The organism is Arthrobacter sp. Soil_C_60 (genome assembly GCF_057656375.1).
On the sequence record NZ_JBDGKM010000015.1, the window covers coordinates 1 to 57,671 of the forward strand.

Consider the following 57,671-nt stretch of genomic DNA (forward strand, 5'->3'; position numbering starts at 1 on the left):
AGACACACCGCTACGCGGGCATTATCCAATGATTCTTCGATAGCAGCTACGCGGGCATCTTTGATGAGTCAACGCGCTGGTTTGACGGAACACCGTTCTAACCCCTACCGTTATGTAGTCCTTCGTGTCTGCTTTGTGCATACCCCCATGCCTTTTGTGAGGTTGCCAGAGCAGATGCCCAATAGAGCGTCCGCCTGTTACTTCCCCTTGTTGCAACGGGCTGAGGCGCATCTGTCGATCGTCTTGGAGTAACCACCGTGAGCAAGCGGACTTTTCAGCCGAATAACCGCCGTCGTGCCAAGAAGCACGGCTTCCGCCTTCGCATGCGTACCCGCGCCGGCCGTGCCATCCTGGCAGCGCGCCGCGGCAAGGGCCGTACCGAACTGTCGGCCTAACCAGCTGCCGTTTGTCGAATCCGGCTGCTTTGTCTTTCAGCAGCCGCGCAGCGGAATAGGCAGCTTTCATTATCATGCTGTCCAGTAAAAACCGGATGCGTCTTTCGGCAGACTTCTCAACAACTGTACGTTCCGGCGCCCGCTCTGGGCGTCGGAACTTAGTGTTATACGCGGTTCCCACTGCCCTGGACCAGCCGAGCATTTTCGGCTTTATCGTGTCCAAGGCCGTGGGGAACGCTGTAACCCGCAATCTCGTTAAACGGAGACTGCGGGAGATCGCGGTGCACAGTCTCAGGGCTTATCCACAGGGGCTTTCTGTTGTCGTCAGGGCATTGCCTCCGGCAGCGAACGCAGATTTCGGCGCTCTGAGCAATGATTACCGCAAGACATTTGCAGCAGCGACGTCAAAGTTCCGCGCGGCACTGCCCGCGGCCGAGCAGAGAGGACCCGCCGAATGAGCGCAACAAGCCATTCGCCGGTGCAGCCTCCTGCCGCTGCCTCTTCCTCCGCGGCGCGTTTTCTCTGGGCCTTGCCGCAGAACTCGCTGATCGGATTGCTAAAGGCATACCGAAAAGTCGTTTCTCCTGTATACGGACAAGTGTGCCGGTTTTTCCCCTCTTGTTCGGCCTACGCGCTGGAAGCGGTGACCATCCATGGAGCCGTAAAGGGAACCTGGCTTGCGGTGCGTCGGCTGTCGCGTTGCCACCCCTGGAACGACGGCGGCGTCGATCACGTGCCGTTGTCCCCTTACTATGAGCGTCTGCTTCGGGAGAATCCCGCTGGAACGCCACGGATTATTGTGCTGAATCACCCGGAGATTCCGGCCGACGATGAAGGCCGTCCAAGCGGCCCGAGGAGCTAACGAGTAATGGATTTCCTGAACACCATACTTTTCCCATTCATGTGGGTGGTCTCATGGATCATGCGGTCGTTCCACGACCTGTTCACCACCTTGGGAATGGATGCGGCGAACGGCTGGACCTGGACGCTGTCCATCGTTGCTCTGGTGCTCGTCATCCGGGCTGCTCTCATCCCGGTATTCGTCAAGCAGATCAAGGCGCAGCGCGGAATGCAGGCGCTGCAACCGGATCTCCGTAAGCTTCAGCAGAAGTACAAGGGTAAGACGGACCAGCTCTCGCGCCAAGCCATGACGCAGGAACAAATGGCCCTGTACAAGAAGCACGGCACCAACCCGTTCTCGGCCTGCTTGCCGATGCTGATCCAGATGCCGTTCTTCTTTGCGTTGTTCCAGGTATTGAGCCAGGCGTCTGGGGCTAGCGACGAAGGCCGCGGTATCGGTGCTCTGTCCGCCCAGGACATTCAGCAGTTCGATGCCTCCACCATCTTCGGTGCACCCCTATCAGCCTCACTTCTTCACGGTGGCGGTGGTGACAACCAAGTTGCCGTCATCGTGCTGTCGATCATCATGATTCTGGCGATGACTGCCTCGCAGTTCATCACGCAGAAGCAGATCATGTCGAAGAACATGTCCGAGGAAGCACTGGCCAGCCCGTTCATGCGCCAGCAGCAGATGATGCTCTACATCCTCCCCCTGGTCTTCGGCATCGGCGGAATCAACTTCCCCATTGGTGTTCTCATCTACTGGACCACCACCAACCTTTGGACCATGGGCCAGCAGTTCCTTGTGATCAGGCGGATGCCCACCCCCGGGTCGCCCGCTGCCAAGGCCTTGGCTGAACGCCGCGCGAAGAAGGGACTTCCCATGATCCCCCTTCTGGGAGAGAAGAAGTCCGAGGAACCGGCCGTCGAGGCCCCGGCTGCCACCAAGGTGCAGCGACCGCAGCCCCAGCGTAAGAACAGGAAGAGAAAATGAGCACCGAGAGCGTCTCCGATACATCTGCCGATCAGTCGGCCCTGGAAGCCGAATCCGAAGAGTCGGCCACACAGTCCAACAACGCGAGCCGTTTGGAAGAAGAAGGCGACGTAGCTGCGGACTACTTGGAAGAGTTGCTCGACATCGCCGATATTGATGGCGACATCGACATCGAAGTCCGCAACGGACGCACCTACATCTCGATCGTTTCCGAAGAGGACGACAACGATGCTCTTGAAGCGTTGGTCGGCCGTGAAGGCGAAGTTCTTGAGGCACTGCAGGAACTCGCACGATTGGCCGTTCTGACGTCCACGGAGAACCGATCGCGGCTTGTTCTTGATATCACCGGCTACCGGGAAGAACGTAGCGTCGAACTGCACAAGATCGCGCAGGACGCCGTCACCAAGGCAAAAGAGACCGGCGAAGAGGTCGCATTGGCACCGATGAGTGCCTATGAGCGGAAGATCGTTCATGATGCGGTGGCTGACCTCGGCTTGGCCAGCGAGTCAGAAGGCGAAGGAGCCAACCGCCACATCGTCGTCTCGCTGGCTTCCTAGTCCTGCCGCCGCTGGCCTGACCTACTTATTGAGGTATATACGTGGTTGAAATAACGCCGAAAGAAAAGGCGGCGGCGTCGTCGGTATTCGGAGACCGAACAGCGCTGGCAGAACGTTACGTGCAGCATTTGGCGACATCGGGCATGGAACGTGGCTTGTTGGGTCCCCGAGAAGTTCCGCGTCTTTGGAGCCGACACGTGTTGAACTGTGCGGTCGTAGCTGAACTGATCCCCGCCGACGCTTATGTCGCGGATGTCGGAAGCGGTGCTGGCTTGCCCGGACTCACATTCGCCCTGGCAAGGCCTGACCTACGGCTCACGCTTATCGAACCCCTGGAGCGCAGGGTCACTTGGCTGAACGAAGTTATCGACGACCTAGGCCTAGACAACGTGGAGGTCCTGCGTAGCCGTGCAGAACTGGCCGTAGGACAGGTCAAAGCAGATGTTGTAACGGCGCGGGCCGTATCTGCCCTGAACAAGTTGGCGCCCCTGACGATTCCGCTCTTGGAAGGCCATGGGCAAGTCCTAGCCATCAAGGGGAGAAGCGCGGCAGAAGAAATCGAGAAGGCAGCAAAGGTAATCCGCAAGCTGGGCGGCACTGACACTTCGGTTGTGACGGTTGGGGAAGATCTCCTTGAGGAACCCACGACCGTTGTCCGTATTGTGGTTGGCCGCTGATTCCTAGGCTGACGAATAACCCACACCTGCGGGGGGTCGTCGTCATTCTGGAGTGCCAGCAGATAGTCTAGAGTCACTAAAGCCGGAGATAAGGGAAGTGAGCGAGTTCTGGTGGGTTTGGGAGACGAGCGCTCTGCGGGACGCAGCTTCACTTCATCACGGGACCGGCTCCGAGGCTGGTTTTCTTCGTTCACTCAACTCATAAAGGTCGATAATTAATGACTAACATCGAGGTTTCACGTGAAACATCGGCTGCCGGTGCCACGGAAATGAAGGTCGAGTCGACGGTTCCCAGCGTTATGGATTCGATCGATGAAAGCACACCGCTGGCGCGTGAGCTTGCCAGCGAGAACCGGCGCCGCGAAAGGTTGCAGGGACGCGACCTACCGAGGCCCAGCGAAACGCGGATTCTTACAGTCAGCAACCAAAAAGGTGGCGTCGGTAAGACAACCACGACGGTGAACATTGCCGCTGCCCTGGCCGCCGCTGGTCTGAACGTTCTTGTCGTGGATATTGATCCGCAGGGTAACGCCTCGACCGCTCTTGGCGTCGAGCATCACTCGGATGTGGACAGCATCTACGATGTCCTCATTAATGACCTGCCGTTGGCTGACGTACTGGCGCCCTGCCCAGACATCAAGAACCTCATCGTAGCTCCGGCTACGATCCATTTGGCCGGCGCGGAGATTGAACTCGTTTCATTGGTCGCCAGGGAACAGCGACTGCGTCGCGCCATAGACGTGTACGCGAAGGAACGCGCAGCCGCGGGACAGGAACGGTTGGACTACGTCTTCGTCGACTGCCCACCGAGTCTGGGGCTGCTCACCGTCAACGCTTTCGTAGCTGCGCAAGAAGTCTTGATTCCTATTCAATGTGAATACTACGCATTGGAGGGTCTCAGCCAACTCCTCAGCAATATCGAGATGATCCAGAAGCACCTCAACGGGGACCTGGTTGTTTCAACGATTCTCCTGACGATGTACGACGGTCGAACAAACTTGGCTGCGCAGGTTGCCGCGGAAGTGCGCCAGCACTTCCCGGATCAGGTTCTGGGCGCGGTCATTCCTCGATCCGTACGTATTTCCGAGGCGCCGAGTTATCAACAGACAGTCATCACCTATGATGCATCCTCCAGCGGTGCTCTGTCTTATCAGGAAGCAGCAGCAGAAATTGCCGAGCGCGGGCGGCAATCCAAGTAACTCCAACTCTCAACGGTAGACTTAGCTCCTAGTCAGAAAAATGCTCGCATTCGCGTGCATTCAGGAAGGATCCCTTGATGAGTGAGAAACGCCGCGGTTTGGGTAGGGGCCTGGGTGCGTTGATTCCGAATTCACCTGTAGCCACAGAAGAGAAGAATACCGAGCCCAGTCCGGCAGCTGCCCGCCGTGGTCGTCCCGTCGATGTTTTTTTCCCGGCAGCTTCCCGTCGCGACGAAGACAACTCGCCATTCCTGAACACCCAATCGGAACGAGGCGGTGCCTCTTCGGCGGCGCAGGTCGCCGAGGTCCTTCGGGGACCCCGAAAGAACTCTCCGTCTGCACGCAAACCCATAAAGAAGGCTTCGGTCAAGCCGTCTCCGGACACGGCAGGTGCGGAGGCGGAGATTGGGACGAAGCCGGGCTCCGCAGCTCATGAGAATGAAAACTCAGTGGTAGCTCCCGTGGAACCTGAGGCAAAGGCGATGACTCCGGTTGAGTCTTCCGCCACTTCAGTGGCAGCTGACGAAGCCGAAGCAACCGAACAGGAGATGGCGGAAGCTGTCGAACAGTCGGATGCCCCGGAAATCGATGATGATGTTTCCCGTGAAACACTTGTAGAGGTGCCAGGGGCGACATTCGCTGAAGTTCCGATCCTGTCTATCCACCCTAACCGGAAGCAGCCGCGGACAGTCTTCGATGAAGAAGACATGGCAGAATTGGTGCACTCGGTCCGCGAGATCGGCATCCTGCAGCCCATTGTTGTCCGACCATCGGGTGAGACTGGCGAATATAAGTATGAACTGGTCATGGGCGAGAGGCGCTGGCGTGCCTCTCAAGAAGCCGGATTGGACACCATTCCGGCTATTATCCGTTCGACTACCGATGACGATCTACTCCGGGACGCGCTCCTCGAAAACCTACACCGAAGTCAACTTAATCCGCTTGAAGAAGCGGCCGCATATCAACAATTGCTGGAAGATTTCGGATGTACACATGACGAGTTGGCTGATCGCATTGGTCGCTCGCGCCCCCAAGTGAGCAACACGATCCGACTCATGAAGTTGCCGCCGTTGGTACAACGTCGTGTAGCAGCGGGTGTCTTATCTGCAGGGCACGCGCGTGCCCTGCTCGGGCTTGCAGATCCCGCTGAAATGGAGAAGCTCGCTCAACGGATTGTTGCTGAAGGATTGTCCGTCCGGGCAACTGAGGAGATTGTCTCACTCAGCGATGGACTTCGTAGGCCAAAAAGGGAATCAAAGCCTCGAGCCGGTGCTCGCCATGAGCGGTTGGACTATCTCGCCACTTCGCTTTCTGATCGGCTAGATACAAGTGTGAAGATTACCCTGGGCGCAAAGAAGGGTCGGGTCAGTATCGAGTTCGCGAGTGTTGATGACCTGAACAGAATCATGACCGTCCTGAGCCCAAATAGCGACGGTTAGTTTCAGTACCCAATTGATGCCTGGGAGGGTAGGTTCCGCAGTCAAGCGGTTCCTACCCTTTTGGCTATGTGCCTACTGTGTTCCGGCAAACTGCGAAGGTCAGGGTGGAGTCGTCCCGAGCAGTCTCGTCCTAGATTTTGTTTCACGTGGAACATGGTAACGAACCCTCGATTGAAAGAGCCTATTTGCTGTCTGAGCAGTCACTCTGTCAGCGACGCAGGTGAGGGATACATTCCATGCGGAAGGAGAAACTGAACTAGCCACCGAAATACCGCCAGCGCGAAGAGGGCCGGAAAGCGCGTAACTGCCACCGCCGAACTTGCCGCCCGCGTGCAGAATGCTCATCCCAGCCTGGACCGTGGGCCGGCCTTCGAATTGGCGGATGTCGATCCGACGCCGCGCCCTTTATTCACCATGGGGAACTGCGTCGGCTGACAGGATGATGTCGATCGTGCTGTCATAGCCGATCGGGTTCTCATCGACGGCCTTGTCGAAGTCGTTTAGACGGCGGGGACCAGCGGACCAATGTACATTCTGGGGTGTTTGCGGACGCCAGAAGACCTTCCAGAACGGTGACGTCGCGGGGACCGTAGTTCTCGGTTTTACGACTTGTGTCATTGCGAACATCTGCTTACTCAACGAAAGCGCCTGCTGTTGCCGGGTTCGAACAGGCACTGCCGTCATCAAACGACTGCGGCAGGTCGAAGTAGTGAAGCGAAGATTGCTTCGACTCAATTTTCAAGGAGACCTTTGACGACAGCCAGTAATATACCGCTTGAGAAGGGTGGTCGTGGAAATCAGGCGGCACCTACTCTTCTGCCGCTTGGGCTACCGTGTTTCACGTGAAACCGAGAAGGCAGTTTGACGTCGTCACCGGCACAGTATTGGTTTAGGAATTGTTTCACATCCTTACGCTGACCCTCCCCGATAGGCACGTTTCTCTCAGTGTGTGCGCTCATCCATCTTGGTTTCCGGACAAGTAGAGGAAATTACATTGAGTTGTTGGTACGGGTTGGTTTTGAAGTTCGCGATCCACGATATGGTGACTTATCGGCTCCAGCGAGTGGCGCTCTGGTGCTCAAGACGAATTTGCGCAGACTGCCAGATGCAGCAAATTTCGATCCTGTTCCTTCGGCAGGCGGGACCACGTCAGAGGAACGCACTTCTGTAGGGCGGGCCTGCGTTTCACGTGAAACTCGTGGGTCCGTCTACCCCGTACCTTCGACATGAGAAGCGTACCCGTCGGCGCCAGACGCCTCGGGAAATCTGTTGGGGGCCAATAGAACTGTCCATAGATCGCGGACAGTATTCGTTCCATTTCTGCTCTCATGCTGATTGAGGCTGCCACTGACTGCCAGTCGCAACTCCGTCGCCGCGATGACGCTGCAATGACCTAGTAGCTTGCTGCTCTCGTCAGGCTTCTGAGGCGACAGTCGTGGCTGCTTGCCGGTTCATTCGGGTTCTGCATTAGGCGGGCCAGGCCTGGCGGGCTGGAAACATGGACAACGTATACGTGCCGCCGGCCGGGACACCGGTTCGTGTCGGGCTGTTTCGAAGCGGTCTTGACCGCAATGGGCACGCGGAGTTACGGGTCTTCCTTGCGTCTCTATCGGTCGTGTCGGTCGCTGGGATTTCTTCAAGTTGGAGTCCTCAGTGCCGAATATGTCTTGGTGAGCATCTATGGGTAGCTCGCTGGCTGTCCGTGGATGGTTGTTCCTGTCCACCTAAGTGAATGTCGTTTTGCGCCGGAAAGTCTCAGGGTACTATTGGTGTTTCTTCAACAAAGTGAGCGTGCCACTACGTTCTCGGAACGTTTCAACTTGTGTCCTGATGAACTATTGCGGATCTGCCCAGCGAAACCGCCGAGATGATTCACGGGAAACGTGCTGGATATGGCTTCCGCCGAATCTTAGGGCGATCACCGGCGTTTGTCACACTGGATATCTGGAGGCGTGCCGGCAGTACGACCAAGGTAGACACCTAAAATCTCACCATCTGGCGACGAATCATTGTGCAATCTGATGGATTTGTAAGATACATTACAATGTGGTGTTACGTAAGAGAGCAGTTTGCAGCCCGGCTGGGGCCGAGCGGCTTAGAGCTCAGTGGTAAATCCCACTGCTCTCGTTCGGTAGGGGCCGGAGCACCATTGATAAGTAGTCCTGGCTATGTTGCCTCAGGGAAGTCAGCGAGTTGGGCGGCTGCTCGGCCGTCGATGATCAAAATATGGCGCAGGCCGACCGGCGTCTATGATGCACATGAGGTCCATACTCGGGGAGCGTCTCCCTGCGGTCATGCGCGTCGGGGAAACGCCCTGTTTGTTTCACGTGGAACGCCTTAGTCTTCCCTCGTGCGGGCTCGGGCCTATTGGTGCCGAGATCCTCGCTGATGATTTGAATTGGATTCTTTCCGGTCCCTTCGTCATCCCATTACGGATCATCGAACCACTTCTCACTAGCAGTTGCGCGATGTTTCACCTGTAATTGTCGGCCCACGCATTTCCGGATGGTTGAGGCCCTACCTTTCCGCATAGGTAGGAGGGCTGATCCACGTTGAGCCGCTGCGCCCCAGAACGGGTGACTGCTTGCAGCTTCCAGGTCGCTTTGTTGGATGCGTCCAGGTGACAGGAAGGAATTGCGCCGATATCATGCGCTCGGATCGAAGACATTCTAGACAGGGTTCACGTGGAACATGAACTCAGCGGCAAAGCACAAGCGGCTGAGTATCCTGCGCCCTATCTTCGTTCGACATCCTGGCAGGGCGGAGAAGGTATATCCATGTAGCTTCACGAGTTGAGCGTGGAGCACACAGCTGAAAGAGTCGCGTCTAAAGCCCGTTGGTATAGGGTCAAAGATGAGCGGCAGCAGCCACCGCTGGCAGGGCATGGCCCATATCTCAATCGTGGTGCTTTGGAATCCTATCGTAGTGAAGGCACTTCCAAAGATTTCGGGTGGTCCAGGCACTGCATGTTTATCGTCGCCAGCTCAGTGCCAGCGAAGAAGGGCAGGGCAGGCTCTGGCGACATACACGCTTGTTTCACTCAGAACGCTACCGATTGGTACGACCTCCATCCCCACTGAATGTGGACGCCGTCTTGCAGGGTAGGTCCTTCGAAATGTGACAGTAATTGCAACGACCGTTTACGGCTGTGGATATGGGCAGCGCGGCATATTCAGGATGAGCTTCCACTTGTATTAGACGGCCCACTTGCTGGCTCGGTTTCACGTGGAACGTCGTCAGAGCAGACCGGACATGTAAGGTGTCGCCTGTGTCTGACCGGCAAGTCAAGGCAGCTGGTACCCAGCATTGGATGTGGCGCGAAGTAGCGCCCTGTCACTTCTGCAGCTTCGCTGCGGTGCGCAGATCGTGGGGAATCCGCTTGAATGCAGCGTAGATGAGGAATGCAAGTTTCGCGCAATCCACGTTTCACGTGGAACAAGCATGATACTTGTGGGACGGTCGGTCCTATGTGCCGCGGTGACGACCGAAACTGCAGCTCGGGTCGTACAGAAGGAGGAGGTCCCGCGCCAGACCAAGAGGACGATGAGTGAATTTGTAGGCCAACCTCCAGAAGTCATTGCTGTTGCGCTTGCCGTGCCCCATGCCCTATTGGACCGCTTTTTTGCATTCTGGGCCGTATCTGTAGAGAGGGAGGCTGGGAACACTGTGCGGAATGTTCTCGCGACCTGAAACTGCCTCGTCACGTCGCCCCTAAACCGAGGAGGGAGTAAGCATCCAAGCGATCAAGCACAAACGGAATTGAACACCTAACTGTGCTTAGGACGAGGTTCCGCTCAAACTTCATCCCGCAAGACAACCAGAATTCCGCTAGCTGGAGATCCCTAAACGGACCTGCCCCAAACCTGCGATTGCAGGACATCATGCCAGAAGCTCGTTTGCCCGTTGGACGGTTACGGACGTTAACGTACGTGCTTTCGGGATAGCCGCGTGGACGGAGACTGAAGCTAGCCACCAAACTGCGTCAGCGCTCTTTCGACTGATGACGAGGAGGGTCTACGGCCCACGAGAATGTTGTCTCGTATAGGGGAAGCAGTTCCACGTGAAACGACGACAGCAAGTCGTGGGTTCTATTCGGCAGTGGAATCCTCGTCCCATCTAAGTGCGGTCACTGGGACAACCGTCTGAATGCGGAGTCCGACGGGTCCCAGCTGCAGGATCGATACTCCATGCAATGACGATCACGAGCAAAGGCCCTAAGCATCAAGACTATGCACTAGCGGTTCAAATTGATTCCGCTGACAGTTCTCGGAGATGAGCTGTCGGTTGCGAGCGAGACTGCCGTGGGGTGATGTCGCCGGGCTGCAAGTAGAGCGTTCCAAGCGGGTGGCGCGAACCGGCCGCCAACACTGCTGGTCAACGCCGGTTCCTCACTGATCATCGAGAAGTCTCCACCGTAAACGCCCTACGGTTAGGTGGACCAAGCGGAGAAGTTCCGCGGCCGCGCCTGGCTGCCCTACCGACTATTACCAGAAAATTTCGCATGTCTGCCGTGCTGTCGATGACATTGGCATCGTTGCGGATCTGTTCCGTTTCACGTGGAACTTCGATGAGCTACGGACACCCGCTACTTCCAGTCCTCATTGTGTGTCGAGACGCGGCAAGCCTACACCGGCAAAACAGCTACTGGAAGCACTGATCGCGTCGTTGGTGACCGGACGCCGTTTCCCGAGTATGAGCCGCTTATCCTGGGTGAGAGGGCTTGTAGGTATCGGAGGCATCTAGAACGGTACGATATTCTCCGGAATCGGTACCGCAGCTATATCTCTCTGCAGGCTCTTCTTTCGTGGAGTAAGACATCACGCGGTGAACGGATGTCAACATTCCCTACAGCCAAGCGATGTCGGTATGGTCATCGTCGGAGTCTTCCTCATCTGGAGCATTGCCCCGAATCCCAGCAGTGACCTTTTGTTGGCGGCCAATAGAAACTGCCCATAGATGGCCAATAGGAGTCTGGCTGTTTGTGCTCTCATGGCCATTTGGGCTGCCCGTTCATGGCCAGCCGAAACGCCGTCGGTCGAGGATGCAGGGACGGGCTGGGGTCTCGCTGCTCGCGCCGCGATTATGAGGCGACAGACCTGGTTGCTTTCCGTTTATTCGGTCCCGCGTCGTGGCCGGACCTCGGCTGGCGGGTCTGGAAAACAAGGGCAAGGCCGAAAGCCTGCGGCTGTGGCTTCACTTCGACGCAGACAGTTTCAAAGCGCTCCTTACCCCTCTGGCCACATGAAGTCGCAGACCTTCCGTGGGCACCGATCGGTTACGTATTGTGGATCGGATCCCTTTCAGGCAAATCGCCAGCAGCATCCTGAATTGGTGGCCCACCGGGTCCGAACGATCGGCCTTAGAGAAAATGATATGCGTCGCCGGAGCAGCCTGGAGTCGTGTCGACTCAAGCAGTTATCAGGAATAGTCCGAGGCAACTGGTTTAGCGATTACTAGTCCTACAAGACTTCTGGGTGATCGCGAGCGGGAGCGGCCAACGGCATGACCAGACCGGTACCGGGTCGATGGAATAGCAGTACCAAGGTGTACCACCGGTTCGAATAGTCCCTCGAATGAGTTGATCGTCAGAACGGACTACTACAGTTCCCCCCCCTGCCCTGCAGACGCCGAGGGTTGCGAGACATGCATTTGTCACGGCCTACTCCTAAATGGTCCGCACCCCCACTCACGAATTACAGGGCAATTCGGAGCACTTACCCGGGCCCTTAGTGGGTTGAGCTTCTGGTCATAGGCTTGATTACGCGAGTGCACCCCTTCAGGGATCTGAGCTGGAGAGGCAACTGATACCGGCAAGTGCGACCTCAGCGCTGAGTCGACCGCACGATGCCGGGAATCGGATCAATACACTTAGGGAAGAATGCATGGGCGCTATTGCCAGGGCAGCGTTTCACGTGAAACGCCGATTCAGAGTTCAGGGTTGAACCGCAGCACGTCATCGAGTGCCAAGGTACCTGTCGGTTCGTCATCCTCTTCCAGCAGGTAGAGCCGTTGGATAGCTATAACGATGGCATCAGCCAGCACCTGACGGAACACCGGGTCGGCTAGTCTCCCTGCTTCATCAGGATTGCTGAGATAACCGATATCGAGTTGGATCGACGGGATGCTTGTCAGTCGCAAGATGTCCCAGCTGCGTCCGTGGATCCCCAAGTCGGTTGCCGTTGTCCTGGCAAGAACTTCCTTCAGGATCAGTTCCGCGGCCCGGTGACCGATTGGAGAACGAATTTCTCCGGTTTCCGGTTTGCCCCAATAAAAGGCAGAGACGCCATTAGCCAGCGGTTGATCAAGTGAATCGCAGTTGATTGAAATGCTCAAACTAGGAGATGCCCGCCGAATCAACTGGACACGGTTGTCCACCGCCTTCTCGGGTTCTGCATCCACCACAGTTACTTCTGCCCCGAGGCCGGACAGGATGCTCTCAACTCGACGCATCACGTCGGATGCGACCAGTCTCTCGGTCAAAGGACGACCGCTTGCCTTGTCGGCTACGGGGGATTGGAAGGAGGTCCCGCTACCGGCGGTCAGACAAACAACGCGGCCCTTGAGCGCTGCGGAAGCTTGGTTCAGCCGTTCATAGTCCCTGAGTGAGAAGGCTTGGCTCGGACTAATGCTGCGGTTCACGCGTGCCATCGCGCCGATGAGCGGGGCATCCGCTACGCCGGTGGGTTCAAGACCAAGGTTCTGCTGGAGTTCCCGTACGGCGAGATGAGTACGTTCGCCGAATTCGCCGTCTATGTGGCCGTAATAGAACCCGAGATAGGACAACTGGCGCTGGAGCTCCGATACATCGTCTCCCCGCGTGTAGTCGAGACCCTGTTGCCAGAACATTGGCCTGTCGCCCAGGTTGTATTGGGCTTCGCCCAATGCCCTAAGTGTTTCTGGACCTGCGACGCCATCCACCATAAGTCCGCGGTTCTGCTGGAACGTGCGGACGGCAGCATCGACATGGTCGTCGAAAACCGTCGGGTCGTTGACCTGATCCGGTGCCAGATACGCCATGGAAATGCCGGCGCGCAGCAGCCTCTCTCTCAGGGCCACCACGCGCCGGCTGGTATCCGAACGGCGCAGACTCTGGTCTGCAGCGTCGTTATCCATAATTTCTAGCCGAGGAACTCAGCGAATTCCTTTTCGATAACCTGCTTCGGCTTGGCGCCAATTGAGGTGGCGGCCACCTTGCCGTCTTTGAAGACGTAGACGGCGGGGATGGACGTAATGCCGTACTGAGCGGCGGTGGCAGGGTTGTCATCCACATTCAGCTTGACGACCTCGACCTTGCCGGCATGCTCTGCGGCAATATCGTCCAGAATGGGCGTCAGCATACGGCAGGGGCCGCACCATTCGGCCCAGAAGTCGACGATAACGGGCTTGTCGGACTTCAGGACGTCAGCGTCGAAACTGGCGTCCGTGACATCTTTAGCGTTGCTCATAATAATTCTCCTTCTGAACAGTTGGACTAGACGGTTGCCGGCTCGGCTACCGGAATTTCAGCATCCTCAAGGGCAGCGAGGTAGTGCTCGACGTCGATGGCTGCGACGCAGCCGGAGCCGGAAGCGGTGATGGCTTGACGGTAGGTCGGGTCAATGACGTCGCCGGCCGCGAAGACGCCTGCGACAGACGTCCGGGAGGACCGACCGTCAACGGCGATGGTGCCTTCGACCGTCAAATCCAGTTTGCCCTTGACGAGATCCACTCGGGGATCATTGCCGATGGCCACGAACACACCGGTCACGGGCAGCACGCTCTCGGTCCCGTCAACAGTGTCCGTAAGCCTGAGTGCGGTCACCTTGTCGGTACCATCGATACCGGTAACTGCAGAGTTCCACTGGAACTTGATCTTCTCGTGGTTCAGCGCCCGGTCCTGCATAATCTTCGAGGCGCGCAGGCTGTCCCGACGATGGACGACCGTGACCGACTTTGCGAATTTGGTCAGGAAGAGAGCTTCCTCCATGGCGGAGTCCCCACCGCCAACGACGGCGATGTCCTGGTCCTTGAAGAAGAAGCCGTCGCAGGTTGCGCACCAGCTGATCCCGCGGCCCGCCAATCGCTTCTCATCTTCCAGGCCCAGCTCGCGGTAGGCAGAGCCGGTGGAGATGATGATCGACTTCGCGGTGAACGTCTCGCCCGTGCCGATGGTGACCTTCTTGATGGGGCCATCGAGGTCCAGATCGGTGACGTCCTCAAACAGGATTTCCGTACCGAAGCGCTCGGCCTGCTTTTGGAAGGTGTCCATCAGATCCGGCCCCATGATGCCTTCGGGGAAGCCTGGGTAGTTTTCGACGTCGGTAGTGTTCATGAGTTCACCGCCGGCCTGTACGGAACTGGCGATCAGCAGCGGCTTCAGGTTGGCACGCGCCGTGTAGACAGCTGCCGTGTAACCGGCAGGGCCGGAGCCGACGATGATGACGTCCCGCACGGACGTGGTGGTATCTGTGCTCACTGCTTGTGAACCTCTTCCTGTTTTTACGGTGTCATGCCCGGATAGCGGCCGGTCCTGACCGGGTCTAGCCAACTGTCACAACGAGCGGAGTGCCAAGCTTATTCCGTGCTGGACGCCGCGGGGCACCCGGCACGGCTGCAGGCGATCACGAAACTTCGATCTCCGCCATACGAATACCGAAGGGCGGACCGCCCTGGGGATTGGAAAGCCTGGGCAATTGGGTGAAGTTGATGATGACGTACTCCGCCTTCGGCGCGGCGCCTTCATCTTCCGGAACCGGGATAGTGGTCTTCTGGGCGGTGAAGCTGCCTTGGGCAACCTGCCGGGCACCCTCCAGCGACGGGGAATCGTTGAGCATGACCGAGAAGTTGCCGCCGCTGCCACTGAGCTGCGTCATCTCGATGGTGCTGATGCTCGAGGACTCCTCGAGTTCGACGACCAGGGCCATGTTGGAGGCATAACCGCCGAACTGGTCCGACTGGTACTGGAAACTGGTCCAGTACGTTGCAGGGTTTCCGTCGATGGCCTCCGGCAGACTTCCGTCGTTTTCCGCGTCGAGACTAGGCATATCGGGCACGAGCCGTTCCAGGCCGGCAATTACGGGCTCCACTACGGCATCTTCGGCGGGAGCACTCTCTGCGGCGCCCGTCTCACCCGGAGCAGCCGGTGCGGAATTGTTCTCTTCGGCATTCTCGCCTGCAACGGGGCCGCCGCGGAACAGATTCAGCTGGTTGACCGCAATGACGACGGCGATAATCAGCAGAACGGCAAGCAAGCCGCCGATCAGCAGTCGCGAGGTTTTCGGGCTGTTGTTCTCGTCGTCGTCGTACTCGTCGTACTCGTAGTCTTCTTCGCGCGACGGCGAATTGCCGCGCGCCCCGGCGGGGAACATCGAGGCAGCGCGGACGTACTCGTCTTCCTCCGAACGGGCATCGCGGGCCGGCGGGGCCGGTGCGGCAGGTTCAGCGGCGGGCTGATAGGAGGTTTGCGGCCGGTCCTCGTAGTAATCGTTGTCCGACCAGAGGCTGACCTTCGGGGCTCCGCTTTCGCGGTGTTCCGTCCGCGGCTGGTCCACCGGTGCGGTAACCGGATGGTTGTTGTCGTCGAAGAACTGCGGCGGCGACTGGGGCGGCGGGGGGACGCTGCCGGCACGCGCGGAGCTGTCTGCCGGGGGACGCTCAAAGTGGGTTGTGCGGTCATCGGCCGTACCGGTTCCCGCATGACCTGCTGCAGCTGCGCCGGCTGCCGCGCCTGCGGCTCCGGCACCGGCCGCTGTACCGGCACCCGGGCGACGGCTGAACAAGGGCTTGGCGCCGCCGTCGTTGTTTGAACGGCCTATTTTGGGCAGGTCCAGCTTGTTCAGGCGGTCGCGGAGGCTGGTGCGCGGCTCGTCGTCGTACTCTTCCTCGTAGTAGTCATCCTCGTCATAGGTTTCCGGTTCGCGCGAGCGGGCCTGGCCGAAGATCTCCGAGCCGAGGGTGTCCGTGAAGAAGGGCTCGACATAGGGAGCGGCATCCTGCTGGATGACCAGGTCCAGGAGGTCCGCCGCCTCGGCCTGGTTGGTGATGAGGTATGTGTAGCCGTCCGTGATGCCCAGGTCCAAGACCTGCACGCTGCCGGCACGCTCGCCCGTGGCGATCTCGCGGGCGCTCATGGCAGCCTGGCTGGCATTCTCCGGTGCGGCGACGAGGATGCTGACCGGTCGGTTGAGGACCTGGTCCACGCCGTTGAGCACCAGGTCCTGTTCGGCGGACGCGAGGATCTGCGCGGTGACCTTGTAGCGGCCGCCGAGCAAGGTCCCCACATCTACTGGTTGCGGCACGTGTTCCTCCAGGCGGAATAGTTGGGCGTTTGGGCGCCCTGGACGTTTGGTTTACATGCTACCGGTTGGCACCGGATGGCTTGCGGTTCTGTTAACCGCGCCCCGGTAGCCGGCTGAGGATTGGTTGCAGGAAATCGTGGAGTTCGGCCACCCGCAGGGCCTTGAGCAGGAGCAGGTAGGCCAGCGCCATGACTATGCCGCAGACGGCGATAGTGACGATGGCGCTGAAGATCGAAACCATGGCGAAACCGCCGGGCTGGTACCCGCCGAACAGCCACAGCGCGGCCGCGCCGGCGAGACTGGCGCCGAGGGCGGCGTAACCGATCCGGATGTAGCTCTCCGCGACCTGGCCGGCGCCGTAATCGCCCACCCGCCGGACCGTGAAGAAGTGCGCCAGCAGCGCCGACAGGATATGGAAGACGGCGAACAGCACCGCCAGGCCGAACACGATCTCGGTGGCGGGCATCAGCTGCGCCATGACCAGGGCGATGACCACGCAGGTGCCGGACAGGATTGACTGCATGACCAGGGGCGTCTTGGCGTCCTCCTCGGCGTAGAACACGCGGCCGAGGAAGAAGTAGATGCTCATGAACGGCATCGCGGCCCCGAGGACGGCCAGCAGCTGGCCCATCGCCGCGGCCGAAGCGGGGGCGGTTGGGCCGGAGCCGGCGAACAGCCGCGCCAGCGGCCCGGCCAGCACCACCATCACGGCGGCGCCGAACATGGTGGCAACGCCGATGGTCCGCAGGCCCGAGTTCACGGTCTGCCGGACTTCTTCCAGCTGCCCGTGGGCTTGGGAACGCGAGAGCTGATTGAACAGCACCGTGGCGATTGAAAGTACGACGACGGAGTGCGGCAGCATCGCGATCAGGGTCGCAGTATTAAGGGCGTACTCGCCGGCAACCCCGGCCCCGGAGCCCTCGACTTCCTGGCGCCCGGCGGTGGCGCTGGAGGCGATGGTGCCGTACAGCAGGTACGCGGAGTTGCCCACCACCATGGTGCCCAGCGTCCAGCCGGCCACCTTGCCCGCGCGGCCGAGCCCGATACCGCGCCAGCCGAACTTCAGCTTCAGGCCGAGCCCCAGCCGGCTCAGCGGCCAAAGCAGCACCAGGCCCTGCAGGATGATGCCCAGGGTGGTGCCGCCTGCCAGCAGCAGCGTCTGCTCCGAGGTCCAGGCCTCGGGGCTGTCGGTGGCGCGCGAGAAAGACCCGAACAGCACGATGTAGAGGACCAGGACGCCGATGGCCACCACGTTGTTCACCACGGGCGCCCACATGTACCAGCCGAAGCGGCTCTTGGCGTTGAGGACCTGGCCGACCACCGCGTAAAGCCCGTAGAAGAAGATCTGCGGCAGGCACCAGAGCGCGAAGATGGTGCCCAGTTCGAGCATGCCCTGCGTCCAGTCCCGCGTCAGCAGGCGGATGATCGGCCCGGCAAGCGCCGTCACGACCAGCGTGATGGCGGCCAGCACCAGCAGCGTCAGGGACAGCAGGCGCGAGATGTAGTCGGCCCCGCCGTCGTTGTTCTTGCTGGCCTTGATGATCTGCGGAACCAGCACCACGTTGAACACCCCGCCGGCCAGCAGCAGGTAGATGATGTTCGGGATGGTGTTCGCTTTTTCGAAGATGTCGCCCATGGTGGTGTTGGCACCGATGGCGACGGCGAGCAGCGACGTGCGCACGAACCCGAGGACACGCGAGACCAGGGTCCCGGCGGCCATGACGGCGCTGGCGCGCGCTGTGCTTTGTGTTTCCATGTCAGACATCGCTGTCTATCGTCTCACTTGGAGGGACAGGATCTGTTCAGCGAACGTCCAGCAATGCCGCGGTGACGGTGGTGGGAGGCGGCTGGGGGTTTTGTTGTGCGGTTGACTCCGGTTTTTTACGTCGGCGGGGCACGGCGTCACGCGGAAGCAATCGAAGTGTGATCACGCAGCTATCGCATCATTACTGGGCAGCCATCGAAGTGTGATCGGCTGGTCATCGGAGTGTCACGGGCGAGTTACCGGGCGATCATCGGGGCGATGACGGGCGCTGGCGCGCCTTCGACTGGACCTTTCAGGGTCCTGACAGCGCCGTCGTCGTGCTTATCTACGCGTTTAGAGGTACTCGGGCAGGACTTCGCGGGCCAGGTCCACGATCCGGCGCTCATTAGGGAAGGACAGCTTCCGGCCCAGGTCCGCCAGCGGGATCCACGCGACATCCACGGCCTCGTGGTCCGGATCGTTCTCGATGGTCAGCTCGCCGCCCGTGGCCTTGAGCAGGAAATGGTGGACCGTCTTGTGCACTCGGTGGCCGCTGACCGTGAACCAGTAATCGATGCTGCCGAGCGTGGCCAGCACGTCGCCTTGGATGCCGGTTTCTTCCTCGATCTCGCGGATGGCGGCTTCGGCGTTGGTCTCTTCGCCTTCCGGGTGGCCTTTGGGAAGGCACCATTCAAGCCGGCCGCCGCGGTTGAAGCGGGCAATGATGGCCACGCGGTATTCCTTGGTGGAAGTGTCCACCACAACGCCGCCGGCCGAAACTTCCTCCACGGTGGGCAGGGAATGGTGTCCGGGCACGGCACTGCCCACTGACGCTGTCAGTGGAGTGCGCTTCGGAGCGCTCGGGACCGGATGTGCCATGCAGTCCACTCTAACGATTTTTAATCGAGTGCTGTGCTCGTGGGACATGGCGCGGAGATTGTTAAACATCGCCCGCGTGTTTCTGGCACCCTTAAATCACTATGGTTCACCTTTTTGGCTCGGCAAGTAATCCCGAGACGTCCGCCCTGCCGTTGCCCGAAGTTGTTGTCGAACTGGGTCAGCTTTTTGTTGACGCCGGGCACGAGCTCTCCCTGGTCGGCGGGCCGGTGCGAGATCTCTTTCTGGGCCGCGTGTCGCCGGACCTGGATTTCACCACCGATGCGGATCCGGATGCCACCATCGCCGTCATCCGCAAGTGGTGCGACAACTTCTGGGAAATCGGCCGGGCCTTCGGCACCATCGGCCTGCGCAAGGGCGAGCACACGATCGAGATCACCACGTACCGCGCCGAGGCCTACGATCCGGATTCCCGCAAGCCCGTGGTCGCCTTCGGCAAGTCGCTCGAGGACGATCTTTTCCGCCGCGACTTCACCATGAACGCCATGGCCCTGCGCCTGCCGTCGCTGGAACTGGTCGATCCCTACGGCGGCGTCAAGGACCTGCACGCAGGCGTGGTGCGCACCCCCGGTGAGCCCTCGGCGTCGTTCTCCGATGATCCGCTGCGCATGATGCGCGCCGCCCGCTTCGCCTCCCAGCTCAACGTCACGGTGGCGGACGAGGTGGCCGCGGCGATGACGGACATGGCCGAGCGGATCGAGATCATCTCCGCCGAGCGCGTACGGGACGAGCTGACCAAGCTGATCAACGGCAAGGACCCGCGGACCGGCATCGATCTGCTGGTGGAAACTGGCCTGGCCGAATACGTGCTGCCCGAGGTCTCGGCGCTGAAGCTGGAAATTGATGAGCACCACCGGCACAAGGACGTCTACCAGCACTCGCTGACGGTGCTGTCGCAGGCCTGCGAACTGGAAACCGACGACGACGGCGCGGTGCCGGCTCCGGATTTTGTCCTGCGGTTTGCTGCCCTGATGCACGACGTCGGCAAACCGGCTACGCGCCGGTTCGAACCTTCCGGCGCGGTCAGTTTCCGCCACCATGAAGTGGTCGGCGCCAAGCTGGTGGCCAAGCGGATGAAGAAGCTGCGCTTCGACAACGACACGATCAAGGCCGTGGCGCGCCTGGTGGAGCTGCACATGCGCTTTTATGGCTACGGCGAGGCCGGCTGGACCGATTCGGCCGTGCGCCGCTACGTCAACGACGCCGGCCCCTTGCTGGAGCGGCTTCATCGCCTGACCCGCTCGGATGTCACTACTCGGAACCGGCGCAAGGCGGAGCGGCTGGCGTTCGCCTATGACGACCTGGAACAGCGCATCGCCGACCTGCGCGAACAGGAACAAATGAATGCCGTCCGGCCGGATCTGGACGGGCAGCAGATCATGGCCTTGCTCGGCATCAAACCTGGGCCCGTGGTGGGGCGTGCCTACAAGTTCCTGCTTGAGGAACGGCTGGAGAACGGCCCGCAGGATGCAGAGGTCGCCGAACAAAAGCTACGGGCCTGGTGGGCGGAGCAGCCCGAGGCGGTGAGCGACAGCACCAAAACGGCTGATGCTACTGAAACTGCTTCAACGAAGGGGCTGTCATGATCGAAGCAGTTGATGCCCATGACTTCCCCAAACTGTGGCTGGTGCGCCACGGTGAGACCGAATGGTCGAAAAACCATCAGTACACTGGACTGACGGACCTGGAACTGACCGACGACGGCGTGCAGCAGGCCGTCGCCGCCGGACGCAAACTGTCAGGCATCAACTTTGCCTCAGTCTTGACCTCCCCTTTGAAACGCGCGCGGACGACCGCCGAGCTGGCCGGCTTCCCCGATGCCGAGGTGGTGCCGTATGCCCACGAGTGGGACTATGGCGATTACGAAGGCCAGCGCAGCGTCGACATCCGCAAGAAGGATCCTTCGTACCTGATCTGGACCCATGGCGTGGTTCGCGGGGAGACGCTCCAGCAGGTGTCGGACCGGGCCGACCACGTCATAGCCAAAGTACTTGACACTCCTGATGCTGCTCCGTTTTCCGGGAGCAAGCCGGATTCCCCGTCATCATCTGAGCAAAGGAATGTACTGCTGGTGGCACACGGGCATTTCCTGCGCGTCCTCGCCGCACGCTGGCTGCAGCTGGAGCCGATCGAGGGCAGACGCTTTGTCCTGGAAACGGCTGCCGTGTGCAATCTTGGGTGGGACAAGAAGACGCCGGCGGTTACCGGCTGGAATATTTAGGCGCCGAACCCAGAGTCGGTTTCCGCCAGTACGTCGCGGCCCGCAGCAGGGCTTCCATCGGGCCGTAGCGGAACTTCCTCACCCACCAGTAACTGAGCAGCAGCTGCGCCAGGAAGATCAGGGCGGCAATGCCGAGCACGCCGACCGGCGACACCTGATTGGTCAGCGATAGGCCGAAGCCGGTGAACAGTAGCACCATGAGCACCGACTGTCCGAGGTAGTTGGAGAGGGCCAGCTGTCCCGCCGGCGCCAGCGCGTTGCGCACGGCCCGGCCTAGCCTGGTGCGGAACAGCAGGAGCAGTAGTCCCACATAGCCCGCTGTCAGCAGGGGCCCGGTCAGGGTCGAGATGCCGAAGCCAACGACTTGAAGACCAATGCCGCCCACGTAGTTGACCAGGTAACCGTGCAGCAGAGCTGCGGCCAGTCCGATCGGGAGGGCGATGCCGACCAGCATCATCAGGGCACGGTGAGAGAGGCCCCGCTCAATGAGCCTGTTCTTTGCGCACGCCAGCCCGGCGTAGAACGCACCGAGTGCAATCGGGCCCTGCAGGAACAGGGGGTTGACCATCGTCATCGGATATAGCGAGATGTTCTGCGCCAGGACGGCCGCCGGGCTTCCAGCGAGGTCGAACGCAGGTGGCACCGCTTGGAGGTCGGCCTCGCCGAGAGTCGGCTCCATCGCAGCCGTCAGCAGCCCCAGCAGCAGAATAACCAAACCCATCGTTCCGATGAGGATACCGGCGGTAACAGCGGCGGCCCGGGCGGAGATCATGCGGGTGCCCAGCAAGACGAGGCCGACGAGTCCGTACGTCAGCAGGATGTCGCCGTGGAAAAGGAACAGCCCGTGGAAGAGGCCGATGATGACCAGACCGGCAGCGCGCCGCAGCGTGCGGTGCACCTCGGACTGTCCGGCGGATGCGGCGGAGGCCCACTGGAGGACAAAGCTGTAGCCGAAGAGGAACGAGAACAGAATGTAGAACTTGGCTTCGAAGAAAACGCTGACGGCAAATCTGACGGCCACATCCTGCGCAGACTGAAAATCAGGATTGGAGTTGCCGGTCATGACAAAGGGATCCGCGAAGAACCAGATATTGACGCAGAGAATGCCCAGCAGTGCGAAGGCTCTCAGGGCATCCAATTCAATGACGCGTGAAGCCGTGAGCCTGGCATCCGGAGCGGTGTTGTGGGGGACTACGTTGTTCATCCTGATTTTGCTCCATCGGTGCGACGTGGCATGTCTCTGCGGCCAGTCTATTAATGGGCCAACCGGTGATAGTCCATCCTGCGACGTATTTTCCAGCCATCAGCGCCCGTGGTGAGCGCCGTCATCGTAATTGGTCGGCGTGTTGAAGGAAACACGCCGCTAGAAAAGAAGTTTCTCAAGAAAGTTCCCAAACACGCTGGTCAAAGCAGACCTTTCGTGGGTATGTTAAACGAGTCTGATTGATCTTTCTCAATCACGAGTTTATGTCGGGCATTGTCTCTATTGGCGCACTAGATGAAAGGGAGGTGGGTTCCGTGAATATTTTCAAGACGCTCGGCGGCGTATTTACCGCCAAAGTCCGCCCCGCCTCCGCCATTTCTGCGCACTAGATTTCAGCTTCTTGGGCCGGTTTCTTCCTTAAACCGCTTTCCCTAAGAACCACCGTATTTCTACCGCTCCTCCGCGCGGAGGCCTCACCTCAATCGTTGAGGACCTTCGCCATGAGCACCTTTCGCAGTAAATGTCGCACGGGCACAGCCTGCTGCTTTCTGCATCCCCAAAATCCATGTATCACCAAATCCCTCTGGCCGCCGGGACACGCAGCATCACGAGTCCCATCGCGCGATCAGTCCCTGTTGAAAACCCACCGAAAGAGGAAGCACCCATGAAACCGCTGGATTCAGCTGTTTTACCGGCTCCGGAAAGGTCACTCCGACCGCCTGAACAAAAGCAGGAATCAGCCGAGTACCAGGCTGTCTTGTCCGCAGATTCCCGGTCACTGTCCCGAGCGGAATCACGACCCGACGAACGAAATGCGGACCACGGGGAGCTGATCACCGCCGGCAGCCTGCGCAGGCTGGAAGGAAGCAACGAATCCGAATCCGCCGTCGGCGAGGATGCCACAGTAAGCGATTCTGCTGGCACCGAAAGCGTTATGCCCAACTACCTGGCCCAAAAGGAGGTGAGCGCAATGATCCGAAAGCTACGCCAGGGCGCCTCGCTGTGGAGGCGCATACAGAGTGTGCGTATTGACGAGCAGCGGCTGGAACAGATCCGCGATCAGATGATGAGCAATCAGCAACTGATCCGCTAAAAGCCCTTCAGCATTGTCATATGCGCCGTTATCGGTGTCAGGCCGATGTTGCACAACCTTCAAGGGTCTCTGTTCCGGGATAAGCGCTTGCGGGTTAGCGGATCAGATGGCGAAGCTGGAGGCCTGTCAGCTCTGGTCAGTCGCTGCCGCGATGTGTCTCGTCCTCCTGCCGGTGGGGACGGTCCTCGCGGGCCTTTGGATGCCCGCCTTCGTGCTCGTCGCGGGCCTCCACTGGGCCCTCGATGTGGACGGCAGCGTGTGGCTCGGCATCGGCAAGCGGCTGGCGCTCTCCGTGGGCCTCGCCGGGGCCGCCTTTGGGCTCTTCCTGTCCGTCCGTCCGCTGGGTCGCTCGTCTCGTCGGGGACGGGAAGGGCCACGGGATGTCGAAGTGGCTTCGCTGGAAGAGGTAGACGCCCCTGCAGAGAACCCTGTGGTCGATCGTGACCACGGGGTTCTTCTTGAGGGACGTGGATCGCCTGCTGCTACTGGCTCGTGATGACGATCTTGCCCGCGGTCCGGCCGGTCTCGCCGAGTCGGTGCGCGTCGGCGATCCTGTCGAGGGGGAAGGTCTCGGCGATCGTGGCGCGGAGCTGGCCGGCCTCTGCCAGCTCGGCGATTGAGCCCAGGTCAGCGCGGGAGGAGTCGACGAGCATCCGCACGGCGCGGACGCCCAGCCGCTCCGCCTCGCGGTAGAAGTCGCCGGAGCCCACTGGCAGGATCGAGACGACGATGCCGCCGGGGCGGAGGGTGCGCAGGGAACGCGTGGAGGTGTCGCCGCCGATGGTGTCGAGGACCGCGTCGACGTCCTTCGCGACCTCGGCGAAGTCCTGGGTGCGGTAGTCGATCGCTTCGTCGACGCCCAGGCCGCGCAGGAAGTCGTGCTTGGCCTCGCTGGCGGTGCCGATCACGTACGCCCCGCGGGCCTTGGCGATCTGGACGGCGATGTGCCCCACGCCGCCGCCGGCCGCGTGGACCAGCACGCGCTGCCCGGGCTGCAGATCCGCGTTCTCGATGAGCGCCTGCCACGCCGTCAGGGAGACCAGCGGCAGGGCCGCCGCCTGGACGTGGTCGAGCGCGGCGGGCTTCTTGCTGAAGACCCGTGCGGGCGCTGCGACGTACTCCGCGTGTGAGCCGTGACCGAACGGGTAGGACAGCATTCCGAACACCTCGTCGCCCGGCTGGAAGCGGGCGACGCCGACGCCGACGGCCTCCACTAACCCCGAGACATCCCATCCAAGGACGAACGGCGGGTCGCCGAGGAACCCTCCGCTGGCGCGGTGCTTCCAGTCGGTGGGGTTGAGGCTCGCCGCGTGAACGCGCACGAGGACCTCGTTGGTCCGCGGCTCGGGGCGAGGGACGTCGACAACCTCGAGGACCTCGGGCCCTCCGAGCGAGTTCTGAATGGCGGCTTGCATCGTGGGTTTCAGGTTCATGATTACCACGATGCCGGTTCGCCGACGTCGCCGAAATGGCAAGAATGACACATTTCGATAGAATCATGCCATGACAATGAGGAGACAGCCGCAGCGCGTCGCGGTGCTCGCGCTCGACGGGGTCTATCCCTTCGAACTCGGCATCCCCAGCCGGATCTTCGAGGCGGTCGAGGGGCTGTACGAGGTGTCCACGTGCAGCGTCGACGGGGAGCCGGTGCGCAGCGCGTCCGACTTCACCATCGGCGTCGAGCACGGCCCCGAACTCCTGGAGACCGCCGACATCGTGGTGATCAGTTCGATCTCGACGCCAGCTATCCCCGTGGAGCTGCCCGAGGACGTCGCCGCGGCGCTGAAGCGCATCGCCCCGCAGGCGCGCGTCGTCTCGATCTGCACGGGCGCGTTCATCCTGGCCGCTGCTGGGATGCTGGACGACCGCCGGGCGACTACGCACTGGCAGCTCACGGATCTCTTCCGCCGACGCTTCCCGCACGTCGAACTGGCCCCCGAGGTCCTCTTCATCGACGACGGGCCGATCCTCACTTCGGCGGGAGCGGCTTCCGGCGTGGACGCGTGCCTCCACGTCGTGCGCATGGACCACGGCAGCGAGGTGGCCAACACGGTCGCGCGCCGCTGCGTCGTCCCGCCGTTCCGCGACGGCGGCCAGGCGCAGTACATCGAGCGGCCCTTGCCGGAGCTCGGGAGCATCGGCACGGCCCACGCCAGAGACTGGGCACTGGGGCACCTCCGCGATCCCCTCGACCTCAGCACGCTCGCGCGTGTCGCGGGGATGAGTCCGCGGACGTTCTCGCGCCGGTTCACCATCGAGGTCGGGGTCAGTCCCGGCAAGTGGCTCGTCGGCCAGCGGGTCGCCCAGGCGCAGCGGCTGCTGGAGAGCAGCGACCTCCCGATCGACCGGGTAGCCGAAGAGGTCGGATTCGCCACCGGCGCGTCCCTGCGCCAGCACTTCCAAGCCGCAATGGGCGTGACGCCCACCGGCTACCGCCAGACCTTCCACGGCTTCGCCTGATCGCTGGGCCCGAAGACTTCGATGCCTGCTACGCGCACGGTGTTCGGCTCTTAAGTCGCTCATGGCACCCAGATGGAGGTCGCCCGTTTCGTCGTGGCCAGGATGGAGCAGACGGCTTCGACTCCGGCCTTGGAGGCTTCCGGTCCCATTTCAGGACGTTGTCCAGCAGTGCCTGGACGGTTTGGTCCTGGTTTTGGCATGCCCAGGCGACGCCTTGAGGGCGCCTCCATGAATCCGGCGGCTTTGTCACCGCTGTTGAGGGTTTTGCCGGGGCGACAATCCGTTGCCGTACATGCTGATTCCGATGTCACCGCGTCTATACCGTAGGGGGGTATTGTATAGTTTTGTCGGATCCGGCCTACTTTCGGGATGGCCGGGCAGGTAATGGATTACGAGAAAGGGCGGCTGGATGCATTCGCACAGCGAGGAAGCAAAGTACATGTCCGATATCAAGGACGCTGTGCCGGAGATGGTTTCGGCGTTCTTCGGGTTCGACAAGGCGGTGTTCAGCAAGAGCACCGGCAACCTTGACCTGGCGACCCGCGAGCTGATCGCGGTCGGTGTTGCTGTAACCACGCAGTGCCATTTCTGCATCGAGGATCATGCCAAGCGTGCGGTCAAGGCCGGTGCGTCCAAGGCCGATGTCGCTGAGGCGGTGATGGTGGCGGCCGCTCTGCGTGCCGGCGGCGGCGTTACGCACGGGTGGAAGGCGATGAAGAGCATCGCCGATGACGAGTAATCCCTTGTCTTCTCACGGGCAGTACCTGGAGGAATGAACCATCCGGTCTTGTGCCCGCGCGTGGTTTAGTTGTCCTCGTCGGCGCGGGGCTGCCCGCGCCCATTGAGTGTGAGCAGCGCCAAGACCACCGCGCGGGCAGGAGGCCGAAGAGCAGGCAATTTCCCGGCCAATGCCCGCGGGTAGGGCCTCGCCTCCTACATCTACTCTCAAGACGTGAACCGTATATTCCGCGTCTGGGAACAAGATGAATTCGGACAGTCGGCTACAACGAGGGCGTGATTTCCAATGCCGCCGCTCCATCGGCAGTGCGGCAGTCCGACTTGGGCAGCGAGGGCGCAGAGGGTTTGACCGAGTAAAGAACCGTCCAATACATCGGCATCGGGACCCCTATGACAGCTGATGTAGGCGCTGTTATCAGCCTTTTGGGTTCGCTCGCGTACTCCCCAGACCAATTGGCCGGGAGCGAAACGGGTTCCTGCCGGGCAGCATGCGGCCCAGCTGGGAATCGTCCGCAGAGAAGCTAAGGCGCGACTGGCAGGGTTGCGTCCCCGCACTCCAACAGCGAGAGCGCCAAGTACGCCTTGTTGGCGGCTTCGGCGTGCTTCAAGTCAAGCCATCGTGGGCGGCTGGTCAGGGAAGCAGTCCGTGGGTGTCAGGAGCGGACGAAGCGGGCGATGGCGTGGGAGGCTTCCTGGATTTTGGCTTCGGCGGCTTCCGGGCCGAGATGGGCTGCGTCGAGGAGGCAGTGCTTCATGTGGTCGTCGAGGAGTCCCAGGGCGACGCCTCGCAGGGCGGAGGTCAGGGCCGAGATCTGGGTGAGGATGTCGATGCAGTACTGTTCCTCGTCGACCATGCGGTGGATGCCGCGGGCCTGTCCTTCGATCCGTTTCATGCGGGCGAGGTAGCGGGCTTTGCCGGAGATGTAGCCGTGGGCTGTATGGCCGTCGACGGTGGTGTCCGCAGTGGCAGGGGTGGTGTCCATGGTGGCTCCTGGTCTTTCTTTCTTGGCGGTCTGCGAAGCAGGTCCGGCTACGTTCCGGCCCCGGACCTGCTGACACCCCCCCCGGGTTGGGCGTCAGCCCGCGTTGCGTAGGTGGCCGGGTCGGCGTCGAACTTCGGTCCGCAGCCGGCCCAGCACGGGCCCAGGCAGACACCGAAGAGAACCTCCGCGCCAAAATACCGTCCCTGAACTAAAAACCGGACATTCAGCGCACCGCCGCGGCCCTTCAGCACAGAGAAGGGCCGCAGTACGCCCAGGAGAAACGCGTGACCAGGCACAAGCACCCTGAACTGCCGTCCCAGCTACTGAGTGCCGTAAACGGCCGCTACGTCATATGCGCCGTTATCGGCGTTCGCCTTTACTCGCATCGGATACAGGCTGGGTACGGTGGGGGCAGGTTTCCCGACCCCGACGGCGGTGCCGGCAGAAGGCCGTTCGATGACGCCGCGGGGCCAAGGGCCATCGCGTCGGGCATCGGCATAATTCCTAATCCCCTGACTAGAACAAGGCGTTGCTGTGTTCTTCGAGGGCAGGGCTTTTGATGGGTTAAAGAGGCGGGCGCCAAGGTCAGGGTGGGATAGATGCGGTTCGTTCATTGACAGCAACTCTATGGACGGCATTCGTAAGGCCTTTGCTGTCGAGTTCAGCAGGATCTTTGTTTGAAATCTGCAGGGGCAACCAGCGCACCTCCGGCGAGACATCTCGCAAGGGAGAGGGAAAGATGCTCGGCAGCGGCGCCAGAACGCCAATCGCCATTGCCCGCCATTGCCGTCCTGATCTTCTCTAACCACACAGGCCCTGCCGATATCCAGTACCGGGAGATCAGCGATTATCTAAGCCGCGAGCAGAAAGCCCGGACAGGGCCGCGCTTCGTCTGAGAGCAGCCCGAGGATGTAGGCGGCCGCGTTCTCCCGCTGCTCGGACCGGGCGAACCGCGGCCCGAGCAGCCGGGTGATCTCTTCCAGACCCTCCGCCCACTCCCGCACCCCAGCCACACAGATATCATCTCCCGCTGGCAGTGAGTAACATCGGGGACACCGGGGAACTAGCTAAAATTCCGAGATGGAAATGCGACTGTAGTGCTAGCGGACTACGACGGTACCGTAAGGAACCAGCTCAACCGGGCCGATGAGTCCGTACCGCTGGCGGGCGGCGGCACCGAAGACCTTTTGGTTGCTGACCCTGAGCCGGTTCAGCAATGTCGTTGCTACCTCGATTTCGATGGTGTTCTTGCCCGGGTGCAAGGCCATGCCCAGATCAACGACTGTCTGCAGCGAAGTGGGGGCCTGAAGCTCGGCGCCATTGACCGTCACACGGAAAGTATCGAAGACCTCGCCGAGCTTCAGGTAGGCGCCCACGCCGTGGCTCCACCGTTGATCGAGCTGGAACGTGGTTCGGTAGATGCCGATGCCGGAGGTGTCCTCGAATCCGGACAGTTCGCTCCACGGCTTGAGCTCTTCCAGCTCAACGGTCCGCTTGCTCTTTTCCGTTTCCGTGGCGGTTGATCCCGGCTTCCAGTCCTCGATTTCCACTGCCCAGTTTCGCAGCGTGGCTGGTTCTGGAACGTCGGGAATCGTGAATGTGCGGGTGGCGGCCTCGGACAAGCTGGCGACATAGGCGCCGCCGGTCGCCGCACGGAGCCTAACCGACTGGTCGTCCACCACCACCGTATCGGCGTCGGTATGGACAACCTGCGGCAGCTTCGCGTCCTGCTTCCGGTTCCAGGCGGGGTGGGCCACGGCAATGATAGTGCTTTCGCCCGGCTCCAGCGCCAATCGAATCCGGATGCCGCCGTCGTCCTTGGTGAACTGCCCGACGCGGTTGATCTCTCCGGTCCAGGCATCGAGGCGGTAGGGAACATCCGAATCCCTGTTCGAGTGGATCCAGACATCCTGTTCGACCCGCTCGAGGCGCCTGTTTTCCGCGTGCTTGGCGTTGGCGATATAGTACAGGTCCGCGCCATCGAGGGCACGGTGCATATGTATCAGGGTGGACTTCACATGCTTGATCTGGCGCTCGATGCCCAGTTCCGCCAGTAGCGCCGGGATTTCTGCCGCATTGGCTGCCAGCCGCACAGTCGGCAGAGCCAGGGTGCGGTCTACCCACTCCCGGATCATGGCATTGTCGGTGCCCTGAGCCAGGCCCTCCACAGTGGGATTGTTCCAGGCGCCAACGAAGATCACCGCAAGGCCGTCTGCCGCCAGCTGGTGGATCCGCTCGGCGGCGCGGACGGTCAGGGTGGGGCGCCTGCCGCGGAACGCATCCGCTTCGACGATCATTGCCTTGTAGGCTGGGCCCTCCGGTGCAAGCCTCCCATTACGGACCGTGGCCGACTCCCAGTCCAGCACCGCTGCGCTGAGAAAGCCGTGGCTCCACCCGATGGGGATGCCGTCATTGGTGCCCCACTGGGCGCCGATGCCGGTGCTGGCCCAGCCCTTCTGGCGGTAGTAAACCAAGTCCAGCCGGGGACGACCGGACTGCAGGATCCACTGGGCCCGGCGCAGATAGGCGGCGATGGACGGTATATGGCGCCAAGTCGGCTGGCGTGGGCCCCAGGCTTCGGAAAAGCCGGGGGCGTTGTTGAAATACGGGGAGAACGCGGCGAATCCCGGCCATTCGGCTCCCGGGGCGTCGGCATAGGGGAACCCATGCAGGACAGCCTGGTTGACGCCGGCCGTATAGATGCTGTTGACGGTGGTCAGCACCCGGCTCCACGGAACCGCGTAGGCGCTCCCGTGGTAGGCCGCAGCCTCGCATGACAGGATGGTCTGCCCGCCCATGTCACGTCCGCCGGCCATGATCCGGTAGTCGTCAAGGTTCTTGAACCCCAGGGACTCTGTCTCTGGCTGGTCCAGCAGCCCGGAGTACTCTAGCGTGTCCGTCTCCAAGCCGTAGGCCTGGATCCGCAGTTCCAGTCCTAGGGCGTTGGCCCACTTCTTCAATGGAACCAGGTGGTTGTCCCGGTAGAGGTTGCTGAAGACCTGGGCAACATCGTCCCGGACCCGGGAGGTCTCGTCCGGGTCGAAGGTGTAGAGGTACTTTTCCTTTGACTCGATGACCACGGGCAGGTACGGCAGCAGATCGTAGCCGTTCTGGGTGCGGAACTTATCCAGGAAGCCGGGAGTCCAGAGGGTTGCGTCCGTCTCCATTTCCAGTGAATCTTCGAAGAAGGTGTTTCCGGCCTTCTTCAGTAGGCGGCGGATCTTCGGCGTCAGAATGTTCTTGTCCCAGTATCCGGTGATGGCATCCGTACCGAGTCTGCTGAAGTGGTCCACAACGTAAGAGTCCGGAGACGTGTGGGGCCCGGCCTCGGGCATCTGTCCGGATCCGCGCTGCCAGTAGGCCAGGATCAGCCAGTCGCCGTAGGGAGCTGTCCACCTGAGCCGCCCGTCGGAAACCTGGTCCGTCAGGTCCACAAGCGAGCTCTGCTCGAGCGTCGATTCACGGTTGGAACGGGTGGCTATCCGCACCGCCTGAACCGCGATGAGCTGCTGCTTCGTGACGCCTTCGGCCGCGGCATGCAGCGCCGCCGGGACGGCGTCGTTGTAGGTGTTGCCGCCAGCTACCTCGACGGCGCCGTGGGCCAGCTCGGTGACGGCCGCCGGGTCGTCAGGCGTCACCGTCGGCAGGGCAGACGGCCAGGATGGACCCGCCGTCAAGTCGATCGTGACACCCTGTTCGGTTGCCGCTTCGAGCGCCGCCTCGAGGCCGGCCTTCCATGCCGGCGTCGCCCAGCCGTGGCCCTCCGGATCCAGGCCGGAGCGCACGCTGTGGTGTACATCGGCAATTTCGAGCCCTCCGAAACCCGCCTCGCTTATGGCGGCAACCTCGCGCTTAATCTGAATCGGTTCAACATGGCCATTGGGCCACCACCAGCGGAATCGAGCAGCGGCGGTGTTCGGCGGCTCCCGGAAGGAGCTGGCAAACCCTCCTTTCGTCGTCGAGGCTTGAGTGGGGGCGCCAAAGGCCTTCTGACCTGCGGTTGGCCAGACAGCTAAGCCCAGACTGGCTATCGCGGTGGCACCGATTAGCTGTCTTCGGGTTGGCGATGCTTCAGTTGTGAATTTGGTACTCGAAGGAGAATCAGTAGACATCGGCACCCTCTGTTGTTTTTAAACGTTTCATTTGACGAGCCAAACCCTATGAGCCGCATCACAACAAGTCAATATCGGGACTTCCACGACAGCGCTGGCCAGTGATCCGGAACGTGTCCGACCACCCCCTGCGCCGCAACATGCGCTGCGTCTTGCGGTGACCTTCCCAGCGATTCGCCAACGCTCCTGCGGGTGGGGGAGGGCTGTGCGCACGTAACCGGCAAGTTGCCCAGCAGAGGGATTGTCGACTTGATGCGAGTTGGATCGTTGGTTTCACTGCGTTGACACTGGCGTTCGCGCGGTGTTTGTCCGGACAGTCGATCCCCCGGGTGGATCCAAAGACCGGTTGATGCCTTTGAAGGGTTTGCAAAAACGCGTCACCGCTAGCCTGAAACGAATCAATTTTTCTCTAAACAGTTGACGCAGAACTCGGAATGAATCTATGATTCATGTCACAGGCGATTCTGAATCGTTTCAGACTTTGTTTCAATCCTCAAAGGTGCGGTCCCTTCATGCGAGTTCCAAACGACGCCCATACCGAGCACACAGTCCCTGGTCCGGAAGTGACAGGTTCCACCGTGTTGTCGCTGGTCCATGCGGCCAAGACGTTCGGCCCGGTAGTAGCCCTGGCTGACGGAAACATAGAGATCCGTGAAGGCGAGATCCATGCCCTCATGGGTGAGAACGGTGCCGGCAAATCCACCCTGGTCAAGATCCTTGCAGGAGTGCATCATCCGGATTCGGGTGACTTCCGCGTCAGCGGCGAGACTGTGGTTTTCCGCAATGTGGCTGAGTCCAAGGCCGCCGGCATTTCGGTGATCTACCAGGAGCCCACTCTTTTCCCCGACCTGACGGTAGCCGAAAACATTTTCGTGGGCCGGCAGCACAAGGGAAAGTTCGGTCTGATCAGCCAGTCCGAGATGCGGCGCCAGGCGGCACAGCTTTTCGACCGTCTGGGCGTCGCCATCGATCCCGGCCGGGTGGCGGAGGGCCTGTCCATCGCCGATCAGCAGATTATCGAGATCGCGAAGGCCATTTCGCTGGATGCAAAGGTGCTCATCATGGATGAGCCGACGGCCGCGCTCAGCGGAGTGGAAGTTGACCGGCTCTTCGCGGTGGCGCGCGGGCTGCGCGACCAAGGCACCGGCATTCTCTTCATTTCCCACCGTTTCGAGGAAGTGTTCGCGCTCTGTGACCGGATCACCGTCATGCGGGACGGAACGTATGTTTCCACCCACGTCACAGCGGACGTGACGGTGGAACAGATCGTGCGCGAGATGGTCGGGCGCGACATCGCTGAGCTGTTCCCCAAGGAGCCGGCTGAAATCGGGGAACCGGTTCTGGGCGTCCGGGGTCTTAGCAGGGCGGGGGTTTTCCGGGATATCAGCTTCGAGGTCCGGGCCGGGGAGATCGTGGCGCTTGCCGGCCTCGTTGGCGCAGGCCGAACAGAGGTTGCCCGGGCGGTCTTCGGCATCGACCCGTACGATTCCGGCGAGATTTCCTTCGACGGCAGGCCGCTCAAGGCCCGGAATCCCCAGGCCGCGATCAACGCCGGCATGGGGTTCGTTCCGGAAGACCGGCGCAAGCAGGGACTGGTCATGGACCTTTCGGTGGCACGCAATATTACCCTGACCCTGCGCAACCGGTTCGCGAAAGCCGGACTGATCAACGGCCGTGCCGAACGCTCGGCAGCCGAGGAGTGGAGCAAGCGGCTGCAGGTCAAGGCCGGTTCTCCCGAACACGCCGTCTCCACCCTGTCCGGCGGAAACCAGCAGAAAGTGGTCCTGGCCAAGTGGCTCGCCACCGAGCCGCGCTTTTTGATTATTGATGAGCCGACCCGCGGCATTGACGTCGGAACCAAGAGTGAAGTGCACCGACTCATCTCGGACCTGGCCGGCCGCGGCATCGCCATCCTGATGATTTCTTCCGAACTTCCCGAGGTTCTCGGGATGGCCGACCGGGTCCTGGTCATGCGCGAAGGCCGGATCACCGCCGAGCTTAGCCGGGACGAGGCCAACCCCGAGTCCGTCATACATGCCGCTACCGTCTCCGCAGAAACCAACTAAGGCAATCATGGATAACACAAACACAGATACCCGGGCCCAGAGCCGGAGACCGGCAGGCGGCAGCGTCACGGCGTCAGCGTCCAGGAAGAGCGGCAAGGGCGTACTGGGATCCGTGCTCCACTTGCGCGAACTGCCGGTCATTATCGCCCTTGTACTGCTGGTCCTGGTCACTTACCTGAACAACCCTCTGTTCCTGTCCGCGCAGGGAGTCAAGGACCTGTTGCTGAACGCGACGATCATGATGATCCTGGCTGCCGGGCAGACACTGGTCATCATTACCCGGAACATCGACCTTTCCGTCGGGTCCGTCCTGGGCCTGGTGGCATTCGGAACCGGTTCCCTCTTCGCCGCGATGCCGGACATGCCGATAGCCCTGGTGTTCCTGATCGGCATGGCGGGCGGCGCCGTCCTCGGTTCGATCAACGGCTTGCTGGTCACGGTTGCCAAGGTACCGGCCCTGGTAATCACGCTGGGCACTCTCTACGTTTTCCGGGGACTCAACAACGCCTGGGCGGGCGGAACCCAATATTTCGCGGATGACCGCCCCGATGCCTTCGGCGCCCTTGCGGTGGACACCGTGCTGGGCTTTCCCATCATCACGATGCTTGCCCTTCTCGTCGTGATTGCCGTTGCCGTCTACATGTCCGGCACCCGCCCGGGCCGTGACCTGTACGCCATCGGATCGGACCCGGATGCAGCGAAACTCTTCGGCATTCCGGTCTCCAAGCGGGTTTTCCTGGCCTTCCTGGCCAATGGTGCCCTTGCCGGGCTGGCCGGCGTGCTCTATGCCAGCCGCTTCAACTCGGTTGGTGCGACGACCGGAACGGGTATGGAACTCGATGTCGTCGCCGCGGCGGTCGTGGGCGGTGTGGCCATTTTCGGCGGCAGCGGCACCGTAGCCGGCGCCGCGCTGGGCGCCCTGCTGCTGACCACGATTACCAGTTCGCTGACCGCGCTGCGGGTGGATAAGTTCTGGCAGCAGGCCATCGTGGGCGTGCTGATCCTGGCTGCCATCATCATCGACCGCGTGGCCAGCCTGCGCACCGCCAAGAAACTTCGGATAAGCGAGGCCCGCAATGTCTAAGACCGCAGCAGATACCAGCACGACCCTGGCCAACGAGCCCAAGGGGCGGACCGGTGCCGCCCGGATCCTTTTGGGCCGCGATGCCATCATGATCTACGCCCTGGCCGCGTTCATCCTTTTCGCTTCCATCGGCATGGAGCGCTTCGCGTCGCCGGTGACCGTGGGCTTCCTGCTTCTGGACGTGATCCCGGTCCTCCTGATCGCGATGCCCATGACCCTGATCATCATCACCGGTGAGATCGACCTGTCGGTTGCCAGTATTGCGGGCCTGACCAGCGCCTGCATGGGCGTGCTCTGGGCAGGCGGGATGGACATCGGCATGGTTCTGGTGCTCAGCCTCCTCGCCGGCGTAGCCGCCGGCGTCTTCAACGGGTTCCTCATCGCTGTCCTGGGGCTGCCCTCGCTGGCGGTGACCATCGGCACCCTGGCCCTGTTCCGGGGTCTCGCACTGGTAGTCATCGGCGACAACGCCGTGGCGAACTTTCCGACCGGGCTGACCGCCTTCTTCACGTCCAAACTCGGTGCCACCGGCATCCCCACCGTGATGATCGGTGTGATAGCGGTGATCCTTTTCTTCGGCATCCTGCTGCACTTCACCCCGTTCGGCCGCGGACTCTACGCCATGGGATACAGCAAGGAAGCCGCAAGCTTCATGGGGATCAAGGTCGCCCGCAGCAAATTCTGGCTGTACGTGGCCAGCGGCACCGTCTCCGCCATGGCCGGCATTTACTGGACACTGCGCTACACCAGCGCCCGAAGCGACAACGCCTCCGGCCTGGAACTTGCCGTGATTGCAGCCGTGCTGCTCGGCGGGGTGTCCATCTTCGGCGGCAAAGGCTCGATTCCAGGGGTCCTCGCTGGCGTCCTGCTGATCGGCACCCTGAACTATGCCCTGCGCCTGGGCCGTGTCTCCGATGTCGTCCTCATCACCGTCACCGGCCTGCTGCTCATCGCTTCGGTTGTTGCCCCGAGCGTCGGCTCCGCCATCGGCCAATGGCGACACAACCGGAGAGTCCGCCGAAACTTCAACCAGACCAGCACACCAACGTCCGGCGCAGTCAGCGCCTGAACCCGCATCCGAGAGGAAAACAACAATGACGTTCATTCGAATCACTGCAGGCAAGCGGAGGCATCTGTCCTCGCTGGCCGCCGTCGGCACTATCCTGGCCCTGTCCCTGACCGCGTGCGGGGGAGGATCCGGCACGGCAGGAGGCGAAGGCGGAGCCGAAGGCGGCGACCAGACCATCACCTTCATCCCCAAGCAGCTGAACAATCCCTATACGGACGTGGTTCTCGGCGGCGGCGAAAAGGCGGCAACGGAAGCCGGCTTTGCTTCCTCCCAGATCGTCGGCCCGCTCGAAGCGTCGGCCTCCAGCCAGGTCTCCTTCATCAACGCCGAGACCCAGGCCGGAACCAACGTTATCGCGATTGCCGCGAACGACCCTGACGCCGTTTGCACGGCTTTGGGTGAGGCGCGTTCGGCCGGGGCCAAGATCGTTGCCTTCGATTCGGACACCAACCCGGATTGCCGCGACCTCTTCATCAACCAGGTCGTAGCCAAGGACGTGGCCCTGATCCAGCTGGAACTGATTTCCGAGCAGATCGGCGGCAAGGGTGACATCGCCATCCTCTCGGCGACCGCGAACGCGACCAACCAGAACGAATGGATCAAGTTCATGGAAGAGGAACTGGCATCCAACCCCGAATACAAAGACATCAAGCTGGTGGCCAAGGTCTACGGCGACGATGACGACACCAAGTCCTTCCAGGAGGCCCAGGGATTGCTGCAGGCCTACCCTGAGCTGAAGGGCATCATCTCCCCGACCACCGTGGGCATCGCGGCTACCGCCCGCTACCTCTCCCAGTCCGAGTACAAGGGCAAGGTGGCGCTGACCGGCCTGGGCCTGCCGAATGAAATGCGCCCGTTCGTCAAGGACGGAACGGTCACGGAATTCGCCCTCTGGGACCCGGCCCAGCTCGGTTACGTCGCGGCGTTCGCAGGCAAGGCGCTGGCCGACGGCGAGATCACCGGCGCGGCCGGAGATGCCTTTACCGCAGGCGAACTCGGGGAACGCACGGTCGAAGAAGGCGGCACCGTCATTGTCGGACCGCCTACCGTGTTCAACAAGGACAACATCGACGACTACGACTTCTAGACCCTTGGGCCGGTTCCGGCCACTTCCCTGGCGGGGCGGATGTTCTTCCGCCCCGCCAGACTTTGCCTGTCCAGGCCCGGAACGCAACGGTTCTGCCCCTGCCACCTTCTATAGAAATCCGAAAGAAAGAACATGAAACGCATCTGCTTCCAGCTTCAGCTCAAGCCCGGGCGCATCGATGAGTACAAGCAGCGCCATGCCGAAGTATGGCCTGAGATGCTGCGAGCCCTGAAGAGCGCCGGATGGCATAACTACTCGCTGTTCCTGCGGCCGGACGGACTGCTGATCGGCTACTTCGAGACCGAAGACTTGGCCGCTGCCCAGGCGGGCATGGCCGCCACGGAGGTCAATGCGCGCTGGCAGGCGGAAATGGCGGAATTTTTCGAAGACCTCGACGGTGCACCCGACCAAGGGTTCGTGCAGCTGGCCGAAGTATTCCACCTCGAGGACCAGCTGAGCCGTTCCGGTGCCGACAGCGGAACTACATAAACAAAATCCTCAGGATTCATAAGGATCTAAGGGAGAGGAACCGGCGCCATCGCACTGGTGCTGGAGCGCACCACGAGTTCCGGCTTAAACACGACGTGCTCACGTGGCGCGGATGGGTTTTCCAGTTCCTGTGTGAGCAGGCGGATCGCGGTCCGGCCGATCTCCTCAGCGGGCTGTCGGATCGAGGACAGGGGAACCACGGCGGAGCGTGCGAAAGCAATGTCGTCGTACCCGATCAAAGCCACATCCCGGGGAATGTCCAGAGAATTCTTCAGCAGGACGGACTGCATGACCCCGGTGGCCAGCAGATCATTCGCGCAGAAGATGCCATCCGGCAGCAGGTGCCGCGGGCGCTGGACCAGCGCGTCGCCCACGTTCCGGCCGGCCAGCACGTCCAGGTCTTCGGTGGGAAGGAACTCCAGGGACACCCCCGGATGCTCCGCGGCCGCCTTCTCTGCACCCCTTAGACGGTCCGAGACTTGTTGTAGGTGCCGGCCGCCGCCCACGAAGGCGATACGTTTACGGCCCATGTCCAGCAGATGCGAAGCGGCCAGGTACCCGCCGTGCACATCATCGACGGACACCGAGTTGTAGAGATCCGGATCGCCGTGGCTGTCCACGAGCACTACGGCCAGGCCACGGGCCTTCAACTCAGCCACCCGTCCGGAAAGATCCCCGACCGGGGATATCAGCAGACCCTGGACGCGTTGCTCCTCGAACAGATCGATATAGCGGGATTCGCGCTGCCGGTCGTGACGGCTGCTGGCAAAGACCACGGAGCTGCCGCCCGTGGCGGCTGCATCCTCCGCGCCGCGGGCCAGGGACGCGAAGAACGGATTGGCTGCATCCAGCATGATCAACCCGATCGTGCGGCTGCGCCCGGCCCGAAGCTGGCGTGCGGCGTCGTTGCGCACGAAACCAAGCTCCTCGATGGCCTGCAGGACTTTTTCCCTGGTCCGCGGTGAAACCCGCTCCGGATGGTTCAGAACATGGGAAACGGTGCCGACCGCGACGCCCGCCCGGTCGGCGACATCCTTCACACTTGCCGAGCGCATTCTGCCTCCTGATTTTCCTGCTATGACTCTTGACACACTACTCGAAAGAGCCTAAATTTGAAACGTATTTATGAAACGATTCAAAATATGCCAAGGTTGTTTGCCCGTTTTGAATCGTCCGTCTTTGGATTTGGAGTACAGCCCCATGACAACGTTGTCCAGCATTCTGCCCAGGCTGGGAAGCCTCGCCATCGAGGTTCCCTCCTGGGCGTACGGAAATTCCGGCACCCGTTTCAAGGTCTTCGCTACTGCCGGCACCCCGCGCACGGTCGAGGAGAAGATCGCAGACGCTGCAAAGGTCAATGAGCTCACCGGTCTCGCTCCGGCGGTAGCCCTGCACATCCCGTGGGACAAGGTCGATGACTACGGCCGGCTGAAGGAATACGCCGCGGATCTGGGGGTCAGTCTCGGCACGGTGAACAGCAATACCTTCCAGGACGATGACTACAAGTTCGGCAGCCTCACCCACAGCGATCCTGCGGTCCGGCGCAAAGCGGTCGACCACATGTATGAGTGCATCGACGTCATGGGACAGACGGGGTCCCGGGACCTGAAAATCTGGCTCGCCGACGGCACGAACTATCCGGGACAGGGCAACATGCGCGCCCGGCAGGACTGGCTGGCCGAGTCCCTGCGCCAGGTCTATGACCGGCTGGGCGAGGACCAGCGGATGGTCCTGGAATACAAGTTTTTTGAACCGGCCTTTTACCACACCGACGTTCCGGACTGGGGAACCTCCTACGCGCACTGCCTGGAATTGGGAGAAAAAGCCTTGGTCTGCCTGGACACCGGCCACCACGCCCCGGGGACGAACATCGAGTTCATCGTGGCCCAGCTCCTGCGCCTGGGCAAGCTGGGATCCTTCGACTTCAACTCCCGTTTCTACGCGGACGATGACCTGATCGTCGGATCGGCGGATCCGTTCCAGTTGTTCCGCATCATGTTCGAAGTCGTCCGCGGCGGAGCCCTCGCTCCCGAGTCGGGTGTGGCCTTGATGCTGGACCAGTGCCACAACCTGGAAGACAAAATTCCCGGCCAGATCCGGTCCGTGCTCAATGTCCAGGAAATGACGGCACGCGCACTGCTGGTCGACACCGAGGCCCTGGACGCGGCCCAGCAGTCCGGCGACGTGCTGGCTGCCAACAGCATTTTTATGGACGCCTTCTATACCGACGTCCGGTCCGGACTGGCCGAATGGCGGGAATCCCGCGGCCTGCCGGGCGACCCGATGGATGCCTTCCGGGCCAGCGGATACCAGGACAAGATCAACACCGAACGCCAGGGCGGCCAGCAGGCCGGATGGGGAGCATAAAGAACCATGACCAACGAAACCGTCACAGAACTGATTACCCGCTCCAACCGCCTCGGCGCGGATAAGCGGAACACCAACTACGCCGGCGGCAACACCTCGGCCAAAGGCACCGGGACCGACCCGGTCACGGGCGAGGACGTCGAGCTGCTGTGGGTCAAGGGCTCCGGCGGAGACCTCGGTACCCTGACCGAGCCGGGGCTGGCCGTGCTCCGGCTGGACCGGATGCGTGCACTCGTGAACACCTACCCCGGTCTGGACCGCGAAGACGAAATGGCCGCCGCGTTCGATTACTGCCTGCACGGCAAGGGCGGCGCCGCGCCGTCGATCGACACCGCCATGCACGGGCTGGTCGACGCGGCCCACGTGGACCATCTGCACCCGGATTCCGGTATCGCGATCGCGACCGCGGCCGCCGGTGAAACCCTGACAAAGGAGATTTTCGGCGGGAAAGTTGTCTGGGTGCCCTGGCGTCGGCCCGGTTTCCAGCTGGGCCTGGACATCGCCGCCATCAAGGAAGCCAACCCGGAAGCGATCGGCACGATCCTCGGCGGCCACGGCATCACCGCCTGGGGTGCCACCAGCCACGAAGCGGAAGCGAACTCCCGCTGGATCATCGACACTGCGGAACAGTTCATCGCCGAGACCGGCAAAACCGAACCCTTCGGAGCCAACCTGCCCGGCTACGGCGCCCTGCCGGAAGCCGAACGCAAAGCCAAGGCCGCCGCGCTGGCCCCGGTGATCCGCGGACTGGCCTCGACCGACAAGGCCCAGGTCGGCCACTACAGCGACGACCCCGCGGTACTGGAATTCCTGGAAAGCGCAGCCCATCCGCGCCTGGGTGCCTTGGGGACCAGCTGCCCGGACCATTTCCTGCGCACCAAGGTCAAGCCGCTCGTCCTGGACCTGCCCGCCGACGCCTCCGTCGAGGAAAGCATCACCCGGCTGCGGGAACTGCACGAGCAGTACCGGGCCGACTACCAGGCCTACTACGACCGCCACGCGACGCCTGATTCCCCGGCCATCCGTGGTGCGGACCCGGCGATCGTGCTGGTGCCCGGCGTTGGCATGTTCTCCTACGGGGCCAACAAGCAGACCGCACGCGTCGCCGGCGAGTTCTACCTCAACGCCATCAACGTCATGCGCGGCGCCGAGGCAGTCTCCACCTACGCGCCGATCGAAGAATCCGAGAAGTTCCGCATCGAGTACTGGGCACTGGAAGAAGCCAAACTGGCCCGCATGCCCAAACCCAAGTCCCACGCCACCCGCATCGCACTGGTCACCGGCGCCGCATCAGGCATCGGCAAGGCGATCGCCACCCGGCTCGCGGCCGAAGGCACGTGCGTCGTGATAGCGGACTTGAACCTGGAAAACGCGCAGGCCGTCGCCGAAGAACTCGGCGGCGCCGACGTAGCTATCGGTGTCCAGGCCGACGTGACCCGCGAAGACCAGGTCCAGGAAGCCATCAACGCCGCGGTGCTCGCGTTCGGCGGCCTGGACCTGGTGGTCAACAACGCGGGCCTGTCGATCTCCAAGCCCCTGCTGGAGACCAGCGAAAAGGACTGGGACCTGCAGCACGACGTCATGGCCAAGGGCTCCTTCCTGGTTTCCAAGGCCGCCGCGAAGGTGCTCATCGAGCAGGACATGGGCGGGGACATCATCTACATCTCCTCTAAAAACTCCGTCTTTGCCGGGCCCAACAACATCGCCTACTCGGCCACGAAGGCCGACCAGGCCCACCAGGTTCGCCTGCTCGCGGCCGAACTGGGTGAATACGGGGTGAAGGTCAACGGCATCAACCCCGACGGCGTGGTCCGCGGCTCCGGCATCTTCGCCGGGGGCTGGGGCGCCAAACGTGCCGCGGTCTACGGTGTGCCCGAAGACGAACTCGGCAAGTACTACGCCCAGCGCACCCTGCTCAAGCGCGAGGTCCTGCCCGAGAATGTGGCCAACGCCGTGGCCGTGCTCACCTCCGCGGAGATGTCCCACACCACCGGCCTGCACATTCCGGTCGACGCCGGCGTCGCAGCCGCTTTCATGCGATGAGCACCGCGGTTTCCGGCGACGTTTTCGCCGCCATTGATATCGGTGCTTCCTCCGGCAGGGTCATCCTCGGCCGGCTGGGCGAGCACGGCCCGGAACTCGAGACCGTCCACCGGTTCCCCAACGGAGCGAAACGGATCGACGGTGCGCTGCGCTGGGATATCCACGCGATCTTCGAGCAGGTGCTCACCGGCCTCCGGCTCGCCGCCGAACGCACGGCGGCAGCCGGGGAGCGGGTCGTGAGCATCGGCATCGACACCTGGGCCGTCGATTACGGCCTCGTGGACGCGAAAGGCGCCCTGCAGTCCATCCCGTACAGCTACCGCGACGACCGGACGGCGGCCACAGCCGAGGCCGTTCACCGGCAGATCGACCCGGGCCGGCTCTATGCCACGACCGGGCTGCAGTTCCTTCCGTTCAACACGATCTACCAGCTCGCTGCAGAGCAGGATCTCTCCGGCATGCAGGCCCTGCTGATCCCGGACCTGCTGGCGTTCTGGCTGACCGGTGAACGCCGCACCGAGGAAACCAATGCCTCGACCACCGGGCTCTTCGACGCGGTGGCGGGGGAGTGGGCCACCGAATTTTTCGGCCCGCTCGGCCTGCCCCGGGATCTTTTTGCGCCGCTGATCAAACCCGGCGAGCAGACCGGCACCCTGCTGCCGGACATCGCCAGGCAAACAGGCCTGGCAGCGGACACCGCCGTGGTCGCCGTCGGTTCCCATGACACGGCCTCGGCCGTCGCCGCGGTCCCAGCGGCAGCGGCGGACTTCGCCTACATTTCCTCCGGCACCTGGTCCCTCGTCGGCGTGGAGCTTCAGCGCCCTGTGCTCACCGAAGCCAGCCGGCAGGCCAATTTCACCAACGAACGCGGTGTCGACGGCACCATCCGCTACCTGCGCAACGTCGGCGGACTCTGGCTGCTGCAGGAATGCCTGCGCACCTGGAACGGGGCCGGCAGGGAAGCGGACCTCGCTGACCTGCTCGAAGCCGCCGGCAGCCTGCCCGCGGGAGGCCCACTCATTGATGCCGACTCCACGGAATTCATCGCCCCCGGCAACATGCCGGTCCGCATCCGCGCAGCCGCCGCGTCCGCCGGCGGGCCCCCGCTGTCAGCCGACCCGGCAGCCGTAGTCCGCTGTATCCTGGACAGCCTGGCTGCAGGATACGCCCGCACCATCAATCAGGCGGGCGCCCTGTCGGGGCTCGATATCAAGAGCGTGCATATCGTCGGCGGCGGCTCGCAAAACGCCCTGCTCTGCCAGCTCACGGCAGACGCCACCGGCCTGCCCGTCATCGCCGGCCCCGTCGAGGCGACTGCCCAGGGCAACATCCTCATCCAGGCCCGCGCCGCCGGCGTTATCACCGGAAGCCTGTCCGAATTGCGCCGCACGGCCGCCCGGAACGGCCGCAGCGCCACCTACCGGCCCCGCCCGGCCGGGGGAGCCCCGGCAGCGGCTGCCGGGGAACCAGCCCGGGCAGGGAGAAAGCCATGAAAATAGCGCTCTTCGCGACCTGCATCGTCGACGCGATGTTTCCGCGGACCGCCCGTGCCACCGTAAGCATTCTGGAGCGCCTGGGCCACGAGGTGGTCTTCCCGGACGGGCAGGCCTGCTGCGGGCAGATGCACATCAACAGCGGTTATTTCAAGGAAGCAGTCCCCGTCGTCGCCAACCATGTCAGGGCCTTCGAGGACGGGGACTACGACGCCATCGTCGCCCCGTCGGGCTCCTGCGTGGCCTCGGTTAAGCATCAGCACCCCATGATCGCCCGCCGCTGCTCCGACCAGGATCTGGAGGCCAGGTCCACGGCCGTGGGTGCGAAGACCTACGAGCTCTCCGAGCTGCTCACCGACGTCCTCGGCATCACGGACGCCGCCGTCCAGCTCGGATCCTATTTCCCGCACACCGTCACCTACCATCCCAGCTGCCACGGGATGCGGCTGCTGCGCCTGGGCGACCGCCAACAGCAGCTGCTGTCCACCGTTGGGGGAATCACCCTCAAGCCGCTGCCGGACGCCGACCAGTGCTGCGGATTCGGCGGAACGTTCTCCATGAAGAACGCGGACGTCTCCACGGCCATGCTGGAAGACAAGACAGCCTGCATCCAAACCACCGGCGCGGAACTCTGTACCGGCGGCGACGCATCCTGCCTGATGCACATCGGCGGCGGTCTGTCCCGGCAGAACAGCACCACCGGCACCCTGCATTTCGCCGAAATCCTCGCCAGCACCACGCAGAACCCTGTGACCGTCACAGGCGAGGTCCAGCTGCATACCGGAAAGGCCCGACCATGAGCCAGACATTCCTGGGCATGCCCTCCCTGCCTGTCTTCGGCACCGGAAACATCCACGCCGAAGAAGCCTTTCCCACGGCCGCGCACCGTGAACTCGGCAACGCCCAGCTACGGGCCAACCTGGACCATGCCACCCGAACCATCCGCAACAAACGGAGCCAGGTCGTCTCCGAACTCCCGGACTGGGAACAGCTCCGGGACGCAGGCAGCACCATCAAGGAATCCGTCATGGCACGCCTGCCCGAACTGTTGATGCAGTTCGAAGAAAACTTCACCGCGCACGGAGGCACGGTGCACTGGGCCCGCGACGCGGACGAAGCCAACGCCATCGTGACGGAGCTGATCGAGAAGACCGGCGAGACCGAAGTCGTCAAGGTCAAATCCATGGCCACGCAGGAAATGGGACTCAACGAATACCTCGAAGAACGCGGCATCACCGCCCTGGAAACAGACCTCGCCGAACTGATCGTCCAACTCGACCACGACAAGCCCAGCCACATCCTGGTTCCGGCCATCCACAAGAACCGCACCCAGGTACGTGACATCTTCCTGCGCGAAATGCCCGAGGCAGACCCGGACCTCAGCGACGACCCCGCCAAGCTCGCCGCAGCCGCCCGGTCACACCTGCGCAGGAAATTCCTCACCGCCAAGGTCGCCGTCTCCGGCGCCAACTTCGCCATCGCCGACTCCGGCACCCTGGCCGTGGTCGAATCCGAAGGCAACGGACGCATGTGTCTGACCCTGCCCGAAACCCTCATTACCGTCATGGGCATCGAAAAACTCCTGCCCACCTGGCAGGACCTCGAAGTATTCATGCAGCTGCTGCCCCGGTCCTCCACGGGGGAACGCATGAACCCCTACACCTCCCTCTGGACCGGCGTGACCGGCGGCGACGGGCCCCAGAACGTGCACCTGGTGCTGCTCGACAACGGCCGCAGCGCCGCGCTGGCTGATGAAACGGGCCGGTCCGCGCTGCACTGCATCCGCTGCAGCGCCTGCATGAACGTCTGCCCGGTCTACGAACGCACCGGCGGGCACGCCTACGGATCCACCTACCCCGGGCCCATCGGAGCCATCCTCTCGCCCCTGCTGACCGGCATCGAATCCGAAGAGAACAACTCCCTGCCCTACGCCTCATCGCTCTGCGGCGCCTGCTACGACGCGTGCCCGGTCAAAATCAACATCCCCGACATCCTCGTCCACCTCCGCGGTGAAGACATCGACAGCCAGCGAGGCCGGAAAAAACTGCCCACCCAGATGGACCTCGGAATGAAAGCCGCCTCCTGGGCCCTCTCCTCCGGAAAACGCCTCGGATTGGTCGAGAAGGCGCTGCCCGCCGGACGGCTCGCAGCCGGCCCGGACCACAAAATCACCAAGCTCCCCGGCATCGCTGGCGGATGGACCCAAAGCCGGGATATCCCGGCACCACCTGTCCAGGCATTCCGTGACTGGTGGGCCAAGGAACACAAGGAACATAAGGAAGAGAGCCCATGAACGCCCGCGAGGAGATACTGGACCGGATCCGCAGTGCACTCCGTGACGAGCCCGCGGCTCCGGATATCCCGCGTGAATACCGGCAGACGTCGTCACTGACCGAAAACCAGCTGATAGAACTGCTCGTAGACCGCCTCGAGGACTACAAAGCCCAGGTCTCCGTCATCAGCACCCCAGACGTTCCGGCCCGGTTAACGGAACTTCTGGACACCGCCGGCAGCTACGTCATCCCCGCCGGCTTCGACCGGGCCTGGCTGCCCGCCGCCGACCGCACCGACAACAGCAGACTCAGAATCGACGGGCCACAGAGCACCCTGTCCCCATCCGAACTCGACCGCGCCGACGCAGTGCTGACCGCATGCGCCGCAGCCGTCGCCCAAACCGGCACCATCATCCTGGACGCCAGCCCGAACCAGGGCCGCAGGGCCATCACGCTCATCCCCGACCGGCACATCTGCATCGTCAACGCCTCGAACATCACCGAAATCCTCCCCGAAGCGCTAAAACGAATCGATGGAACACGGCCCATCACCATGATCAGCGGACCCAGCGCCACCAGCGACATCGAACTCGAACGCGTCGAAGGGGTCCATGGGCCCCGGCGCTTGGAAGTCCTGGTCGTCAAAGCACAGGCGTAGGCGGAACAGACACGCGCTCCGGCCTGGCCGGACCCGTCAAACCTGTCGGTAATCGATGCCGAGCAGGTCGGCCGCCGCCTGGTGGTCAGCGGCACGGTGGCCTACCGACAGTGACCAATGATGGCCGATGCCGGTATTGGACCACTGGTCAACCCACTCGCCCGGATCACGCCCGAAGTCGACTCTGCTGGTCGTATTGCCGATCTCCAGCAACGGGCCCGGGACGACCTCGCCTTCGGAAGCGATGAAAGCCAGCCCTCCGTCACGGTCCTGGCCCACGCCCAGCAGCGTGACGGGACCATGCTGTATGTCGAATTCCACGCTGACGCCCCAGCCACGCTTGCCGTGGTACACACCCAGACCCCGCAGCAGCGGATCCCGGGCGCTGACGGCCAGATGGGCGGGCCCGACGTGGCCCATTTCAACAACGTTGTCCGCGAAGTTCAGGGACTGGATCTCGCAAAAGGATCCTCCTGCCCCCACGACCTGGGTGGCCACCTGGGCTACCGTGGTACGCAGCTCGTACTCCCCGGTGGCAGGAATGCCCCGGCCGGTCAGGAGCGAGGCGCCCAGGATCATGGCGGCGCCAAGGCGCTCGTGCAACTCCCCGTCCAGACCGCGGTGGTAGTAGGCCAGCGAGTCCAGCTCGAAATCCTCGACCAACCTGTCCAGGCCCACGGATACCTTTGCTCCCCAGGCGAAGTCCTCCTCGACCACAGTAGAGTCAAGGGTGAAAATCTGTCGGGCCAGATCCATGCGCTCCTTGGCTTCGGCTTCGGTCACCTGCGCCACGCGAACCCGCAGATCATCGAACTCCAGGACCTCCACATGCGATCCAAACGTGGCCGGCAGCAGTGTCAGGTCGGTGGAGACATCCAGCATGCCCGGGTATACATGGCCCAACAAACCGTGCCGGGCATGGCGCAGAGCAGAGCGCACATGCGCTGCATTGATCCACCGGTTGATGCGGGCCCAGGCCGATTCCTGCCGTAGCCAGCCGGAAACGGAACGGAACGGAACGGAATGCCGGCGCGCCGGAACACGTTGTGGAATACGACAGCTCCTCCGCCCCGTGCTCTTCGATGAGCCGGGCGAGGATTCTGCGGGCAGTATGGCGCTGCTTCCGCGGCGCCGTCGTGTCCTCGACCAGCATGGCATCGATCGCGGCCTTGAACGGCTCCAGCCGCCAGGCCACACCTTGCCTCGGTTTGCGTTCCGGAGGGGCAGCTGAATCCAGTGCCTGCCGAACGGTTCTTCTGTGGACTGCGTGCCGGACCGCCAGCGCACGAACCGACAGGCCCTCAACCCGGGCGTCCCTTCGGATCCGTGCGAACAACTCCACTCTCGACTCCATCCAGACCAGCCTTCCACCGCATCCATCCACTGATGAATCCAACGTTGAAGGTGGGGCCACAAATAACCGTCACAGTGCCCGGCGAGTCACAAAATGGGGCCATAGATAACCGTCCTAACGGGGCAACTATCAGGCCGACCGACACCTCCGCGATTCGCGCCAGGCGGGCGGAGTCTGCCTATTGGCCCTTGATCTGTGGAACTGGAGGCAGATGTGTTCCCTCTCTGTCCTCCTACCGGGCGTTCTTCGTGCCGGGGGTACCGATGTAGACGACTTCGATGCCGCTGCCGTCGGTCGGGTACTCGGTGCGCGGCTGGTCACGGTTTTCCCCGAGGCTTTCCCAGCGCAGGTAGTAGGTGGGAGCGCCCGGGGTCGTGGGAGCGTTGGCGTCGGGGACGACGTTGACCTGCATGCCCGGGTAGTCGGAGCGCACACGTGAGACGGCCTCGGGCAGAGTCGGGGTGGGCAGCTGTGCCAGGGGCTGGAAGTTCTCGTCCACCACGATGGAGGTCTTCTCCCCGTGGCAGGCGAAGTCCACTCGGAGGTCGCCGTTGGACAGCGGTGTGGAGCCGAGCATCTGCACGTCGAAGACGAGTGTCCCATTGCCGCCGAACTGCCAGCGTCCTTCCCAGTCGGAGATCTGCTGGATGTCCCACTCCCCGGACCCGTCTGGTCCGGCGGCGTAGAGCTGGGAGCGACCCTGGTCGTCGTATTTGTGGTAGGTAACCATGATCTGCCCGTCGGCGTCGAACCCAATCTTGGCGTTGCCGTTGAGCAGCCCGGCGAAGTCAGGGATTGGGTCGATCACGTCGGCCTTCCCGTAGCGGAACGGGGTCTCCAGCGGCTGGCCGTCGGCGGTGGTCCAGTGGATCAGGTCCTCGCTCTTGGCGTAGGTGAGCATGGAGTTGGTGGCCGCGTTCGGGGTGTCGCGCCAGACCCAGACCATGTGGAAGTATCCGTCGGGACCGAGGGCGGGGCCCTGGAAGTAGGAGTTCCAGGTGCCCTCCGGATTGGCTTCGGAGCCCTGACCGTCGAACAGCGGCTCGTCGGCCAGCCGCTCCCAAGAACCGGTGTCCTCGTTGTAGACGTTGAAGTAGGTGACGCCGTTGCCGGATCCGCCATTGCGGTAGCTAAAGACCAGGGAGCCGTCCTTGCGGTTGACGAACTCCGGGTAGGTAACGGAGCGCTCAGAGGCGGCATCGACCATGGTCGGGACCTGTTCAAGGGTGTCGATGTTCCCTGAAGTGTCGGTCTTGAAGTAGGTCAGCGGCACGTTATGCATGTTGCCGCTCACGTGCAAGGTCCCGTCGTTGCTGGTGCCCAAGGAAATGTAGTTGTGGCTGTCCCAACCCAGCTTGGTGGGAAGAACGTGGTAACGCCACGGTGAGCCCTTGCCGATGTTCTTGGAGAGGTGACGCTCGGCAAGGACCATGTTGCGGTCCTGGTCGTAGAACGCCGCGTACTGCTTGTTGTGCACGGTGAGCAGGTCCTGGACCACGAACATGCCGGCCCAGGTGATGCCGAGCTCACTGGTCTCGAGCACCTCCTGGTTGCTGTCGGGGAAGTCGTAATCCCCGGCGGGAGTCGAGCAGTCCAGCGGGCCTGGTGAGGTGACGGCTGGTGCCAGGGTGGGGGCGGCCGGGGAGGGTGCTGCACCTAGGCCGAAAAGGAGCGAGGAGACAGCAGCCAGGGTGATAAGGCGGCTGGCGTGAACGGTGTGGGCGGTCATAGTGCATTCCTCCAGAAGTAAAGAACTACAGGGCGAGAGCTGGTGAGTCGAGGGTTAGAGGGCGACGTGGTGGTCCTTGAGGCGGAACAGGGCGGCGGCATCTTGGAAGTCATCGGCACGGTGGCGTGGGTGAAGAGCCCAGTGGCGCACGGCGGGGGTCGGCGCCGAAATCGATTCGAGGTGGTCCTGCCGAACTGCAGCAACGTCTCTGACAACGGCAGAATCGGAGCGTCTCGGTCGCGACCTGCGGTTTCCATGGTGCGTTCACCTTTGTGACGAAAGATCAGGAGAGGACTTGTTGTAACGTTTCAATAGCCTGTGAACTAGATCATATGTAAAGATGTGCTCAAGCGTCAATGCGGCCTGCACAATTAAGCATGGGTTGCTTCCGCGGCGCCGTCGTGTCCTCAACAAGCATGGCGTCGATCGCCGGCTTGAACGCTTTAAGCCGTGGCGAGCTACGCACCGGGACCTTCCGCGCCGGCGGAACCGTACATGCCAGGGCCTCGCGGACAGTGTCCCCTCAGCGCCGTTCAGCACGACAGCTCCCCACCTGAGCACACGAAGAAGCGTCTTCATATCGGCCAAACCCATGAAACTGCTTGTTGACCTCGCCGAACCAAACAGTGGGCAGATCAGTTGGCCATCACCGGGCAGTTCTACTGGCCCCCAGCGGCCATATTTACTGGCCACCTATGGGCAGAAACAAATGGCCATTGACACCCATATAAGGACTCCCGACACGATCCCTTAGCGTGCTTCCGAACAGCTTCAAACGTCCGCTCCTGACGTCACGCAGACTTGAACCGCGAGGCTATTGACTCACGCATCCTCGCCACATCAACGTCGCCGGCTGTCTGCTCCATAAGCACCTTGGCTAGCCGTTTCGGCCAGAGCACGTGAACGCCACGAGTCGAGAACGCGCCCCCGATCAGGGGCCAGTCTGCTTCGATGAAGCACAGCGCCCCGGTGACCGGAACATCCCCGACGAGTTCGCGCACGACGTCCACCTGTTTGAGCACCCCATCGACCAGTTTTGTGCAGTCACGCCGGCCAACGAGGAGCTTCTCGACGCGTGGGCGAAGGATGCCACCCTCGATCTTCAGTTCGGGCCGTCCCTTATACCGCTTGCCATCGATCACCCAGATTCCACCGGGAGTGATGGCGATGTGGTCGATGTTGGCCTTCGAGCCGGGGATGCGCCGGTCGTGGAGGACAGCCAGACCATCGGCGGCCAGGGCATTTAGCCGGGCGCCGAGGCGTTCCTCACCGATCGCGCCTCGATCCCAGGACCTGGTGTGCGGCCGCTCGTCAGAGAGGGCGACTGCGAGGCCACCGAAGCGACCCCATTTCTCGCGGAGCTTTTCCTCGTCCTTCGCTTTGCGGCGCTCATATTCGCGCCGGGCGGACGACCCGGCTACTCCCGGCTCGGCGGACAACGACTCATCACAAGGTGGTTCCACGTCAGGGGACATGGTTTCCGTAGCCTCGGTGACACACTCCAAGCAGCGGATGGTCTTCGTCTCGCTCTCATAGATCGCGCCTGTCCCGGCCGGAAGAGAGGCACCGCACAGCCGACACGTTCCGGCGTACCGGAGCCTCTGCTTCATGAGGATGCACTTTGGATCAACGGAACGTACTGCTTGTAGATCACGGCGGCGGTTAGGCCGCTGATGCGCTTTGTCATCGCTCAATCCTCACCCACGGCAAGAACTTTTTCGTGATGGACCGCGCGTAGCAGCTGATTTCAGGAGACGCCGCTGAACTCTTGGATCCGATCAGCTGAAAATGGCGAGGTAGTCGAGCACTAGTAGAGGACCCCGAATGAATTGATTCTCTTGACTTGCGTCCTTCGGCCCTTCACGTTCCATCCGACGACGTTCATCTCGGTTTACGAGGTTCATGCCGGGGAGGGAAACCATGGGATACCAACGATCTTGGAGCACACGTTTCTTCACCTTGCCAACGATGCGGGTGCGCCCATCAAACGACGCGGCCGGCGAGATCCACTGTTTGTTGAGTGAACCGACGACCTTCCAATCCGTGTCACTATCGTCACCGATGATGACGGGCGCAATATCGAGCTGATCCAGCAATGAAGCCATGGCATCCATCTCCTTCGTATCGGGGATACCGTCCATACTCAGGCCGAGCGCTTTGGCTGAGGGCATCAATGCCTTCATCGTGCTCAGCGTGCTGCTTAATCCTTCGTGGTTTGCCATGGCGGCGATGGCTTCCGGTATGTAGATGTCACATTCCCAGTCGATGAACGCTCCAGTACCCGCCTCGGCAAAATCTATCTCTGGCTGAGTTGTTTCGATCCACCCGACCTTCTCCGGGTCCTCGTGCCCGGCGTCTATAAGGCGCTGCAGACCGGATGCATTGTGATCCTTTAAGTTCAGCGTGTTCTCAGTTTCAGCGTCGCTCTTTCCTTCGACTTTCGTCCCGCCCCAGCGGAGCGAACCCCCGAATCCGTGGCTTCCCTTAGAGCGCGACGTACCTGACTCACGCAGACCACCTTCAAGGGCAGCGACGTAGTTTGCCAAGCGTCCTCGTCCAAGTAATGCGCGTTGAAAAGCATGGCACCATCCTCCTATAGGGCGTGGGCAAGGGCTGGTAGGGACATAGCTGCTGTGCTCCTTTGAGGGATCTGCCCATCGACCTTCGGGGAACTACCGATCACATCCTGTGCTGACTGGCGGTAACGCGTGCTCCGAAACATGGGCGACCCGTATGCCCCGCCCAGTGGCCTGTCCGGTGAGGGGGCCATATACGGAACGGTGAGTTGTGTCTTTCAAGCCTAGGGAAACGAGACGTCTCTCCCGCTGCGTAAGGGTGATGGCTAACGTTGTCCTACTTCCGTGAAATCTTACGAGCCCGGCAATTCTCGTAACTATGTCTCACAACTCTTTGGTCGAATCAGCGTATGCACCATTAGTTATGAGACACGTCGGAGCGGCACATAACGAAGTGATCGACTACGCATAGGTTTCAATGCTGTGTAGTTCAGGGATCGGCGGCGATGCGCCTTTTGGCGCCACACATTACGTCCGCATGGATGAGATGGGCGTCTGGAATTACCCACCAGGCAGAACAGAGCCTTTTGCAGAGGCCGGAACGTTCTCCGTGCTTGCAGCCAGGGCGGCTTGGCGCAGGTGCTGATAGACGGTCTCCCGGCTAATCCCGTAGTCGCGGGCGAGGGTCGTTTTCGGGATTCCAGTTGCTGCACGGCGAACGAGTTCGACCGCCTGTTCTGAGGAGAGCGTCTTTTTTCGACCGCGATAGGCGCCCCGTTGGCGAGCCAGGGTGATGCCTTCCCGCTGTCGCTCCTTAATAAGGGAGCGTTCGAACTCGGCGAAGGCGCCCATGACGGAAAGCATGAGGTTGGCCATGGGGGAGTCCTCGCCGGTAAAGACCAGTCCTTCTTTGGCGAACTCGACTCGGACGCCCTTGGCGGTCAGTTTCTGAACCAGGGATCGCAAGTCGTCCAGGTTCCGGGCGAGCCGGTCCATGCTGTGTACTACGACCGTGTCTCCGTCGCGGGCAAAGCGGACGAGTTCGACAAGCTGGGGACGGGCAGTGTCCCGGCCGGAGGCCTTATCGGTGAACACACGGTCGAGTGTTTGGCCTTCGAGTTGGCGTTGCTCGTTCTGGTCGAGCGTGCTGACCCGTACATACCCGATCCGCTGCCCCGCCACCGCGCCTCCAACCCTTGATTGTCAGGATGAAATCTAAGAGTTCCGCGTGAGGGTGTCAAGAAAAGCAATTTTGAAGCCTATTCTGACGCTGTTTCCCATACGTGCCTGACGTCAGGTTGGGGTGTACTCCAAACTGACATGGCGCGAATAGTCTCCTGACAGGGCCGGTTCAGCCGAGTCCGGCCAGGTTGCTGGGGGAGAGTGCTAGCTTCAGTTTTCGGTCGTCCAGCAGGCCGCGTTCAGTCACGAGGGCCGCTATCGTTCGGTTGCTGGCGAGGGCGTCTTTGGCCAGTTCTGCTGCCGCCGCATAGCCAATCAAGGGAGCAAGACCGGTGACAACACTAATGGATTCGACCATGCGCTGCTGAAGTACGGCGGTGTTTGCCTTGATGCCGTCGACGCAGTGGGTGCGTAGTTGACGGCATGCGGCGGTGAGCCAGGCGAGGGATTCGAGAAGTGCGTCGGCGATGACGGGTTCGAACGCGTTGAGCTGGAGCTGCCCGGCCTCCACAGCCATCGTTACCGTTGCGTCGGCGCCGACCACCCGGAAGGCAACCTGGTTGACCATTTCCGGGATGACCGGGTTGACCTTGCCAGGCATGATGGATGATCCTGCCTGGACCGCCGGGAGGAAAATTTCGCCTAGACCTGTTTGTGGACCGGAGGAGAGCAGCCGCAGGTCGTTGCAGATTTTGGAGAGTTTCACGGCGGCCCTTTTGAGTACGCCGGAAACCAGCATGAATACCCCGGTGTCGCTGGTAGCTTCGACGAGGTCGGTGGCGGAGGCTAGTTGCATGCCGGTAAGAGTGTTGAGTTCCTCAATGACGGCGTCGCGGTAGCCGGCAGGGGCGGTGATCCCGGTGCCGATGGCGGTGGCGCCGAGGTTGGATTCGAGCAGGTGCGGCATGAGCTCCAGAAGGCGGTGGCGGTCCTCTCTGAGTGTTTCTGCGAAGGCCCCGAATTCCTGGCCCAGGCTCATGGGCACAGCATCCTGCAGTTGGGTTCTTCCCACTTTGATGATGCCTGCGAATTCCTCGGCCTTTGCGGCGAAAGCATTGCTGAGCCGCTGGTGTTCGGCGCAGAGCACGGTCAGTTCGCGCTGCAGGGCTATTTTGATGGCGGTGGGATAGGTGTCGTTGGTCGACTGGCTGCGGTTTACATCGTCGATGGGATGCAGGGCGGCATAATCGCCCTTGGAGCGTCCCATTAGTTCCAGCCCGCGGTTGGCTATCACTTCGTTGGCATTCATGTTGGTGCTGGTGCCGGCACCGCCTTGGATTCTGTCTACAACGAAGTGGTCGTCCAGGAGGCCGTCCATCACTTCACGTGCCGCCGCCTGGATGGCCGCGGACCGGGCCGGGTCCAGGAGTCCCAGCTTTTCATTGGTTCTTGCGGCAGCGCATTTGATGGCGCCGAAGCCCCATAGCAGGGACCGAATGCTGCCGATGGTGCGTCCGCTGACGGGAAAGTTCTCCACGGCGCGCATGGTGCTGATGCCCCAGTACGCGTTGGCGGGGACTTCTCGTTCCCCGAGGCTGTCATGCTCCAACCGGACGCTGTCGGACGGTCGTGGCTCTTGCTTTGTCATGGTTTGTTCCTGAGATGGATGTGGACGATGCGGGTTATGCGACATAGTCCAGGGCTGTGAGGGCCAAGGCGGCTGCGCCGTCATGGATGGCCAGGTTCGCTGCTTCCCCGACGCAGTGGGCGGCGAAACTGGGTTGGTGGTTGGCTGCCGGGAAGCAGCCAAGGCCGATGTAGGGGTGGATGGCGGGAACGACTTGGGAGACGTTGCCCATGTCCGTTGAGGCCCTGTTCATGGTGGCCTGTTCGGGAGGGGCGTTGAAGTCCCGTCCGAGCGACCGTGCGTGCTCTGTGTACAGTTCAAGGGCCCGCAGGTCGGTGCGGAACTCTGAGTAGGGTTCGGACTCCGGGGTGATCGAGAGCTCGCATCCGGTGGCCAGGGCGCCGGCTTCAAAACACCTGTAGACACGATCTTCCAGCTGTCCGAGATCGGCGAGGGTTTCGGCCCTGACGTACCAGCGGCCTTCGGTCTTCTCCGGGATGGCGTTCGGTGCTTCGCCCCCGCGTGTCTGGATGCCGTGGACGCGGGTGCCTGCGGGAAGCTGCTGGCGGAGCAGGCCGAGCGCGACCTGGGCGACGACGAATGCGTCGTTGGCGTTGACACCTAGCTCGGGGTAGGCAGCCGCGTGCGCCGATTTGCCTTGGAACTCGATATGGCTGTGGGCGACTGCGTAGGGTCGGGCGTCGGCGGAATCGACGGGGCTGGGATGGGCCATCATGGCAAGGTCCAGCCCGTGGAAGGCTCCTCGTTTGAGCAATTCGATCTTCCCGCCTCCGCCTTCCTCGGCCGGTGTTCCATACAGCTCGATGGTGAGGTCGCGTTCGTCGGCGAATTCCGCGAGGGCTGCTGCCGCGCCGCAGGAGATCGCGGTAATGATGTTGTGGCCGCATGCATGGCCCAGGCCGGGCAGCGCGTCGTATTCGGCCATCAGTCCGATTCGTCGGCGGCCGGTGCCGAAAACTGCGCGGATGGCGGTGGGAAAGCCGAGGTATTCCATTTCGATCCGGAAGCCGAGTTTCGCCAGGTACTCTGCGGTCCACTGGGCCGCCAGGTGCTCCTGCCAGCCGAGTTCGGGATTGGCATGGAGTAGCTCCGAAAGCCGGATCAGCCGCGTATGCTCGGCGGCCACTGACTCCAGCACACGGGCGCGCTGGCCGCCCCTGACGGCGCTGCCCTGTTCCGCTGCCGGCTCAGCGCTCATCGCCGGGCACCCCGTAGCCGACGGAGGAGGCAGGATCGAGTCCCCTGACCACGTAGTCCTGGCGTTGGGGCAGCCACACGTCCAGCAGCCGCTGAAGTTCGGGAACGGGGTCTTCGTGCCAGTCCACGCGCAGGTCCGTGTCCCGCCAGCCGTGGCCGGAGACGACCGAGATGCCCGCGGACATCACCGGTCCTGCTTCGCCGCCAGCGGCTTCGGCTGCATTCAGCGCGGCCAGGAGCCGTTCCTCCAGCTCGCCGCTGGCCGCGTCGAATCCGTCGCAAAGTGCCTGGGCGACGGCGGGGCTGGCCAGCATGTTGCCGGCCGCCACACTGTTCCGTCCCCGTCCCTCGCCGGAGACGCCCAGAGTATGGGCTCCGCTGAAAACAGCGGATCCGCCCCAAGCGTCCAGAACCACCAGCTGCCGGTAGTCCACGGCAGGAGCGTCGCGGACGACGGCGTCCAAGGCCTCCTGCGCGGAGAGACCGTCCTGCATGCGGTCAAGAATCCGGCCACCGAGCCGTGGGTCGGTGATGTTTTGTGAGCTCACGGCGCCGACGCCGTCGCGCAGGTGTGCGCAGCGGGCGGCGACGGCGGGGGAGGAGGATGAGACGGCGATGCCGAACCGGCCCGTTCCGTCGGTGGCGGCGATGCTGAACGTCACTGGGTGCCCCCGGGGGTCGAGAGCACGGCGGTTGCGTCGATCTCTACCAGCCATTCGGGCCGGGCCAGTGCCTGTACGACGATGCCTGTGGAGACTGGGAAGACGCCCTTCAGCCAGCGGCCCATGGTGCGGTATACGGTCTCGCGGTAACGCGGATCGATGAGGTATACGGTCACCTTGACGATGTCCTCGAGGCTGCTGCCGGCCTCCTTCAGGAGCATGTCGATGTTCGCCATGGCCTTTTCGGTCTGCGCCTCGACGTCGCCGATTCCCACGGATTCCCGGGTGTCCAGGTCCTGGCCGATCTGGCCGCGGAGGTAAACCACTCCGTTCGCCGCAACGGCCTGGCACAGGTCGTTGTCCAGATTCTGCTCGGGGTACGTCTCCTTCGTGTTGAAGGTACGGATGCGCTGGTGCTTCACTTTTGGCCACAACCCTTTCCATCGTGCTGGCTCTAATTCACGCTCACCTCTGCCCCAACCGGGCAGCAGGATCATCGAAACTCAGCTTCCCGCCCCAAAGGGCAATCTGTCCAACAGTCATTTCCGAGTTGTTGCATCAGAAGATCCGATGAACCAGTAGGCTTGTACTTATGGATGTCACGCTCACGCAATTGCGCTATTTCGTGGAAGCGGCTGCCCAGCAGTCCATGACAGGAGCCGCGGTCCGGCTGAACGTCGCGCAGTCGGCGGTGTCGGCGGCCGTGTCACAGCTGGAACGGACCGTCGGCGCGCAGTTCTTTATCCGGCAGCGGTCGAAGGGGCTGCTGCTCACGCCGGCCGGAGAGCTGTTCCTCCGCGACGCACAGGCTGTGCTGGGGCATCTGGAAGAGGCGCTGGACCATGCCCGGGGTGAGCAGCGCAGCGTGGACGGAAGGGTGCGCCTGGTCTGCTTCAGCACGCTGGCCCCGTTTCTGCTGCCCGGGCTCCTGGGCAGGTTGCGCACGGACCATCCGAAGCTCGAAGTCGAGGTGACCGAGGCCGA

47 protein-coding genes and 1 pseudogene (1 of these 48 running past the window's edge) are annotated in these 57,671 nt (G+C 62.1%); 26 read left to right on the plus strand and 22 right to left on the minus strand.

Annotated elements, in window-relative coordinates:
* Positions 1-257 precede the first annotated feature (257 nt).
* The 8 genes from rpmH (at position 258) to AC3A4M_RS21045 (ending at position 6,101) form a co-directional block, all read left to right on the plus strand.
* Positions 258-395: a 50S ribosomal protein L34 gene (rpmH, locus tag AC3A4M_RS21010; RefSeq protein ID WP_003800212.1), complete on the plus strand. Its 138-nt coding sequence runs from the start codon at positions 258-260 to the stop codon at positions 393-395.
* A 74-nt stretch (positions 396-469) separates the two neighbouring features.
* Positions 470-853: a ribonuclease P protein component gene (rnpA, locus tag AC3A4M_RS21015; RefSeq protein WP_498738342.1), complete on the plus strand. Its 384-nt coding sequence runs from the start codon at positions 470-472 to the stop codon at positions 851-853.
* Positions 850-1,257 (plus strand): membrane protein insertion efficiency factor YidD, encoded by a 408-nt coding sequence (gene yidD / locus AC3A4M_RS21020; RefSeq protein WP_498738343.1) that lies wholly within the window; start codon positions 850-852, stop codon positions 1,255-1,257. The genes rnpA and yidD overlap by 4 nt, the downstream gene beginning before the upstream one ends.
* A 6-nt stretch (positions 1,258-1,263) precedes the next feature.
* On the plus strand, positions 1,264-2,229 hold the full coding sequence (gene yidC / locus AC3A4M_RS21025) for a membrane protein insertase YidC (RefSeq protein WP_498732897.1): 966 nt from the start codon (positions 1,264-1,266) through the stop codon (positions 2,227-2,229).
* On the plus strand, positions 2,226-2,786 hold the full coding sequence (locus AC3A4M_RS21030; RefSeq protein WP_498738344.1) for a Jag family protein: 561 nt from the start codon (positions 2,226-2,228) through the stop codon (positions 2,784-2,786). Before yidC ends, AC3A4M_RS21030 begins: the two co-directional genes overlap by 4 nt.
* A 41-nt stretch (positions 2,787-2,827) precedes the next feature.
* Positions 2,828-3,463, plus strand: a complete 636-nt coding sequence (gene rsmG, locus AC3A4M_RS21035) for a 16S rRNA (guanine(527)-N(7))-methyltransferase RsmG (RefSeq protein WP_169992109.1) — start codon at positions 2,828-2,830, stop codon at positions 3,461-3,463.
* A gap of 218 nt (positions 3,464-3,681) precedes the next feature.
* Positions 3,682-4,662 (plus strand): ParA family protein, encoded by a 981-nt coding sequence (locus tag AC3A4M_RS21040; RefSeq protein ID WP_498738345.1) that lies wholly within the window; start codon positions 3,682-3,684, stop codon positions 4,660-4,662.
* 77 nt (positions 4,663-4,739) lie between these two features.
* Positions 4,740-6,101, plus strand: coding sequence for a ParB/RepB/Spo0J family partition protein (locus tag AC3A4M_RS21045; RefSeq protein ID WP_498738346.1), 1,362 nt, complete (start codon positions 4,740-4,742; stop codon positions 6,099-6,101).
* 405 nt (positions 6,102-6,506) lie between these two features.
* Here the strand turns inward: AC3A4M_RS21045 and AC3A4M_RS21050 are convergent, their stop codons facing one another.
* The 7 genes from AC3A4M_RS21050 to AC3A4M_RS21080 form a co-directional block, all read right to left on the minus strand.
* Complete coding sequence (locus AC3A4M_RS21050; RefSeq protein WP_498738347.1) at positions 6,507-6,719, minus strand: hypothetical protein; 213 nt, start codon at positions 6,717-6,719, stop codon at positions 6,507-6,509.
* Between the two features lie 5,307 nt (positions 6,720-12,026).
* On the minus strand, positions 12,027-13,214 hold the full coding sequence (locus AC3A4M_RS21055) for a peptidoglycan-binding protein (protein WP_498738348.1): 1,188 nt from the start codon (positions 13,212-13,214) through the stop codon (positions 12,027-12,029).
* A gap of 5 nt (positions 13,215-13,219) precedes the next feature.
* Positions 13,220-13,546 (minus strand): thioredoxin, encoded by a 327-nt coding sequence (gene trxA, locus AC3A4M_RS21060; protein WP_074700288.1) that lies wholly within the window; start codon positions 13,544-13,546, stop codon positions 13,220-13,222.
* Between the two features lie 26 nt (positions 13,547-13,572).
* Positions 13,573-14,556 (minus strand): thioredoxin-disulfide reductase, encoded by a 984-nt coding sequence (gene trxB / locus AC3A4M_RS21065; RefSeq protein WP_498738351.1) that lies wholly within the window; start codon positions 14,554-14,556, stop codon positions 13,573-13,575.
* 145 nt (positions 14,557-14,701) lie between these two features.
* Positions 14,702-16,378: an ABC transporter substrate-binding protein gene (locus AC3A4M_RS21070; protein WP_498738352.1), complete on the minus strand. Its 1,677-nt coding sequence runs from the start codon at positions 16,376-16,378 to the stop codon at positions 14,702-14,704.
* Between the two features lie 91 nt (positions 16,379-16,469).
* The gene (murJ, locus tag AC3A4M_RS21075) at positions 16,470-18,143 is read right to left on the minus strand and encodes a murein biosynthesis integral membrane protein MurJ (RefSeq protein WP_498738354.1); all 1,674 of its coding nucleotides are present in this window, start codon (positions 18,141-18,143) and stop codon (positions 16,470-16,472) included.
* A 333-nt stretch (positions 18,144-18,476) separates the two neighbouring features.
* Positions 18,477-19,001 carry an NUDIX hydrolase gene (locus tag AC3A4M_RS21080; protein ID WP_498738356.1) on the minus strand — a complete coding sequence of 175 codons (525 nt, stop codon included), beginning with the start codon at positions 18,999-19,001 and terminating at the stop codon, positions 18,477-18,479.
* 101 nt (positions 19,002-19,102) lie between these two features.
* Here AC3A4M_RS21080 and AC3A4M_RS21085 point away from each other — a divergent pair, with 101 nt between their 5' ends.
* Together AC3A4M_RS21085 and AC3A4M_RS21090 are read left to right on the plus strand one after the other, a co-directional pair.
* Positions 19,103-20,605 (plus strand): CCA tRNA nucleotidyltransferase, encoded by a 1,503-nt coding sequence (locus tag AC3A4M_RS21085; protein ID WP_498738357.1) that lies wholly within the window; start codon positions 19,103-19,105, stop codon positions 20,603-20,605.
* Positions 20,602-21,240 carry a histidine phosphatase family protein gene (locus AC3A4M_RS21090; RefSeq protein ID WP_498738359.1) on the plus strand — a complete coding sequence of 213 codons (639 nt, stop codon included), beginning with the start codon at positions 20,602-20,604 and terminating at the stop codon, positions 21,238-21,240. The genes AC3A4M_RS21085 and AC3A4M_RS21090 overlap by 4 nt, the downstream gene beginning before the upstream one ends.
* Here AC3A4M_RS21090 and AC3A4M_RS21095 read toward each other — a convergent pair.
* Positions 21,221-22,444: a DUF418 domain-containing protein gene (locus AC3A4M_RS21095; RefSeq protein ID WP_498738360.1), complete on the minus strand. Its 1,224-nt coding sequence runs from the start codon at positions 22,442-22,444 to the stop codon at positions 21,221-21,223. The two genes, AC3A4M_RS21090 and AC3A4M_RS21095, sit on opposite strands and share 20 nt — an antisense overlap.
* 664 nt (positions 22,445-23,108) lie before the next feature.
* On the opposite strand from AC3A4M_RS21095, the gene AC3A4M_RS21100 reads away from it, so the two are divergent.
* The gene (locus tag AC3A4M_RS21100) at positions 23,109-23,537 is read left to right on the plus strand and encodes a hypothetical protein (RefSeq protein WP_498738362.1); all 429 of its coding nucleotides are present in this window, start codon (positions 23,109-23,111) and stop codon (positions 23,535-23,537) included.
* Between the two features lie 151 nt (positions 23,538-23,688).
* Positions 23,689-24,033, plus strand: a complete 345-nt coding sequence (locus AC3A4M_RS21105) for a hypothetical protein (RefSeq protein ID WP_498738363.1) — start codon at positions 23,689-23,691, stop codon at positions 24,031-24,033.
* On the opposite strand, the gene AC3A4M_RS21110 is transcribed toward AC3A4M_RS21105, so the two are convergent.
* Positions 24,020-25,012, minus strand: a complete 993-nt coding sequence (locus AC3A4M_RS21110; RefSeq protein ID WP_498738364.1) for an NADP-dependent oxidoreductase — start codon at positions 25,010-25,012, stop codon at positions 24,020-24,022. The genes AC3A4M_RS21105 and AC3A4M_RS21110 overlap by 14 nt on opposite strands.
* A 28-nt stretch (positions 25,013-25,040) precedes the next feature.
* Between AC3A4M_RS21110 and AC3A4M_RS21115 the strand changes: the two genes are divergently transcribed.
* Positions 25,041-25,997, plus strand: a complete 957-nt coding sequence (locus AC3A4M_RS21115; RefSeq protein WP_498738365.1) for a GlxA family transcriptional regulator — start codon at positions 25,041-25,043, stop codon at positions 25,995-25,997.
* Positions 25,998-26,406: 409 nt separating this feature from the next.
* Positions 26,407-26,736, plus strand: a complete 330-nt coding sequence (locus tag AC3A4M_RS21120) for a carboxymuconolactone decarboxylase family protein (RefSeq protein ID WP_498738366.1) — start codon at positions 26,407-26,409, stop codon at positions 26,734-26,736.
* A 652-nt stretch (positions 26,737-27,388) separates the two neighbouring features.
* Here the strand turns inward: AC3A4M_RS21120 and AC3A4M_RS21125 are convergent.
* Together AC3A4M_RS21125 and AC3A4M_RS21130 are read right to left on the minus strand one after the other, a co-directional pair.
* A complete protein-coding gene (locus AC3A4M_RS21125; protein ID WP_498738368.1) occupies positions 27,389-27,718 on the minus strand; it encodes a metal-sensitive transcriptional regulator in 330 nt (109 codons plus the stop codon).
* 1,100 nt (positions 27,719-28,818) lie between these two features.
* On the minus strand, positions 28,819-31,830 hold the full coding sequence (locus tag AC3A4M_RS21130) for a glycosyl hydrolase (RefSeq protein ID WP_498738370.1): 3,012 nt from the start codon (positions 31,828-31,830) through the stop codon (positions 28,819-28,821).
* Positions 31,831-32,342: 512 nt separating this feature from the next.
* Here AC3A4M_RS21130 and AC3A4M_RS21135 point away from each other — a divergent pair.
* From AC3A4M_RS21135 to AC3A4M_RS21155, 5 genes are all read left to right on the plus strand, one after another.
* Positions 32,343-33,896 (plus strand): sugar ABC transporter ATP-binding protein, encoded by a 1,554-nt coding sequence (locus AC3A4M_RS21135; RefSeq protein ID WP_498738372.1) that lies wholly within the window; start codon positions 32,343-32,345, stop codon positions 33,894-33,896.
* 7 nt (positions 33,897-33,903) lie between these two features.
* Entirely contained in the window at positions 33,904-34,980 is a 1,077-nt protein-coding gene (locus AC3A4M_RS21140; RefSeq protein WP_498738373.1) for an ABC transporter permease, read from the plus strand.
* On the plus strand, positions 34,973-36,049 hold the full coding sequence (locus AC3A4M_RS21145; protein ID WP_498738375.1) for an ABC transporter permease: 1,077 nt from the start codon (positions 34,973-34,975) through the stop codon (positions 36,047-36,049). Before AC3A4M_RS21140 ends, AC3A4M_RS21145 begins: the two co-directional genes overlap by 8 nt.
* A gap of 25 nt (positions 36,050-36,074) precedes the next feature.
* Complete coding sequence (gene rhaS / locus AC3A4M_RS21150) at positions 36,075-37,136, plus strand: rhamnose ABC transporter substrate-binding protein (protein ID WP_498738377.1); 1,062 nt, start codon at positions 36,075-36,077, stop codon at positions 37,134-37,136.
* A gap of 132 nt (positions 37,137-37,268) precedes the next feature.
* A complete protein-coding gene (locus AC3A4M_RS21155) occupies positions 37,269-37,625 on the plus strand; it encodes an L-rhamnose mutarotase (protein ID WP_498738379.1) in 357 nt (118 codons plus the stop codon).
* A 26-nt stretch (positions 37,626-37,651) separates the two neighbouring features.
* On the opposite strand, the gene AC3A4M_RS21160 is transcribed toward AC3A4M_RS21155, so the two are convergent.
* Positions 37,652-38,680, minus strand: coding sequence for a LacI family DNA-binding transcriptional regulator (locus tag AC3A4M_RS21160; RefSeq protein ID WP_498738381.1), 1,029 nt, complete (start codon positions 38,678-38,680; stop codon positions 37,652-37,654).
* A gap of 145 nt (positions 38,681-38,825) precedes the next feature.
* Between AC3A4M_RS21160 and rhaI the strand changes: the two genes are divergently transcribed.
* Genes rhaI through AC3A4M_RS21190 form a run of 6 tightly spaced genes read left to right on the plus strand, consistent with a single transcriptional unit; the run spans position 38,826 to position 46,459 of the window.
* Positions 38,826-39,992: an L-rhamnose isomerase gene (gene rhaI / locus AC3A4M_RS21165; RefSeq protein ID WP_498738383.1), complete on the plus strand. Its 1,167-nt coding sequence runs from the start codon at positions 38,826-38,828 to the stop codon at positions 39,990-39,992.
* Positions 39,993-39,998: 6 nt separating this feature from the next.
* Positions 39,999-42,035: a bifunctional aldolase/short-chain dehydrogenase gene (locus tag AC3A4M_RS21170; RefSeq protein ID WP_498738385.1), complete on the plus strand. Its 2,037-nt coding sequence runs from the start codon at positions 39,999-40,001 to the stop codon at positions 42,033-42,035.
* Entirely contained in the window at positions 42,032-43,528 is a 1,497-nt protein-coding gene (locus tag AC3A4M_RS21175) for a rhamnulokinase (protein ID WP_498738387.1), read from the plus strand. The genes AC3A4M_RS21170 and AC3A4M_RS21175 overlap by 4 nt, the downstream gene beginning before the upstream one ends.
* The gene (locus tag AC3A4M_RS21180) at positions 43,525-44,328 is read left to right on the plus strand and encodes a (Fe-S)-binding protein (protein ID WP_498738389.1); all 804 of its coding nucleotides are present in this window, start codon (positions 43,525-43,527) and stop codon (positions 44,326-44,328) included. Before AC3A4M_RS21175 ends, AC3A4M_RS21180 begins: the two co-directional genes overlap by 4 nt.
* The gene (locus AC3A4M_RS21185) at positions 44,325-45,821 is read left to right on the plus strand and encodes a LutB/LldF family L-lactate oxidation iron-sulfur protein (RefSeq protein WP_498738391.1); all 1,497 of its coding nucleotides are present in this window, start codon (positions 44,325-44,327) and stop codon (positions 45,819-45,821) included. Before AC3A4M_RS21180 ends, AC3A4M_RS21185 begins: the two co-directional genes overlap by 4 nt.
* Entirely contained in the window at positions 45,818-46,459 is a 642-nt protein-coding gene (locus AC3A4M_RS21190) for a LutC/YkgG family protein (RefSeq protein ID WP_498738393.1), read from the plus strand. Before AC3A4M_RS21185 ends, AC3A4M_RS21190 begins: the two co-directional genes overlap by 4 nt.
* A gap of 36 nt (positions 46,460-46,495) precedes the next feature.
* Here AC3A4M_RS21190 and AC3A4M_RS21195 read toward each other — a convergent pair whose 3' ends face one another.
* The 10 genes and pseudogenes from AC3A4M_RS21195 to AC3A4M_RS21240 all read right to left on the minus strand — a co-directional run bounded on the left by AC3A4M_RS21195 (position 46,496) and on the right by AC3A4M_RS21240 (position 57,109).
* Complete coding sequence (locus AC3A4M_RS21195) at positions 46,496-47,398, minus strand: hypothetical protein (protein WP_498738458.1); 903 nt, start codon at positions 47,396-47,398, stop codon at positions 46,496-46,498.
* A gap of 106 nt (positions 47,399-47,504) precedes the next feature.
* Positions 47,505-47,813 (minus strand): annotated as a pseudogene (locus AC3A4M_RS21200) (IS21 family transposase); the annotation flags it as partial.
* Between the two features lie 232 nt (positions 47,814-48,045).
* Complete coding sequence (locus AC3A4M_RS21205; RefSeq protein WP_498738395.1) at positions 48,046-49,542, minus strand: BNR repeat-containing protein; 1,497 nt, start codon at positions 49,540-49,542, stop codon at positions 48,046-48,048.
* Positions 49,543-50,333: 791 nt separating this feature from the next.
* Positions 50,334-51,152, minus strand: coding sequence for a nuclease-related domain-containing protein (locus AC3A4M_RS21210; protein ID WP_498738397.1), 819 nt, complete (start codon positions 51,150-51,152; stop codon positions 50,334-50,336).
* Positions 51,153-51,320: 168 nt separating this feature from the next.
* Positions 51,321-52,088 carry a DUF6414 family protein gene (locus tag AC3A4M_RS21215; RefSeq protein ID WP_498738399.1) on the minus strand — a complete coding sequence of 256 codons (768 nt, stop codon included), beginning with the start codon at positions 52,086-52,088 and terminating at the stop codon, positions 51,321-51,323.
* Between the two features lie 531 nt (positions 52,089-52,619).
* Positions 52,620-53,240 (minus strand): recombinase family protein, encoded by a 621-nt coding sequence (locus tag AC3A4M_RS21220; protein WP_498738401.1) that lies wholly within the window; start codon positions 53,238-53,240, stop codon positions 52,620-52,622.
* 169 nt (positions 53,241-53,409) lie between these two features.
* On the minus strand, positions 53,410-54,828 hold the full coding sequence (locus tag AC3A4M_RS21225) for an aspartate ammonia-lyase (RefSeq protein WP_498738403.1): 1,419 nt from the start codon (positions 54,826-54,828) through the stop codon (positions 53,410-53,412).
* A gap of 34 nt (positions 54,829-54,862) precedes the next feature.
* Positions 54,863-56,026 (minus strand): M20 family metallopeptidase, encoded by a 1,164-nt coding sequence (locus AC3A4M_RS21230; protein ID WP_498738405.1) that lies wholly within the window; start codon positions 56,024-56,026, stop codon positions 54,863-54,865.
* A complete protein-coding gene (locus tag AC3A4M_RS21235) occupies positions 56,016-56,687 on the minus strand; it encodes a DUF1028 domain-containing protein (protein WP_498738407.1) in 672 nt (223 codons plus the stop codon). Before AC3A4M_RS21235 ends, AC3A4M_RS21230 begins: the two co-directional genes overlap by 11 nt.
* Entirely contained in the window at positions 56,684-57,109 is a 426-nt protein-coding gene (locus tag AC3A4M_RS21240; RefSeq protein ID WP_498738409.1) for a RidA family protein, read from the minus strand. Before AC3A4M_RS21240 ends, AC3A4M_RS21235 begins: the two co-directional genes overlap by 4 nt.
* A gap of 170 nt (positions 57,110-57,279) precedes the next feature.
* Between AC3A4M_RS21240 and AC3A4M_RS21245 the strand changes: the two genes are divergently transcribed.
* On the plus strand, positions 57,280-57,671 hold the start of the coding sequence (locus AC3A4M_RS21245; RefSeq protein ID WP_498738411.1) for a LysR family transcriptional regulator. The gene runs 535 nt beyond the window's last position; the window shows 392 of its 927 coding nt (coding positions 1-392); it begins with the start codon at positions 57,280-57,282; the stop codon falls past the right edge of the window.

Excerpts from the sequence above, each read along its gene's own strand:
- rnpA (WP_498738342.1), top strand. The coding sequence starts at position 470 with ATGCTGTCCAGTAAAAACCGGATGCGTCTTTCGGCAGACTTCTCAACA.
- yidD (WP_498738343.1), top strand. The coding sequence starts at position 850 with ATGAGCGCAACAAGCCATTCGCCGGTGCAGCCTCCTGCCGCTGCCTCT.
- yidC (WP_498732897.1), top strand. The coding sequence starts at position 1,264 with ATGGATTTCCTGAACACCATACTTTTCCCATTCATGTGGGTGGTCTCA.
- AC3A4M_RS21030 (WP_498738344.1), top strand. The coding sequence starts at position 2,226 with ATGAGCACCGAGAGCGTCTCCGATACATCTGCCGATCAGTCGGCCCTG.
- AC3A4M_RS21040 (WP_498738345.1), top strand. The coding sequence starts at position 3,682 with ATGACTAACATCGAGGTTTCACGTGAAACATCGGCTGCCGGTGCCACG.
- AC3A4M_RS21045 (WP_498738346.1), top strand. The coding sequence starts at position 4,740 with ATGAGTGAGAAACGCCGCGGTTTGGGTAGGGGCCTGGGTGCGTTGATT.
- AC3A4M_RS21050 (WP_498738347.1), bottom strand. The coding sequence starts at position 6,719 with ATGACACAAGTCGTAAAACCGAGAACTACGGTCCCCGCGACGTCACCG.
- AC3A4M_RS21055 (WP_498738348.1), bottom strand. The coding sequence starts at position 13,214 with ATGGATAACGACGCTGCAGACCAGAGTCTGCGCCGTTCGGATACCAGC.
- trxA (WP_074700288.1), bottom strand. The coding sequence starts at position 13,546 with ATGAGCAACGCTAAAGATGTCACGGACGCCAGTTTCGACGCTGACGTC.
- murJ (WP_498738354.1), bottom strand. The coding sequence starts at position 18,143 with ATGTCTGACATGGAAACACAAAGCACAGCGCGCGCCAGCGCCGTCATG.
- AC3A4M_RS21080 (WP_498738356.1), bottom strand. The coding sequence starts at position 19,001 with ATGGCACATCCGGTCCCGAGCGCTCCGAAGCGCACTCCACTGACAGCG.
- AC3A4M_RS21085 (WP_498738357.1), top strand. The coding sequence starts at position 19,103 with ATGGTTCACCTTTTTGGCTCGGCAAGTAATCCCGAGACGTCCGCCCTG.
- AC3A4M_RS21090 (WP_498738359.1), top strand. The coding sequence starts at position 20,602 with ATGATCGAAGCAGTTGATGCCCATGACTTCCCCAAACTGTGGCTGGTG.
- AC3A4M_RS21095 (WP_498738360.1), bottom strand. The coding sequence starts at position 22,444 with ATGAACAACGTAGTCCCCCACAACACCGCTCCGGATGCCAGGCTCACG.
- AC3A4M_RS21100 (WP_498738362.1), top strand. The coding sequence starts at position 23,109 with ATGAAACCGCTGGATTCAGCTGTTTTACCGGCTCCGGAAAGGTCACTC.
- AC3A4M_RS21105 (WP_498738363.1), top strand. The coding sequence starts at position 23,689 with ATGTGTCTCGTCCTCCTGCCGGTGGGGACGGTCCTCGCGGGCCTTTGG.
- AC3A4M_RS21115 (WP_498738365.1), top strand. The coding sequence starts at position 25,041 with ATGACAATGAGGAGACAGCCGCAGCGCGTCGCGGTGCTCGCGCTCGAC.
- AC3A4M_RS21120 (WP_498738366.1), top strand. The coding sequence starts at position 26,407 with ATGCATTCGCACAGCGAGGAAGCAAAGTACATGTCCGATATCAAGGAC.
- AC3A4M_RS21125 (WP_498738368.1), bottom strand. The coding sequence starts at position 27,718 with ATGGACACCACCCCTGCCACTGCGGACACCACCGTCGACGGCCATACA.
- AC3A4M_RS21130 (WP_498738370.1), bottom strand. The coding sequence starts at position 31,830 with ATGTCTACTGATTCTCCTTCGAGTACCAAATTCACAACTGAAGCATCG.
- AC3A4M_RS21135 (WP_498738372.1), top strand. The coding sequence starts at position 32,343 with ATGCGAGTTCCAAACGACGCCCATACCGAGCACACAGTCCCTGGTCCG.
- AC3A4M_RS21140 (WP_498738373.1), top strand. The coding sequence starts at position 33,904 with ATGGATAACACAAACACAGATACCCGGGCCCAGAGCCGGAGACCGGCA.
- AC3A4M_RS21145 (WP_498738375.1), top strand. The coding sequence starts at position 34,973 with ATGTCTAAGACCGCAGCAGATACCAGCACGACCCTGGCCAACGAGCCC.
- rhaS (WP_498738377.1), top strand. The coding sequence starts at position 36,075 with ATGACGTTCATTCGAATCACTGCAGGCAAGCGGAGGCATCTGTCCTCG.
- AC3A4M_RS21155 (WP_498738379.1), top strand. The coding sequence starts at position 37,269 with ATGAAACGCATCTGCTTCCAGCTTCAGCTCAAGCCCGGGCGCATCGAT.
- AC3A4M_RS21160 (WP_498738381.1), bottom strand. The coding sequence starts at position 38,680 with ATGCGCTCGGCAAGTGTGAAGGATGTCGCCGACCGGGCGGGCGTCGCG.
- rhaI (WP_498738383.1), top strand. The coding sequence starts at position 38,826 with ATGACAACGTTGTCCAGCATTCTGCCCAGGCTGGGAAGCCTCGCCATC.
- AC3A4M_RS21170 (WP_498738385.1), top strand. The coding sequence starts at position 39,999 with ATGACCAACGAAACCGTCACAGAACTGATTACCCGCTCCAACCGCCTC.
- AC3A4M_RS21175 (WP_498738387.1), top strand. The coding sequence starts at position 42,032 with ATGAGCACCGCGGTTTCCGGCGACGTTTTCGCCGCCATTGATATCGGT.
- AC3A4M_RS21180 (WP_498738389.1), top strand. The coding sequence starts at position 43,525 with ATGAAAATAGCGCTCTTCGCGACCTGCATCGTCGACGCGATGTTTCCG.
- AC3A4M_RS21185 (WP_498738391.1), top strand. The coding sequence starts at position 44,325 with ATGAGCCAGACATTCCTGGGCATGCCCTCCCTGCCTGTCTTCGGCACC.
- AC3A4M_RS21190 (WP_498738393.1), top strand. The coding sequence starts at position 45,818 with ATGAACGCCCGCGAGGAGATACTGGACCGGATCCGCAGTGCACTCCGT.
- AC3A4M_RS21205 (WP_498738395.1), bottom strand. The coding sequence starts at position 49,542 with ATGACCGCCCACACCGTTCACGCCAGCCGCCTTATCACCCTGGCTGCT.
- AC3A4M_RS21210 (WP_498738397.1), bottom strand. The coding sequence starts at position 51,152 with ATGAAGCAGAGGCTCCGGTACGCCGGAACGTGTCGGCTGTGCGGTGCC.
- AC3A4M_RS21225 (WP_498738403.1), bottom strand. The coding sequence starts at position 54,828 with ATGACAAAGCAAGAGCCACGACCGTCCGACAGCGTCCGGTTGGAGCAT.
- AC3A4M_RS21230 (WP_498738405.1), bottom strand. The coding sequence starts at position 56,026 with ATGAGCGCTGAGCCGGCAGCGGAACAGGGCAGCGCCGTCAGGGGCGGC.